The 55,779-nt window shown below is 71.2% G+C and carries 56 protein-coding genes, 2 pseudogenes and 1 riboswitch (2 of these 59 cut by a window edge); of the genes and pseudogenes, 28 read left to right on the plus strand and 30 right to left on the minus strand.

Annotated elements, in window-relative coordinates:
- Positions 1 to 171 carry the 5' end (the start) of a GAF domain-containing sensor histidine kinase gene (locus OG844_RS08090; RefSeq protein ID WP_406389145.1) on the minus strand. Its footprint begins 975 nt before the window's first position, so only the first 171 of its 1,146 coding nucleotides appear in the window; it begins with the start codon at positions 169 to 171; the stop codon falls past the left edge of the window.
- 381 nt (positions 172 to 552) lie between these two features.
- Between OG844_RS08090 and OG844_RS08095 the strand changes: the two genes are divergently transcribed.
- From OG844_RS08095 to OG844_RS08105, 3 genes are all read left to right on the plus strand, one after another.
- Positions 553 to 1,257: an SDR family NAD(P)-dependent oxidoreductase gene (locus OG844_RS08095; protein ID WP_406389147.1), complete on the plus strand. Its 705-nt coding sequence runs from the start codon at positions 553 to 555 to the stop codon at positions 1,255 to 1,257.
- On the plus strand, positions 1,254 to 2,309 hold the full coding sequence (locus OG844_RS08100; protein ID WP_406389149.1) for an S-adenosylmethionine:tRNA ribosyltransferase-isomerase: 1,056 nt from the start codon (positions 1,254 to 1,256) through the stop codon (positions 2,307 to 2,309). Before OG844_RS08095 ends, OG844_RS08100 begins: the two co-directional genes overlap by 4 nt.
- A 303-nt stretch (positions 2,310 to 2,612) precedes the next feature.
- Positions 2,613 to 3,365, plus strand: a complete 753-nt coding sequence (locus OG844_RS08105) for a transglycosylase SLT domain-containing protein (protein WP_406389150.1) — start codon at positions 2,613 to 2,615, stop codon at positions 3,363 to 3,365.
- A gap of 138 nt (positions 3,366 to 3,503) precedes the next feature.
- Here OG844_RS08105 and OG844_RS08110 read toward each other — a convergent pair whose 3' ends face one another.
- Complete coding sequence (locus OG844_RS08110; RefSeq protein WP_406389152.1) at positions 3,504 to 6,077, minus strand: FHA domain-containing protein; 2,574 nt, start codon at positions 6,075 to 6,077, stop codon at positions 3,504 to 3,506.
- Between the two features lie 279 nt (positions 6,078 to 6,356).
- Here OG844_RS08110 and serB point away from each other — a divergent pair, with 279 nt between their 5' ends.
- A complete protein-coding gene (gene serB / locus OG844_RS08115; RefSeq protein ID WP_406389153.1) occupies positions 6,357 to 7,604 on the plus strand; it encodes a phosphoserine phosphatase SerB in 1,248 nt (415 codons plus the stop codon).
- A 67-nt stretch (positions 7,605 to 7,671) separates the two neighbouring features.
- Here serB and OG844_RS08120 read toward each other — a convergent pair whose 3' ends face one another.
- The 4 genes from OG844_RS08120 to OG844_RS08135 form a co-directional block, all read right to left on the minus strand.
- Positions 7,672 to 8,190 (minus strand): SixA phosphatase family protein, encoded by a 519-nt coding sequence (locus OG844_RS08120; RefSeq protein ID WP_384611318.1) that lies wholly within the window; start codon positions 8,188 to 8,190, stop codon positions 7,672 to 7,674.
- A gap of 107 nt (positions 8,191 to 8,297) precedes the next feature.
- Positions 8,298 to 8,504 (minus strand): hypothetical protein, encoded by a 207-nt coding sequence (locus tag OG844_RS08125; protein WP_406389155.1) that lies wholly within the window; start codon positions 8,502 to 8,504, stop codon positions 8,298 to 8,300.
- A 146-nt stretch (positions 8,505 to 8,650) separates the two neighbouring features.
- Positions 8,651 to 8,770, minus strand: coding sequence for an SGM_5486 family transporter-associated protein (locus OG844_RS08130; protein ID WP_329212505.1), 120 nt, complete (start codon positions 8,768 to 8,770; stop codon positions 8,651 to 8,653).
- Positions 8,771 to 8,787: 17 nt separating this feature from the next.
- Entirely contained in the window at positions 8,788 to 10,101 is a 1,314-nt protein-coding gene (locus tag OG844_RS08135) for a CynX/NimT family MFS transporter (RefSeq protein WP_406389156.1), read from the minus strand.
- A 128-nt stretch (positions 10,102 to 10,229) separates the two neighbouring features.
- On the opposite strand from OG844_RS08135, the gene OG844_RS08140 reads away from it, so the two are divergent.
- Positions 10,230 to 10,904: a FadR/GntR family transcriptional regulator gene (locus OG844_RS08140; RefSeq protein ID WP_406389158.1), complete on the plus strand. Its 675-nt coding sequence runs from the start codon at positions 10,230 to 10,232 to the stop codon at positions 10,902 to 10,904.
- Positions 10,905 to 11,020: 116 nt separating this feature from the next.
- Here the strand turns inward: OG844_RS08140 and OG844_RS08145 are convergent, their stop codons facing one another.
- The 3 genes from OG844_RS08145 to fabG all read right to left on the minus strand — a co-directional run bounded on the left by OG844_RS08145 (position 11,021) and on the right by fabG (position 13,027).
- Positions 11,021 to 11,386 (minus strand): hypothetical protein, encoded by a 366-nt coding sequence (locus tag OG844_RS08145; protein WP_406396048.1) that lies wholly within the window; start codon positions 11,384 to 11,386, stop codon positions 11,021 to 11,023.
- A gap of 148 nt (positions 11,387 to 11,534) precedes the next feature.
- Complete coding sequence (gene fabI, locus OG844_RS08150) at positions 11,535 to 12,302, minus strand: enoyl-ACP reductase FabI (protein ID WP_406389159.1); 768 nt, start codon at positions 12,300 to 12,302, stop codon at positions 11,535 to 11,537.
- Positions 12,303 to 12,307: 5 nt separating this feature from the next.
- Entirely contained in the window at positions 12,308 to 13,027 is a 720-nt protein-coding gene (fabG, locus tag OG844_RS08155; protein WP_329212497.1) for a 3-oxoacyl-[acyl-carrier-protein] reductase, read from the minus strand.
- Between the two features lie 220 nt (positions 13,028 to 13,247).
- Between fabG and OG844_RS08160 the strand changes: the two genes are divergently transcribed.
- From OG844_RS08160 to tyrS, 3 genes are all read left to right on the plus strand, one after another.
- On the plus strand, positions 13,248 to 14,771 hold the full coding sequence (locus OG844_RS08160) for a TldD/PmbA family protein (protein WP_406389160.1): 1,524 nt from the start codon (positions 13,248 to 13,250) through the stop codon (positions 14,769 to 14,771).
- Positions 14,768 to 16,162, plus strand: a complete 1,395-nt coding sequence (locus OG844_RS08165) for a metallopeptidase TldD-related protein (RefSeq protein WP_406389162.1) — start codon at positions 14,768 to 14,770, stop codon at positions 16,160 to 16,162. The genes OG844_RS08160 and OG844_RS08165 overlap by 4 nt, the downstream gene beginning before the upstream one ends.
- 63 nt (positions 16,163 to 16,225) lie before the next feature.
- Positions 16,226 to 17,494 carry a tyrosine--tRNA ligase gene (gene tyrS, locus OG844_RS08170; protein WP_406389163.1) on the plus strand — a complete coding sequence of 423 codons (1,269 nt, stop codon included), beginning with the start codon at positions 16,226 to 16,228 and terminating at the stop codon, positions 17,492 to 17,494.
- Between the two features lie 82 nt (positions 17,495 to 17,576).
- Here the strand turns inward: tyrS and OG844_RS08175 are convergent, their stop codons facing one another.
- Positions 17,577 to 17,858: a GlsB/YeaQ/YmgE family stress response membrane protein gene (locus OG844_RS08175; RefSeq protein ID WP_356419508.1), complete on the minus strand. Its 282-nt coding sequence runs from the start codon at positions 17,856 to 17,858 to the stop codon at positions 17,577 to 17,579.
- Between the two features lie 209 nt (positions 17,859 to 18,067).
- On the opposite strand from OG844_RS08175, the gene OG844_RS08180 reads away from it, so the two are divergent.
- Complete coding sequence (locus OG844_RS08180) at positions 18,068 to 18,445, plus strand: DUF3099 domain-containing protein (RefSeq protein WP_406389165.1); 378 nt, start codon at positions 18,068 to 18,070, stop codon at positions 18,443 to 18,445.
- Positions 18,446 to 18,652: 207 nt separating this feature from the next.
- Positions 18,653 to 18,901, plus strand: coding sequence for a hypothetical protein (locus OG844_RS08185; protein WP_406389167.1), 249 nt, complete (start codon positions 18,653 to 18,655; stop codon positions 18,899 to 18,901).
- On the opposite strand, the gene moaA is transcribed toward OG844_RS08185, so the two are convergent.
- The 3 genes from moaA to OG844_RS08200 form a co-directional block, all read right to left on the minus strand.
- The gene (gene moaA, locus OG844_RS08190) at positions 18,884 to 19,873 is read right to left on the minus strand and encodes a GTP 3',8-cyclase MoaA (RefSeq protein WP_406389168.1); all 990 of its coding nucleotides are present in this window, start codon (positions 19,871 to 19,873) and stop codon (positions 18,884 to 18,886) included. The genes OG844_RS08185 and moaA overlap by 18 nt on opposite strands.
- Positions 19,874 to 20,030: 157 nt before the next feature.
- On the minus strand, positions 20,031 to 21,683 hold the full coding sequence (locus tag OG844_RS08195; RefSeq protein WP_406389169.1) for a cation acetate symporter: 1,653 nt from the start codon (positions 21,681 to 21,683) through the stop codon (positions 20,031 to 20,033).
- A complete protein-coding gene (locus OG844_RS08200) occupies positions 21,680 to 22,045 on the minus strand; it encodes a DUF485 domain-containing protein (protein ID WP_406389170.1) in 366 nt (121 codons plus the stop codon). Before OG844_RS08200 ends, OG844_RS08195 begins: the two co-directional genes overlap by 4 nt.
- A gap of 302 nt (positions 22,046 to 22,347) precedes the next feature.
- Here OG844_RS08200 and OG844_RS08205 point away from each other — a divergent pair, with 302 nt between their 5' ends.
- Complete coding sequence (locus OG844_RS08205; RefSeq protein WP_406389171.1) at positions 22,348 to 23,877, plus strand: S8 family peptidase; 1,530 nt, start codon at positions 22,348 to 22,350, stop codon at positions 23,875 to 23,877.
- 70 nt (positions 23,878 to 23,947) lie between these two features.
- Here the strand turns inward: OG844_RS08205 and OG844_RS08210 are convergent, their stop codons facing one another.
- From OG844_RS08210 to OG844_RS08225, 4 genes are all read right to left on the minus strand, one after another.
- Positions 23,948 to 24,991: a zinc-dependent alcohol dehydrogenase family protein gene (locus tag OG844_RS08210; protein ID WP_406389172.1), complete on the minus strand. Its 1,044-nt coding sequence runs from the start codon at positions 24,989 to 24,991 to the stop codon at positions 23,948 to 23,950.
- A 21-nt stretch (positions 24,992 to 25,012) separates the two neighbouring features.
- Positions 25,013 to 25,693, minus strand: coding sequence for a lysoplasmalogenase (locus OG844_RS08215; protein ID WP_406389174.1), 681 nt, complete (start codon positions 25,691 to 25,693; stop codon positions 25,013 to 25,015).
- A complete protein-coding gene (locus OG844_RS08220; RefSeq protein WP_406389176.1) occupies positions 25,690 to 26,580 on the minus strand; it encodes a sterol desaturase family protein in 891 nt (296 codons plus the stop codon). The genes OG844_RS08215 and OG844_RS08220 overlap by 4 nt, the downstream gene beginning before the upstream one ends.
- Positions 26,581 to 26,690: 110 nt before the next feature.
- Positions 26,691 to 27,410, minus strand: coding sequence for a VIT family protein (locus OG844_RS08225; RefSeq protein WP_406389177.1), 720 nt, complete (start codon positions 27,408 to 27,410; stop codon positions 26,691 to 26,693).
- Between the two features lie 142 nt (positions 27,411 to 27,552).
- On the opposite strand from OG844_RS08225, the gene OG844_RS08230 reads away from it, so the two are divergent.
- The 5 genes and pseudogenes from OG844_RS08230 (at position 27,553) to OG844_RS08250 (ending at position 32,401) form a co-directional block, all read left to right on the plus strand.
- Complete coding sequence (locus tag OG844_RS08230; RefSeq protein ID WP_406389179.1) at positions 27,553 to 28,554, plus strand: DEDDh family exonuclease; 1,002 nt, start codon at positions 27,553 to 27,555, stop codon at positions 28,552 to 28,554.
- A gap of 64 nt (positions 28,555 to 28,618) precedes the next feature.
- Complete coding sequence (locus OG844_RS08235) at positions 28,619 to 28,852, plus strand: hypothetical protein (RefSeq protein WP_073747930.1); 234 nt, start codon at positions 28,619 to 28,621, stop codon at positions 28,850 to 28,852.
- 68 nt (positions 28,853 to 28,920) lie between these two features.
- Positions 28,921 to 29,715, plus strand: a complete 795-nt coding sequence (locus OG844_RS08240; RefSeq protein WP_406389181.1) for an SURF1 family protein — start codon at positions 28,921 to 28,923, stop codon at positions 29,713 to 29,715.
- A gap of 133 nt (positions 29,716 to 29,848) precedes the next feature.
- On the plus strand, positions 29,849 to 31,642 hold the full coding sequence (locus OG844_RS08245) for a glycoside hydrolase family 15 protein (protein WP_406389182.1): 1,794 nt from the start codon (positions 29,849 to 29,851) through the stop codon (positions 31,640 to 31,642).
- Positions 31,643 to 31,646: 4 nt separating this feature from the next.
- A pseudogene (locus OG844_RS08250) lies at positions 31,647 to 32,401 on the plus strand (SDR family oxidoreductase).
- A gap of 22 nt (positions 32,402 to 32,423) precedes the next feature.
- Here the strand turns inward: OG844_RS08250 and amaP are convergent.
- From amaP to OG844_RS08275, 5 genes are read right to left on the minus strand one after another with little or no spacing between them, the layout of a single operon-like run.
- Complete coding sequence (gene amaP / locus OG844_RS08255; RefSeq protein WP_406389183.1) at positions 32,424 to 33,002, minus strand: alkaline shock response membrane anchor protein AmaP; 579 nt, start codon at positions 33,000 to 33,002, stop codon at positions 32,424 to 32,426.
- A 5-nt stretch (positions 33,003 to 33,007) separates the two neighbouring features.
- Entirely contained in the window at positions 33,008 to 33,694 is a 687-nt protein-coding gene (locus OG844_RS08260; protein ID WP_406389184.1) for a DUF6286 domain-containing protein, read from the minus strand.
- A complete protein-coding gene (locus tag OG844_RS08265; RefSeq protein ID WP_406389185.1) occupies positions 33,691 to 34,035 on the minus strand; it encodes a hypothetical protein in 345 nt (114 codons plus the stop codon). Before OG844_RS08265 ends, OG844_RS08260 begins: the two co-directional genes overlap by 4 nt.
- Positions 34,032 to 34,226: a hypothetical protein gene (locus tag OG844_RS08270; protein WP_406389187.1), complete on the minus strand. Its 195-nt coding sequence runs from the start codon at positions 34,224 to 34,226 to the stop codon at positions 34,032 to 34,034. Before OG844_RS08270 ends, OG844_RS08265 begins: the two co-directional genes overlap by 4 nt.
- A 36-nt stretch (positions 34,227 to 34,262) precedes the next feature.
- The gene (locus tag OG844_RS08275) at positions 34,263 to 34,754 is read right to left on the minus strand and encodes an Asp23/Gls24 family envelope stress response protein (RefSeq protein ID WP_406389189.1); all 492 of its coding nucleotides are present in this window, start codon (positions 34,752 to 34,754) and stop codon (positions 34,263 to 34,265) included.
- A gap of 94 nt (positions 34,755 to 34,848) precedes the next feature.
- Here OG844_RS08275 and OG844_RS08280 point away from each other — a divergent pair, with 94 nt between their 5' ends.
- Entirely contained in the window at positions 34,849 to 35,544 is a 696-nt protein-coding gene (locus OG844_RS08280) for a hypothetical protein (protein ID WP_406389190.1), read from the plus strand.
- Positions 35,545 to 35,590: 46 nt separating this feature from the next.
- Here the strand turns inward: OG844_RS08280 and OG844_RS08285 are convergent, their stop codons facing one another.
- The 3 genes from OG844_RS08285 to OG844_RS08295 form a co-directional block, all read right to left on the minus strand.
- Entirely contained in the window at positions 35,591 to 36,382 is a 792-nt protein-coding gene (locus OG844_RS08285) for an enoyl-CoA hydratase/isomerase family protein (RefSeq protein ID WP_356419568.1), read from the minus strand.
- A gap of 150 nt (positions 36,383 to 36,532) precedes the next feature.
- Positions 36,533 to 36,754: a helix-turn-helix domain-containing protein gene (locus OG844_RS08290; protein ID WP_018518904.1), complete on the minus strand. Its 222-nt coding sequence runs from the start codon at positions 36,752 to 36,754 to the stop codon at positions 36,533 to 36,535.
- Positions 36,755 to 37,121: 367 nt separating this feature from the next.
- On the minus strand, positions 37,122 to 38,720 hold the full coding sequence (locus OG844_RS08295) for an ABC-F family ATP-binding cassette domain-containing protein (RefSeq protein ID WP_351168700.1): 1,599 nt from the start codon (positions 38,718 to 38,720) through the stop codon (positions 37,122 to 37,124).
- A 147-nt stretch (positions 38,721 to 38,867) separates the two neighbouring features.
- On the opposite strand from OG844_RS08295, the gene OG844_RS08300 reads away from it, so the two are divergent.
- The 3 genes and pseudogenes from OG844_RS08300 (at position 38,868) to OG844_RS08310 (ending at position 40,370) form a co-directional block, all read left to right on the plus strand.
- Positions 38,868 to 39,395: a neutral zinc metallopeptidase gene (locus OG844_RS08300; RefSeq protein ID WP_406389192.1), complete on the plus strand. Its 528-nt coding sequence runs from the start codon at positions 38,868 to 38,870 to the stop codon at positions 39,393 to 39,395.
- A gap of 10 nt (positions 39,396 to 39,405) precedes the next feature.
- A pseudogene (locus tag OG844_RS08305) lies at positions 39,406 to 39,861 on the plus strand (neutral zinc metallopeptidase); the annotation flags it as partial.
- 98 nt (positions 39,862 to 39,959) lie between these two features.
- Positions 39,960 to 40,370 (plus strand): VOC family protein, encoded by a 411-nt coding sequence (locus OG844_RS08310; RefSeq protein WP_406389193.1) that lies wholly within the window; start codon positions 39,960 to 39,962, stop codon positions 40,368 to 40,370.
- A gap of 30 nt (positions 40,371 to 40,400) precedes the next feature.
- Here the strand turns inward: OG844_RS08310 and OG844_RS08315 are convergent, their stop codons facing one another.
- The 3 genes from OG844_RS08315 to OG844_RS08325 all read right to left on the minus strand — a co-directional run bounded on the left by OG844_RS08315 (position 40,401) and on the right by OG844_RS08325 (position 43,751).
- Entirely contained in the window at positions 40,401 to 41,708 is a 1,308-nt protein-coding gene (locus tag OG844_RS08315) for a hypothetical protein (protein WP_406396049.1), read from the minus strand.
- A 184-nt stretch (positions 41,709 to 41,892) separates the two neighbouring features.
- On the minus strand, positions 41,893 to 43,023 hold the full coding sequence (locus OG844_RS08320) for an alpha/beta hydrolase (RefSeq protein ID WP_406389194.1): 1,131 nt from the start codon (positions 43,021 to 43,023) through the stop codon (positions 41,893 to 41,895).
- 68 nt (positions 43,024 to 43,091) lie between these two features.
- Positions 43,092 to 43,751, minus strand: a complete 660-nt coding sequence (locus tag OG844_RS08325; RefSeq protein WP_406389196.1) for a class II aldolase/adducin family protein — start codon at positions 43,749 to 43,751, stop codon at positions 43,092 to 43,094.
- A 304-nt stretch (positions 43,752 to 44,055) separates the two neighbouring features.
- Here OG844_RS08325 and OG844_RS08330 point away from each other — a divergent pair, with 304 nt between their 5' ends.
- From OG844_RS08330 to OG844_RS08360, 7 genes are all read left to right on the plus strand, one after another.
- A complete protein-coding gene (locus OG844_RS08330) occupies positions 44,056 to 45,318 on the plus strand; it encodes an anion permease (protein WP_406389197.1) in 1,263 nt (420 codons plus the stop codon).
- Between the two features lie 12 nt (positions 45,319 to 45,330).
- Complete coding sequence (locus OG844_RS08335; RefSeq protein WP_329212435.1) at positions 45,331 to 45,552, plus strand: hypothetical protein; 222 nt, start codon at positions 45,331 to 45,333, stop codon at positions 45,550 to 45,552.
- 163 nt (positions 45,553 to 45,715) lie between these two features.
- A riboswitch (cobalamin riboswitch) is annotated at positions 45,716 to 45,843 on the plus strand.
- A 129-nt stretch (positions 45,844 to 45,972) separates the two neighbouring features.
- Complete coding sequence (locus tag OG844_RS08340) at positions 45,973 to 46,920, plus strand: cobalamin biosynthesis protein (RefSeq protein ID WP_406389199.1); 948 nt, start codon at positions 45,973 to 45,975, stop codon at positions 46,918 to 46,920.
- Complete coding sequence (locus tag OG844_RS08345; RefSeq protein ID WP_406389200.1) at positions 46,917 to 48,569, plus strand: cobyric acid synthase; 1,653 nt, start codon at positions 46,917 to 46,919, stop codon at positions 48,567 to 48,569. Before OG844_RS08340 ends, OG844_RS08345 begins: the two co-directional genes overlap by 4 nt.
- Positions 48,566 to 50,605: a putative cobaltochelatase gene (locus OG844_RS08350; protein WP_406389202.1), complete on the plus strand. Its 2,040-nt coding sequence runs from the start codon at positions 48,566 to 48,568 to the stop codon at positions 50,603 to 50,605. Before OG844_RS08345 ends, OG844_RS08350 begins: the two co-directional genes overlap by 4 nt.
- A complete protein-coding gene (gene cobO / locus OG844_RS08355; RefSeq protein WP_406389203.1) occupies positions 50,605 to 51,213 on the plus strand; it encodes a cob(I)yrinic acid a,c-diamide adenosyltransferase in 609 nt (202 codons plus the stop codon). The genes OG844_RS08350 and cobO overlap by 1 nt, the downstream gene beginning before the upstream one ends.
- Positions 51,207 to 52,553 (plus strand): cobyrinate a,c-diamide synthase, encoded by a 1,347-nt coding sequence (locus OG844_RS08360; protein ID WP_406389204.1) that lies wholly within the window; start codon positions 51,207 to 51,209, stop codon positions 52,551 to 52,553. Before cobO ends, OG844_RS08360 begins: the two co-directional genes overlap by 7 nt.
- A gap of 14 nt (positions 52,554 to 52,567) precedes the next feature.
- Here the strand turns inward: OG844_RS08360 and OG844_RS08365 are convergent, their stop codons facing one another.
- Entirely contained in the window at positions 52,568 to 53,290 is a 723-nt protein-coding gene (locus OG844_RS08365) for a ZIP family metal transporter (RefSeq protein ID WP_356419606.1), read from the minus strand.
- Between the two features lie 78 nt (positions 53,291 to 53,368).
- On the opposite strand from OG844_RS08365, the gene cobC reads away from it, so the two are divergent.
- Positions 53,369 to 54,880, plus strand: coding sequence for an Rv2231c family pyridoxal phosphate-dependent protein CobC (gene cobC / locus OG844_RS08370; RefSeq protein ID WP_406389205.1), 1,512 nt, complete (start codon positions 53,369 to 53,371; stop codon positions 54,878 to 54,880).
- Between the two features lie 77 nt (positions 54,881 to 54,957).
- Here the strand turns inward: cobC and OG844_RS08375 are convergent, their stop codons facing one another.
- Positions 54,958 to 55,779, minus strand: partial view of an SCO1860 family LAETG-anchored protein gene (locus OG844_RS08375; RefSeq protein WP_406389206.1) — the 3' portion only. 327 nt of this gene lie beyond the right edge of the window; the window shows 822 of its 1,149 coding nt (coding positions 328-1,149); the start codon falls outside the window, past its right edge; the stop codon is at positions 54,958 to 54,960.

Consider the following 55,779-nt stretch of genomic DNA (forward strand, 5'->3'; position numbering starts at 1 on the left):
GGCGAAGCCCCCGTGGTCGTCGGGGACGCCCAGGGCCGCGTACTCGGCGTCGAGCAGTTCGCGCGCGGAGGCGACGATCGTCTTGAGGACGTCCCGCATTTCGAGGTGCCGGCTCATGGCGAGCAGCGCGGCACTCACCGCGGCGAGGCCCGACGGTGGGCGATGGCTCATGTCCTCACCGTACCGGCGGTCCCTCGGCCGCCGTATCGGGCTGTGGACGGCCGTCGGGTGGGGCTCGGGGACTAGGTCCTCGCTTCTGGATCAGGCCGGATCGGGGAGCGGGGGCTGGTGCGTGCGGCTGCAAGGCGGAGGAGGGAGCCCACGCGATGGGGTCTCCCCTGCTCGAGCGAAGCCGAGAGCTCGGGGAAGTAGGCGACTGACGACAACGCGGCAGATGTGCGTGCCGGCCCCCGCGAGCCCGGCCTGATCCAGACGCGAGGACCTAGGTCGAAGTGCCTTGTCGGGGTGCGGCCGATGGACGAGGCGGCGGCGGGAGCCGGGTTCCTACGTTGGTGGGGTCGGAGATTCACGAGGTTCGAGGGGACGGTTGCCGTGCCGATCGCGATGATCACGGGTGCGTCGAAGGGGCTGGGGCGTGCGCTGGCGGCGGCGCTGGCGCAGTTGGGCTGGGATCTCGTCCTGGACGCCCGGACGGCCGGGGTGCTGCGGGAGACGGCGCGGGAGCTGAGCCGCCTGTACGGGACACGGGTGGTGGCCGTCGCCGGGGATGTCACGGACGGGGCGCACCGCAAGGCCCTGGTGGCCGCCGCCGGGGAGCTGGACGTGCTGGTGAGCAATGCGAGCGCCCTGGGTGCCGAACCGCTCGTACCGCTGGAGTCGCTGCCCCTGGCCGGGCTGCGGGAGGCACTGGAGACGAATGTGGTGGCGGCGCTCGGCTTGGCGCAGGAGGCGCTGCCGCTGCTGAGGGCATCGGCGGCCGGAGCGGTGGTGACGGTGAGCTCGGACGCGGCGGCCGAGCCGTATCCGACGTGGGGCGGGTACGGGGCGTCCAAGGCCGCGCTCGACCAGCTGGCCGCGGTGCTGGGCGAGGAGGAACCGGGTCTGCGGGTGTGGGCCGTGGATCCGGGCGACATGCGGACGGACCTCTCTACGGCGGCGGTACCCGGGGACGCGGGGCCGCGGCCGGGTCCGGAGAGCGTGGCGCCCGCGTTCGTCCGGCTGCTGGAGCGGCGGCCGGCCGGCGGGCGGTATGCGGCCGCCGCCCTGCTGGAGGAGAAGGACGGGGAGCGGCGATGACGGCGCTGGATGCCCTGCGGGTGCCCGAGGAGCTGTCCGCCCGGGTCCCGGCCGAGCAGCGGGGTGCGGGGCGGGACGACATGCGGCTGCTGGTGTCGCGGGGTACGGCGGTTTCGCACCGGGCCTTCCGGGACCTGCCCCGGGAGCTGCGGGCCGGGGACGTACTCGTGGTGAACACGTCGACGACGCTGGCGGCCGCCGTGAACGGGCGCGTCGGCGGTGAGCGCGTCGTCGTGCACTTCTCGACCCGCGGCGAGGACGGCAGGTGGGCGGTGGAGCTGCGCCGCCCGGACGGGAACGGGACCACGCGGCCGCGCCCCGGCGGCCGGGCGGGAGCCGCCGTGCGGCTGCCGGGCGGGAACGTGCTGGTGCTGGACGAGCCGCTGGGTCCCCCGGCGGGCGCCAGGCTGTGGAGGGCGCGGGTGCCGCGGGACGTACCCGGGCTGCTGGGCCGGTACGGGCGGCCGATCCGGTACGCGTACACGGAGCGGGACCAGCCGCTGTCCGCGTATCAGACGGTGTTCGCCGTGCCCTCGCCCGACGGGGCGGGGTCGGCGGAGATGCCGAGTGCGGCGAGGCCGTTCACCCCGGGGCTGGTGGCGGCGCTGGTGAGCCGCGGGGTGCAGTTCGCCCCGCTCTCCCTTCATACGGGGGTGGCGTCGGCCGAGGCGCACGAGCCGCCGTATCCGGAGCGCTTCGCGGTGCCTCGTACGACGGCGTGGCTGGTCAACGCGGCACGGACGGGTGGCGGCAGGGTCGTGGCCGTGGGGACGACGGCGGTGCGGGCCCTGGAATCGGCGGCGGGGGCGGACGGAGTGGTGCGGGCCGCCTCGGGCTGGACGGACCTGGTGGTGACGCCGCAGCGGGGCGTGCGGGTGGTGGACGGGCTGCTGACCGGGCTGCACGAGCCGGAGGCCTCGCACCTGCTGATGCTGGAGGCGACAGCCGGGCGGGCCGTGCTGCAGCGCGGTTACGCCCAGGCCCTGCGCCACCGGTACCTCTGGCACGAGTTCGGGGACGTCCATCTCCTCCTACCGGGTTCCGGAAGCTAACACTCCGCATTACATGAGCAACGTTTCGTGAGCGCGGAGGGGTCCCCATGTGAGCCCAGGCATAGGGCCCACGTCACTTACGAAGATGAATAGTTGGAGCAAAACGGGCAATATTCCGGGCCCCAAACCGGACAAGGGGGTATGAACACCCCCGGGGTCCACTACTCAGCTTCGTACGTCACACCTTTGCCAGGCCGTTTTGCGGTCGCTAAGAATTGCACTCGTCCCCGACGGAGATGCGCACCGCCGCTTCCGTCTGCGTCCTCGCCGAGGACCCCCTGCAATTCGAAGAGGTACGACTGTATGTCCGTGTCCCGCATCTCCAGCCGTAGCCGTCGCCTGAACAAGGCGCAGAAGCTCTCCGTCGCGGGGGTCTCCACCCTGGCCGCCGCCGCTCTCGCTTTCTCCCTCGTCCCGGACAACGCCGCGGCGTCGACCGAGCCGCAGGCCATATCCGGTGCGCCGGTCGCCTTCGCCGGTGCCGCGCAGACCCAGAGCGTCCAGTCCAGCATCCTCGAGCAGCACTCCACCGCCGCTCAGCTGGTGAAGGCCGCCGACTCCGCCAAGGCCGCCGAGAAGAAGGCAGCCGCGAAGAACGAGGCGAAGGCCAAGGCCGTCGCCGAGGCCAAGAAGGACGCCGCAGCCAAGAAGAAGGCTGCCGCCGAGGCCAAGGCCGACGCGAAGAAGCGTGCCGCCAAGAAGGCCAGCCGTGCCGCCGACCGCAAGCCGGTCTACGCCAACAACCTGGACGGCTGGATTCGCGAGGCTCTCGCGATCATGGACAAGAAGAACATCCCCGGCACGTACGAGGGTCTGCACCGCAACATCATCCGCGAGTCCAGCGGTAACCCGCGCGCCATCAACGACTGGGACATCAACGCCATCAACGGCGTCCCGTCGAAGGGCCTGCTGCAGGTCATCAAGCCGACGTTCGACTTCTACCACGTGCCCGGCACCAAGCACGACCAGTACGACCCGGTCGCCAACATCACCGCTGCGGCCAACTACGCCGCGGACAAGTACGGCTCGATCGACAACGTCGACAGCGCGTACTGAGCCACGCACCGAGTCAGGCCTGGCATTTGAGGGCCAGCCGGTCCGCAGCGTCGCGTGACCGGCCGGCACATGCCGAAGGGCGGCACCCCACGGGGTTGCCGCCCTCGGGCGTTTCCGGGCCCGGTCGGGCCGGACGCGTTACTTGCGCATCACCTCGGGCTCGTGGCGCCGCAGCATCCGCGAGACCGCGAAGAAGAGGATGACGCTCATGAAGAGCATCACCGCGATGTTGATCCCCCACTGGCCGGCCGCGTGCTCCCAGAGCGGGTCCAGGTCGGTCGGGTTCTCGGGGTCCCACGGCGGCATGAGATGGGCCAGGTCCAGCGTGGTACCGGCCGCGGCCACGGCCCAGCGCGACGGCATCAGCCAGGCGAACTGCTCCAGGCCCGGGGAACCGTAGACCTGGAAGAGCACTCCGGTGAAGACGACCTGGACGATGGCGAACATGACGAGCAGCGGCATGGTCTTCTCGGCGGTCTTCACCAGCGCGGAGATCATCAGGCCGAACATCATCGACGTGAAGCCGAGCACGATGATCGACACGCAGATCTCCACGGCGGGCGGCATGAACAGGCCCTCGTCCGGAAGCTTCCGGGTGGAGAAGCCGATCCCGCAGATGATCACGCCCTGGAAGGCGGTGATCACGCCGAGGACGATCACCTTGGACAGCAGATAGGCGGAACGGGACAGACCGGTGGCCCGCTCCCGCTCGTAGATCACCCGTTCCTTGATCAACTCCCGTACGGAGTTGGCCGCGGCGGCGAAGCACATGCCGACCGCGAGGATCAGCATGATCGTCCCGGCCTTGCCGTTGAACCGGGAGGGCGGCTCGGGCTCCGCCAGGCCGAACTCCGCGGGGATGACCACGCTCACCACGCCGAGCACCGCCGGCAGGAGCACCATCAGGAGCAGGAAGCCCTTGTCGGACGCGATCACCGAGATGTAGCGGCGCATCAGCGTCCACAGCTGGGCCACCCAGCCGGAGGGCTTGGGGGGCCGGATCGACTGCGGCGGCGGCATGTGTACGGGCTGCGCGGCGACGGCGTCGATGTCCGCCGCGTACATCTGGTAGTGCTGCGAACCGCGCCAGCGGCCCGCCCAGTCGTAGTCGCGGTAGTTCTCGAACGCGGAGAAGACGTCGGCCCAGGTGCTGTAGCCGAAGAAGTTCAGCGCCTCCTCGGGCGGACCGAAGTAGGCAACGGATCCGCCGGGGGCCATCACCAGGAGCTTGTCGCAGATCGCCAGCTCGGCCACGGAGTGCGTGACGACGAGGACCGTACGGCCGTCGTCGGCGAGCCCGCGCAGCAGCTGCATGACGTCGCGGTCCATGCCCGGGTCGAGGCCCGAGGTCGGCTCGTCGAGGAAGATCAGCGACGGCTTGGTCAGCAGCTCCAGGGCGACCGAGACGCGCTTGCGCTGGCCGCCGGAGAGCGAGGTGATCTTCTTGTCCTTGTGGATGTCGAGCTTGAGCTCGGCGAGGACCTCGTGGATCCGGGCGGTGCGCTCGGCCTCGGTGGTGTCCGCGGGGAAGCGCAGCTTGGCCGCGTACCGCAGAGCCCGGGTGACCGTGAGCTCCTTGTGCAGGATGTCGTCCTGCGGGACCAGTCCGATGCGCTGCCGCAGCTCGGCGAACTGCTTGTACAGGTTCCGGTTGTCGTAGAGGACGTCGCCCCTGTTGGCGGGCCGGTAGCCGGTGAGCGCCTTGAGCAGGGTGGACTTACCGGATCCGGACGGGCCGATGACGGCGATCAGGGACTTCTCCGGAACGCCGAACGAGACGTCCTTGAGGATGTCCTTCCCTCCGTCGACCGTCACCGTGAGGTGGCGGGCGGAGAAGGAGACCTCACCGGTGTCGACGAACTCTTCCAGCCGGTCCCCGACCAGCCGGAAGGTCGAGTGACCGACGCCGACGATGTCGTTCGGGCCGATGAGCGCGGAGCCGGACTTGCTGAGCGGCTGGCCGTTGACGTACGTGCCGTTGTGGGATCCGAGGTCGCGGATCTCGAAGCGGCCGTCGGGCGTCGCACGGAATTCGGCGTGGAGGCGCGAGACCTGGAGGTCGGAGACGACCAGCTCGTTCTCCAGCGCACGGCCGATGCGCATGACCCGGCCGAGGTCCAGCTGGTGGAACGTGGTCGGGCTCCGGTCGCCGTACACCGGCGGGGCCCCCGCGACACCGCCGGGCCCTCCCGGTCCAGGTGCCGCGGGACCCTGCTGATGCGGGACCTGCGGCTGCTGCGCCTGCTGCGCCTGCTGCGCCTGCTGCGCCTGCTGCCAGCCTGCCTGCTGCTGTTGCTGTGCGGGGTCGTGCCAGCCGGCGACACCCTGCGGGGGCTGCTGGGGCTGCACGGGTGCGGGCGCCTGTTGCGCCGCCGCGGCCTGGCCGCTGTGGACACCGGCAGCCGCGGCAGCGCCGGTCAGGCTCAGCCGCGGCCCGTCCGTCGCGTTGCCCAGGTGCACCGACGAGCCGGGGCCGATCTCCATCTTCTGGATCCGATGGCCCTGCACATAGGTGCCGTTGGTGCTGCCGTGGTCCTCGATGACCCAGCTGCGACCACCCCAGCTGATCGTGGCATGCCGCCAGGAGACCCTGGCGTCGTCGATCATCAGGTCGCCCTGCGGATCGCGTCCGAGGGTGTACGACCTGGACGGATCGAGCGTCCAGGTCCTTCCATTCAATTCCAGTACGAGTTCCGGCACTCCGCGCCCCACTAGTTGTCCCCCGAGTTACCCCCGTTGCAGGGAGTCTAGGGATGCTGAACATCGTGGGGAACTATTCCAGGAGCAGTCACCGAACGGAAAGCCGGGCGGGTGTAGACAGCGCGGAGGCCTGTGCGGCACCCGGGCCGACTCGGGAGATATCGGACCGGAGCATGGCAACCGGGGCGTCCGGCGCAGACACGTCGGTGCGGCCACCCGGGTCGGGGGTGCTGTCCGCCACTCGGGACGGGCTTCGGGGGCCGTGCGCCGGACCTATACGGTGGAACCACCATGAGCGCACCTCAGTCTCCCCGGTCTCCTGAGCCCCCTGAGCCCCTTCGGGGCACAGACGAACCCACTCTTCTCGTCAAGATCTTCGGGAAGGACCGTCCCGGCATCACCGCCGGGCTCTTCGACACCCTGGCCGCGTACTCCGTCGACGTCGTGGACATCGAGCAGGTGGTCACCCGCGGCCGCATCGTCCTGTGCGCGCTGGTCACCTCGCCGGTCTCGGGCGGTACGACCGAGGGCGACCTCCGGGCGACCGTCCACAGCTGGGCGGAGTCGCTGAAACTGCAGGCCGAGATCATCTCCGGTACGGGTGACAACCGGCCCCGTGGCGACGGCCGTTCCCATGTGACCGTGCTGGGACACCCGCTGACCGCGGAGTCGACGGCGGCCATAGCTGCTCGGATCACGTCGACCGGTGGCAACATCGACCGGATCTTCCGGCTGGCGAAGTACCCGGTCACCGCAGTGGAGTTCGCGGTGTCCGGCACCGGGACGGAGGAGCTGCGGACCGCGCTGGCGACCGAGGCCGCCGGAATCGGCGTCGACATCGCCGTCGTGTCGGCCGGGCTCAGCCGCCGGGCGCAGCGGCTCGTCGTCATGGATGTGGACTCGACACTCATCCAGGACGAGGTCATCGAGCTCTTCGCTGCCCATGCGGGCTGCGAGGACAAGGTCGCCGAGGTGACCGAGCAGGCGATGCGGGGCGAGCTCGACTTCGAGCAGTCGCTGCACGCACGTGTGGCGCTGCTGGCAGGGCTCGACGAGTCGGTGGTGGACAAGGTGCGGACCGAGGTCCGGCTGACACCGGGTGCCCGCACCCTCATCCGTACGCTGAAGCGGCTCGGTTACCAAGTCGGCGTGGTCTCGGGCGGATTCACTCAGGTCACGGACGACCTCAAGGAACGCCTCGGGCTCGACTTCGCCTCCGCCAACACGCTGGAGGTCGTCGACGGGAAACTCACGGGCCGGGTCGTGGGCGACATCGTGGACCGTGCGGGCAAGGCCCGGCTGCTGCGCAGCTTCGCCGAGCAGGCGGGGGTGCCGCTGGCACAGACGGTCGCGATCGGGGACGGCGCGAACGATCTGGACATGCTCAACACGGCCGGTCTCGGCGTCGCGTTCAACGCCAAGCCGGTCGTGCGCGAGGCGGCGCACACAGCGGTGAACGTCCCGTTCCTGGACACGGTTCTGTATCTGCTCGGTATCACCCGCGAGGAGGTGGAGGCAGCCGACGGTCTCGTCGACTGATCCCTCCGGACGCGTACGTACGAAGGGGCCCCGGCACTGTGATGTGCCGGGGCCCCGTGCATCCTGCTCAGTCGTTCGGCGTCCAGTACTCGACGAGCTTGCCCACACCCTGCTCCAGGCCCTTCCAGGATCCGGAGAACTCGACGACGGCATAGGCGGCCGTCGGGAAGCCGTCCCTGGTCATCCGGGCGAGTGTCTCCCCCTCCGCCTGGCCGGACAGCGCGTCCGCGGCACCGTGCATGCCGGGGTTGTGGCCGATGACCAGCAGGTTCCGCACGTCGTCCGGGGTCTCGTTGAACAGGGCAATCAGTTCTCCGAGGGAGGCCTCGTACAGCCTCTCCTCGTACACGGTCCTGGGGCGCTGCGGGAATTCGTGGACCGCGAGCTTCCAGGTCTCGCGCGTCCTGGTGGCGGTCGAACACAGAGCCAGATCGAAGACGGTGCCGGAATCGGCGAGCTTGCGGCCGGCGACGGGGGCGTCTTTCCGTCCCCGCTCGGCCAGGGGCCGCTCATGGTCGGCCGCTTGCGACCATTCCGCTTTTGCGTGCCTGAGAAGGACGATCCTGCGAGGTGTATCGGCGCTCATACACCTCAGCTTCGCACGAAATGCGTGTCCGGGCGCAGGGTGTTGACGTGCTACCCCGTTGAGGGTGAATGACGCCGGGTGACCTGTGCGTGTCTGTCCGGGAGCCGTCAGCCGGAGAGCAGCTCCAGGATGCGCCCGAGCAGCCGTCCGATCGCGGGATCCCCGGTGGCGGCGTGCGCCTGGCCCGGTCCCACGATCAGCAGGAGGAGGGCGGCGAAGGCGACGGCGGGCAGCGCGACGGCCCACCACGGCAGCCGGATCTCCACGCCGTCCGGGGCCGGGCGGTGGGTCCGGGGGTGCATACGGGCCGACATGTCCGCCTCCGTGGGTCCTCGGCACTGAATACCTAGAACCTACGGATCGCGGTGAGGCGGTCCCATCCGGCGACCCACCCACTCGACCCTGAACCTGGCCCCCTAGGGGATGGGGGGCTAGCACCACCCTCGCTCACGCGACCTGCTCAGGAGGGTGAGGCGATCGTGGCGATGACACTGATGACGACCCCGATGAGAAGCATCGCCCCGAGGACGAGGAGAAACTTCTTCTGGCCGTTCTGAGGATTCGGATCGAGCACCGGCATGGGTCCAGTCTCGCATCTCAGCATTCGTCCTCGATCGTCCGGTCCCGTCCTGCCAGCACTCCCGCCACCATCTGCGGCACCATGAGCCCCGCCATCAGGGCGATCGGCAGGCCCCAGCCGCCGCTGTGCTGGTAGAGCACGCCGACGAGCAGCGGGCCCGGGATCGAGAGCAGGTAGCCGGTGGACTGGGCGAAGGCGGAGAGCCTGACCACGCCCGCACCGGTGCGCGAGCGCATGCCGATCATGGTGAGCGCGAGCGGGAAGGCGCAGTTGGCGATGCCGAGCAGCAGTGCCCAGAGCCAGGCGCCGCCTGCGGGGGCGAGGTAGAGCCCCGCGTAGCCGACGAGGCCGCAGCCGCCCAGGACGAGGACGATCGGTCCCTGGTTCTTCAGACGGGCGGCCGCCCGGGGGATCACGAAGGCGAGGGGTACGCCCATGGCCATGGTCACGGCCAGCAGGACACCGGCGGTGCCTGCCGGGATCCCCGCGTCGCGGAAGATCTGCGGCATCCAGCCCATGGTGATGTACGCGGCCGTGGCCTGGAGGCCGAAGAAGCAGGCGAGCGCCCAGGAGGTGCGGCTGCGGGTGATCCTGAGGGCGGGGGCCTGCTGCCTGTGCTTGTCGGCCGGCTCCCCGTGGGCGCTGCCGCGGTCCCGTGCGAGGGCCGTCCAGGGCAGGATCGCCGCGGCGGCGAGGGCGGCCCAGACGGCCAGCCCGGTCTTCCAACTGCCGCCCAGCGCGTCGGTCAAGGGCACGGTGACGGCTGCCGCGAGTGCGGTGCCGAGGGCTAGGGCCATCGAGTAGAGGCCGGTCATGCTGCCGACGCGGTCCGGGAACCAGCGCTTGACGATGACGGGCATCAGGACGTTGCTGACGGCGATGCCCATCAGTGCGAGGGCGCTGGCGGCGAGGAACCCCGCGGTGCTGCCGACGAAGGGGCGGATCAGCAGGCCCGCCGTGATGGCGACCATGCCCGCGCAGACGACGGCGCCCGGCCCGAACCGGCGGGCGAGCCGCGGCGCCATGAAGCCGAAGAGCGCGAAACAGAGCGGCGGTACGGAGGTGAGCACTCCGGCGACGCTGCCGCTCATGTGCAGCCCGTCCCGCACTTCTTCCAGGAGAGGCCCGAGGCTGGTGATGGCGGGCCGCAGATTGAGCGCGGCGAGGACGAGGCCGACGACGACCAGGCGCAGCAGCCACGGGGCGGGTCCCGGTGCCGAGCCCGAGCCCGAGCCGGGTACGGGGATGGCCGCCCGGGAAGCGAGGGCGCTCGGGATGGTTGCGCTCCGGTGGGAGGTGGGGCTCAGGGTCCGGGTTTCGTCGTCGGGCATGAGGCCCATCATAGAATCATGGGATGATTGGTTGTCCACTCCGGGCCTCTCCCTCCTGAGAGAATCCCGGCACCCGCTCCACACAGCAAAACCAGCCCCCGTTCCAAAAACCCCGAGCAAGGAGCACCATGGCGCTGACGTCTCCGCGGCGTTCGGCTCTCGCCGATCAGGTGATTGCCCAGCTGAGAAATCAGATCACTTCGGGCGAGTGGCCCGTGGGCTCACGGATTCCCACCGAGCCCGAGCTGGTCGAGCAGCTGGGGGTCGCCCGCAACACCGTGCGCGAGGCGGTACGCGCGCTGGCGCACAACGGCCTCCTGGACATCCGGCAGGGGTCGGGGACGTACGTCGTCGCCACCAGCGAGCTCGCCGGCGTGATGCACCGCCGCTTCGCCGACGCAGACCCGCGCCACGTCGCCGAGCTGCGCTCCACGCTGGAGTCCTCGGCGGCCCGGCTGGCCGCCGCCCGGCGCACGGAGCGGGATCTGCGCCAGTTGGACGCGCTGATGGCGCGGCGCGAGGCGACCTGGGCCGCCGGGGACGCGGAGGCATTCGTCGCCGCCGACGCGACGCTGCACCTGGCCGTGGTCGCCGCCTCGCACAACGACGTACTGACCGAGCTCTACGCCGACCTGAACGGCCTGCTCCGCGACTATCTGCGCGACGACGTGGGCTCGGAGCTGCGCCCCGAGGAGCACATGGACCACGCACGGCTGGTCGAGGCGATCCGGGCGGGAGACGCGGAGACGGCCGCCGCCGAGGCCGCCAGTCATGCGCTGAACTGTTTGAGGGACCGGGTCTGAGGCTCTGGTGTACTGCGGCTCGGGGCTCCGCAGGTCCAATGGTCCGGGACTCCGGGACTCCGGGACTCCGGGACTCCGGGACTCCGGGACTCCGGGACTTGGGGACTTGGGGACGCTCAGGACCTATGACTGACCCAGGCCGAGCCGACCTCTTTCCAGCACCGGTCCTCGAGGCGCACGGTCCGTCCCGGCTGGACCACGACAGCCTCTCCGTCCGCGTCGACGTCCCACCAGCGGCTGCACTCGGTGTGGAGCTGGACGTGGTCGGTGGTGGAGTCCGGGTTGTGGCAGTAGGCGACGACCCGGGAGCCGTCGACCGAGGTTCGGCATTCGGCGCCCGAAGGTTCCAGGACCGGTGCGAGGGGTGCGGCGGCCCCGGACCCCGCCCGGTTCGCCGCGTTCACGGCGACCGGCGCGAGGAGACCGGCGACGGCAGCCGCTGCGGCCAAGAGGGCCCAGGTTCGGCGACGTGTGGAGCGCAGCACAGCGATCTCCTCCCCACAGCCTGACCAAAAGTCCGGTTCCTCCACATTCTGCGGTGGATCGACCATCTTTTCGACCTGAGACACACGACGGCCGCGTACCGCCCCTCGCGAGGGGCGGTACGCGGCCGTGAGCGGTCTGCGGGACTCAGGCGCCCATCATGTGCACGCCACCGTCGACGTGGATGATCTCGCCCGTCGTCTTCGGGAAGAAGTCCGAGAGCAGCGCCACGACACCGCGGCCGGCCGGCTCGGGGTCGGCCATGTCCCACGCCAGCGGGGAGCGGTGGTTCCAGACGTCCGCGAGCTCGGTGAAGCCCGGGATGGACTTGGCCGCCATGGAAGCGAGCGGTCCGGCGGAGATCAGGTTGCAGCGGATGCTGTCCGTGCCCAGATCACGGGCGAGGTAGCGGGAGGTGGCCTCCAGCGCGGCCTTGGCCGGGCCCATCCAGTCGTACTGGGGCCAGGCGAACTGCGCGTCGAAGGTGAGGCCGACGATCGAGCCGCCGTCGCTCATCAGGGGCTTGCAGGCCATGGCGAGGGACTTCAGCGAGAACGCCGAGACGTGCATCGCGGTGGCGACCGACTCGAACGGGGTGTTCAGGAAGTTGCCGCCGAGCGCGTCCTGCGGCGCGAAGCCGATGGAGTGGACGACGCCGTCCAGCGAACCGAGCTCCTCCTTGACCAGGCCCGCGAGCCGGTCCAGGTGCTCGTCGTTGGTCACGTCCAGCTCGATGACCTTGGCCGGCTTGGGCAGCTTCTTGGCGATGCGCTCGGTCAGTGTCGGCCGGGGGAACGCCGTCAGGATGACCTCGGCGCCCTGCTCCTGTGCCACCTTCGCGGTGTGGAACGCGATGGACGACTCCATCAGCACACCCGTGATGAGGATGCGCTTGCCGTCGAGAATTCCGCTCATGGTGATCAGTGACCCATGCCCAATCCGCCGTCAACGGGAATGACGGCTCCAGTGATGTACGACGCGTCGTCGGACGCGAGGAAGCGCACCGCGGCGGCGATCTCAGCGGGCTGCGCGTAGCGGCCGAGCGGCACCTGGGACACGATGCCCTTGCGCTGCTCATCGGTGAGCGCCTGCGTCATGTCGGTGTCGACGAACCCGGGTGCGACGACGTTGAACGTGATGTTCCGCGAGCCGAGCTCACGGGCCAGCGACCGGGCGAAGCCGACCAGGCCCGCCTTGGACGCCGCGTAGTTGGCCTGTCCCGCCGAGCCGAGGAGGCCGACGACGGAGGAGATGAGGACGACGCGGCCCTTCTTCGCGCGCAGCATCGCGCGGTTGGCCCGCTTGACGACCCGGAAGGTGCCGGTGAGGTTGGTGTCGAGTACCGACGTGAAGTCGTCCTCGGACATCCGCATCAGCAACTGGTCCTTGGTGATACCGGCGTTGGCGACCAGTACCTCCACGGGACCGTGCTTCTCCTCGATCTCCTTGTAGGCCTGTTCCACCTGCTCGGTGTCGGTGATGTCGCACCGGACCGCCAGGCAGCCCGCGTCGGTGAGCGCCTGGGGCGGCTCGCCGGAGCGGTAGGTGATCGCGACCTTGTCGCCGTTGTCGGCGAAGGCGCGGGCGATGGCGAGGCCGATGCCCCGGTTTCCTCCGGTGACGAGAACCGAGCGGCTCAACGGATCACCCTTTCCTTGGCGGTCTGGTACATCGAAACCTATCGGTACCACCCCTCATCCAGGGAATCGGCCTCTGACAGCGCCGCAGTGCCGCGACTGTTGGATCCCTACAGAACGGACCTGCGGGGGCCGGACACGTAAAATCCGGCGCACCCGGGCCCCGGGACCCCCCATGATTCACTGCGGAGACATTTCCAGAGGTGGAGAAGGGGAGGCCCGCGTGGCCCACGAGGTAGATCAGTCGTTTCTGGCCCTGCCACTGCGTGCCCTCGCCGACGCGGCGCTCGCCCGCGCGCGTGCGCTCGGCGCGGTGCACGCCGACTTCCGGTTCGAGCGGGTACGGGGCGCCACCTGGCGGCTGCGGGACGCACGGCCCTCCGGGACCTCGGACACCACCGACCTCGGTTACGCGGTGCGGGTGGTGCACGGCGGTGCGTGGGGGTTCGCGTCCGGGGTGGACCTGACGATGGACGCCGCGGCGAAGGTGGCCTCGCAGGCCGTCGCCATGGCGAAGCTGTCGGCGAAGGTGATCGCGTCGGCGGGATCGGACGAGCGTGTCGAGCTGGCGGACGAGCCGGTGCACGGTGAGCGGAGCTGGGTCTCGGCGTACGAGATCGACCCCTTCTCCGTACCGGACGAGGAGAAGGCCGGGCTGCTCGCGGAGTGGAGCTCGCGGCTGCTGGCGGCGGACGGGGTCGCGCACGTGGACGCCTCGCTGATGACCGTCCACGAGAACAAGTTCTACGCGGACACGGCGGGGACCGTCACCACGCAGCAGCGCGTGCGCGTGCATCCCCAGCTGACCGCGGTGGCCGTGGACTCCACGACCGGCGAGTTCGACTCGATGCGGACCATCGCACCACCAGTGGGACGGGGTTGGGAGTACCTCACCGGCACCGGCTGGGACTGGGACGCCGAACTGGAGCGGATCCCGGGGCTGCTGGCCGAGAAGATGCGGGCGCCGAGCGTCGAGGCGGGGACGTACGACCTGGTCGTCGACCCGTCCAACCTGTGGCTGACCATCCACGAGTCGATCGGCCACGCCACCGAGCTGGACCGGGCGCTGGGCTACGAGGCGGCGTACGCCGGTACGTCGTTCGCCACGTTCGACCAGCTGGGGAAGCTGGCGTACGGCTCCCCCGTGATGAACGTGACGGGCGACCGCACCGCCGAGCACGGGCTCGCCACGATCGGGTACGACGACGAGGGCGTCGAGGCGCAGTCGTGGGACCTGGTCAAGGACGGGACTCTCGTGGGCTACCAGACGGACCGGCGGATCGCGAAGCTGACCGGTCTCGGCCGGTCCAACGGGTGCGCCTACGCGGACTCGCCGGGCCACGTCCCCGTACAGCGCATGGCGAACGTGTCGCTGCGGCCGGATCCGGGCGGGCTCTCCACGGAGGACCTGATCGGCGGGGTGGAGCGCGGGATCTACGTGGTCGGCGACCGGTCCTGGTCGATCGACATGCAGCGCTACAACTTCCAGTTCACCGGGCAGCGGTTCTTCCGCATCGAGAACGGCAGGCTGGCCGGTCAGCTGCGGGACGTGGCCTACCAGGCGACGACCACGGACTTCTGGGGCTCGATGGAGAAGGTCGGCGGGCCGCAGACCTACGTCCTGGGCGGCGCGTTCAACTGCGGCAAGGCCCAGCCGGGCCAGGTCGCGGCCGTCTCGCACGGCTGCCCCTCCGCCCTCTTCCGAGGCGTGAACATCCTCAACACGACGCAGGAGGCCGGGCGATGAGCCGCGTCAGCAAGCCGTACGAGATCGTCGAGCGCGCTCTCGAGCTGTCCACCACCGATGGCTGTGTGGTCATCGCGGACGAGAACTCCTCCGCCAATCTGCGCTGGGCCGGCAACGCGCTCACCACGAACGGGGTGACGCGCGGCCGGACCCTGACCGTGATCGCGACCGTGGACGGCGCCCGGGGGACGGCGTCCGGCGTGGTGTCGCGCTCCGCCGTCACCGCCGACGACCTGGAACCGCTCGTACGGGCAGCCGAGGCCGCCGCGCGCGGGGCCGGGCCCGCAGAGGACGCGCAGCCGCTCGTCTCCGGGGTGCCGGTGTCCGCCGCTTTCACGGATGCCCCCGCGGAGACGGGCTCCGATGTCTTCGCCGCCTTCGCCCCGGCGCTCGGTGACGCCTTCGCCCGCGCCCGCTCCGGCGGCCGTGAGCTGTACGGCTTCGCCAACCACGAGATGACCTCGACCTACCTGGGTACGTCGACGGGGCTGCGGCTGCGCCACGACCAGCCGAACGGGACGCTGGAGCTGAACGCCAAGTCGCCCGACCGGACCCGGTCCGCCTGGGCGGGACGGGCGACCCGGGACTTCACGGACGTCGACCCGGCGGTCCTGGACGCGGAGCTCGCGCAGCGGCTGGGCTGGGCCGAGCGCCGGATCGAGCTGCCGGCCGGCCGGTACGAGACGCTGCTGCCGCCGACCGCGGTGGCCGACCTGCTCATCTACCAGTTCTGGTCGTCGAGCGCCCGGGACGCCGCGGAGGGCCGGACGGTCTTCTCCAGGCCGGGAGGCGGTACGCGGCTCGGCGAGAAGCTCTCCGCCCTGCCGCTGACCCTGCGCAGCGACCCGCACGAGCCGGGCCTGGAGTCCGCACCGTTCGTGATCGCCCACGCGTCCGGCGACGACGCCTCCGTCTTCGACAACGGCCTGCCGCTGGCGCCCACGGACTGGGTCAGGGAGGGCAAGCTGGAGCGGCTGACCACGACACGGCACTCGGCGGGGCTCACGGACCTGCCGCTGGCCCCGGCCGTGGACAACCTGGTGATGGACGGCGGCGGCAAGCGCTCACTGGAGGAGATGGTGGCCGCCACGAAAGGCCGGGCCCTGCTGCTGACCTGCATGTGGTACATCCGGGAGGTGGATCCGGCGACGCTGCTGCTGACCGGCCTGACCCGGGACGGGGTCTATCTGGTGGAGGACGGGGAGGTCCTCGGCGAGGTGAACAACTTCCGGTTCAACGAGTCGCCGGTCGATCTGCTGTCCCGGGCGTCGGAGGCGGGCCGCACGGAGAAGACGCTGCCGCGCGAGTGGGGCGACTACTTCACCCGGGCCGCCATGCCCGCGCTGCGGATCCCCGATTTCCACATGAGCTCGGTCAGCCGGGGCGTCTGACCGTCCTAGACTGAACCGCGTATTCCATCGACCCATCTCGACCCCACGAGGAGCGAAAAGACCGTGACGGACATCGTCGACGAGCTGAAGTGGCGTGGGCTGTTCGCCCAGTCCACTGACGAGGACGCACTGCGCAAGGCTCTCGCGGACGGCCCGGTCACGTTCTATTGCGGGTTCGACCCGACCGCGGCGAGTCTGCACGTCGGTCACCTGGTGCAGGTGCTCACCATGCGCCGGCTCCAGCAGGCCGGGCTGAAGCCGCTCGCCCTGGTCGGCGGGGCCACCGGTCAGATCGGTGACCCGCGGCCGACCGCGGAGCGCACGCTGAACGACCCGGAGACCATTGCCGCGTGGGTCCAGCGGCTGCGCGGGCAGATCGAGCCCTTCCTCGCCTTCGAGGGTCCGAACGCCGCGACGATGGTGAACAACCTGGACTGGACCGCGGGCCTGTCCGCGATCGAGTTCCTGCGGGACATCGGCAAGCACTTCCGGGTCAACAAGATGCTCACCAAGGACTCGGTCGCCCGCCGGCTGGAGTCCCAGGAGGGCATCAGCTACACGGAGTTCAGTTACCAGCTGCTGCAGGGCATGGACTTCCTGGAGCTGTACCGGCGCTACGGCTGCACCCTCCAGCAGGGCGGCAGCGACCAGTGGGGCAACCTCACGGCGGGGATCGACCTGATCCACCGCGTGGATCCGGCTGCCACCGTGCACGCGCTGGCGACCCCGCTGATGGTGAAGGCGGACGGCACCAAGTTCGGCAAGTCCGAGAGCGGGGCCGTCTGGCTCGACCCGGAGATGACGACGCCGTACGCCTTCTACCAGTTCTGGCTGAATGTGGACGACCGGGACATCTCCACGTACATGCGCATCCTCAGCTTCAAGAGCCGTGAGGAGCTCGAGGAGCTGGAGCAGCTCACCGAGGAGCGCCCGCAGGCCCGTTCGGCCCAGCGTGCGCTGGCCGAGGAGCTGACGACGCTGGTGCACGGCGGCGCGCAGTGCGCGGCGGTCATCGCGGCTTCGAAGGCGCTGTTCGGCCAGGGAGATCTCGGCGAGCTGGACGGGGCGACGCTGGGTGCCGCACTGTCCGAGGTGCCGCACGCCGAGGTCGCCGAGCTCGGTCCGGTGGTGGATCTCCTGGTCGAGGTCGGTCTGGCGCCGAGCAAGTCGGCCGCCCGCCGCACGGTCAAGGAGGGCGGGGCCTACGTGAACAATGTGAAGGTCACGGACGGCGAGGCCGCCCCGGCCCGCGAGGAGCTGCTGCACGGGCGCTGGCTGGTGCTGCGCCGGGGCAAGAAGAACCTGGCGGCCGTCGAAGTCACGGCCGGCTGATCCGGCCGACGGCACTCACGGGGGCACAGCACGGCGGCCGGCCACGCGTGACGCGTGGCCGGCCGCCGTGCTGTGGGTGTGGTCAGGTCCGCTGTTTGCCGCGACTGCTCCTGATCGACTGCCAGAGCATGTCGCCGACTCCGACAACGGCCACTGCGCCGATCAGCTGCAGCAGGTGGCGCATCCAGTCGATACCCTTGGTCTCGTTGACACCGATCCAGGTCGCCACGGCGTTGCCCAGGATGCTGCCGAGGATACCGAACACAACCGTCAGCCAGAGGGGGATGTCCTGCTTGCCCGGCAGGATGGCCCGGGCGAGCAGCCCCAGGACCAATCCCACGATGATTGCCCACAACCAGCCCATATCGCCTCCTCGTGCGGCGCGGTGTGCGCACGTCCGCCCAGTCTCGGCGCATGGGACCTACACCGCATGCCGGACAGGTCCGTACGTGGTGAGGCGGTACGGATCGGGACGGACGGGACATGCCCCGGTCTCGAACCCGGCGGATGCCGGGCGTACCGTAGGAGCGGCCCGGTCCGGGGTTGCCCGGCACAGAGATCTGGTGGTGGAACATGGCGCGGAAGCAGAGCGGCACAGAGGTCTTCCGGATCACCGGAGCCCGCCAGGGACTCGCCGACGACGTGCGTGGCAGGCAACGGCGCTACATCATCTCGATGTCCGTGCGGACCGTCTCGGTGGTGCTCGCGGCGACGCTGTGGAACGTCGAGAGGCATGTGGCCGTGGTGGCCCTCGTGCTGGGCGTCCTGCTCCCCTATGTCGCGGTGGTCATCGCCAACGCCGGTCGCGAGAACGCCCCTTCACTCCCCTCGACGTTCGTGCCCGCACCCATGCGGCCCGCTCTCGGCACCGCCCCTGCGGCGGGTACTCCGGAGCCGGCCCCGGAGGCCGGGCAGACGGGCAGCACCGGAAACGTGCGCGAGAACGAGTGAGCCGGCAGGTCGGGAAAGCTCAGGAAAAGCTCAGATCAATCATGAAGTTCCTGTGCACCGCACCCCGGTCCCCGTGACATACTTCGTACGCGCTCCGCATCCCCCGTCGGAGCGACGGACCGACGCCGGGCAGCTCCCCCCGTGGCTGCTCGGCGTCGCCTTTTCTCCGGCGGGGATGCGTCGACGAGAGGCCCTAGGGTTGAGGTCGTGAACCTCCCCGAGACTTCCGCCGAGAGCGCCACCGGTGCGCCTGTCTGTTCCGCCAAGGGCTGCCGCACCGATGCCGTGTGGGTGCTCGCCTGGAACAACCCGAAGTTGCACACCCCGGAGCGGCGCAAGACCTGGCTGGCCTGTGACGAGCACCGGGAGCACCTCTCCTCCTTCCTCGGGGTACGAGGATTCCTGAAGGATGTCGTGCCCCTCGCGGAGTGGGAGTCCTCAGCCACCGATCGCTGACATCGGCCGGTCGGGCTGCAGGAAGGTCGGGTCGTCGAGTCCGGAGCCCGCCTTCTTGCCCCACATCGCAAGCTTCCAGATCCTCGCGATCTCCTCGTCCGGGGCGTCCGAGCGCAGGGCGCCGCGCAGGTCCGTCTCCTCGCGGGCGAACAGGCACGTGCGGACCTGGCCGTCGGCGGTGAGCCTGGTGCGGTCGCAGGCCCGGCAGAACGGCCTGGTCACGGAGGCGATGACACCGACGCGGTGCGGGCCGCCGTCCACGGTCCAGCGCTCGGCGGGGGCGGATCCGCGCGCGTCCTCGCCCTCGGCGGTGAGGGTGAAGCGGGTGCGCAGTGACTCGAGGATGTCACCGGCCGTGATCATTCCGTCGCGCTTCCAGCCGTGCTGGGCATCGAGGGGCATCTGCTCGATGAAGCGGAGCTCGTAGCCGTGCTCGACGGCCCAGGCGAGGAGCTCGGGGGCCTCGTCGTCGTTGAGTCCGGGCATCAGGACCGCGTTGACCTTGACCGGGGTGAGTCCGGCGTCGCGGGCGGCCTCGAGTCCGTCCAGCACGTCCCGGTGCCGGTCACGGCGGGTGAGGGTCTTGAAGACGTCGGGGCGCAGGGTGTCCAGGGAGACGTTGACCCGGTCCAGGCCCGCGGCCTTCAGGGCCGCGGCGGTGCGCTTGAGTCCGATGCCGTTGGTCGTGAGCGACATCCTGGGGCGGGGTTCCAGGGCGGCGCACTGTTCGACGATGGAGACGAGCCCGGGGCGCAGCAGCGGCTCGCCGCCGGTGAAGCGGACCTCTCGGATGCCGAGGTCGGTGACGGCGATGCGGATGAGCCTGACGATCTCGTCGTCGCTCAGCAGTTCCTGCTTGGCCAGCCACTGCAGGCCTTCCTCGGGCATGCAGTAGGTGCAGCGCAGGTTGCACTTGTCGGTCAGCGATACACGCAGGTCCGTGGCGACTCTGCCGTAGGTGTCGATGAGCACTGTGGGCCCCCTCCCCCGGTGATGTCCGCGGTTGCGCGGTCTGACTGCTCCGAGACTACGCGAGACCGGTGACATCGCGGGTGCCCGATTGACACGAGCTGCGGCGGGGCCCCGTCGTAGGTCTCTACGACGGGGCCCCGCCGGGGTGCGGCGTGCGTCAGTGGGCGCCGACGCCGGTGAGGGACTTGACCTCGAGTTCGGCGTACTTGCCCGCGTCCGGTTCCTCCTTGGAGAGGAGCGAGCCGATCCAGCCGAGCAGGAAGCCCAGCGGGATGGAGACGAGGCCCGGGTTCTCCAGGGGGAACCAGGCGAAGTCGACCTCCGGGAACATCGAGGTGGCCTTCCCGGAGACGACCGTGGAGAACAGCACCAGGAAGACGGACGAGAAGAGTCCGCCGTAGATGGACCACAGCGCGCCCTGGGTGGTGAACCGCTTCCAGAAGAGGCTGTAGAGGATGGTCGGCAGGTTGGCCGACGCGGCGACGGCGAAGGCCAGGGCGACGAGCCCCGCCACGTTCAGGTCGCGGGCCATCGCGCCGAGTGCGATGGAGACGACGCCGATGGCGACGGTGGCCCACTTCGCGGCGCGCATCTCCTCCTTCTCCGTGGCCTTCCCCTTGCGGATGACGTTGGCGTAGATGTCGTGGGCGAAGGAGGACGAGGACGCGAGGGTGAGGCCCGCGACGACGGCGAGGATCGTGGCGAAGGCGACGGCCGAGATCACGGCGAGCATGATCGCGCCGCCCGTGGTGCCGACGCCTCCGAGGTACTCGGCGAGCTGGGGTGCCGCCGCGTTGCCCGCCGGGTTCTTCGCCTTGATCTCCTCCGGTCCGATCAGTGCCGCGGCGCCGAAGCCGAGGGCGATCGTCATCAGGTAGAAGGAGCCGATGATGCCGATGGCCCAGTTGACGGACTTCCGGGCGGCCTTGGAGGTCGGCACCGTGTAGAAGCGGATCAGGATGTGCGGCAGGCCTGCGGTGCCCAGGACGAGTGCGATACCGAGGGAGATGAAGTCCAGCTTGGTGATCGCGTCCGCACCGTACTTGAGGCCGGGCTCGAGGAACGCCTTCGCGTCGCCCTGCTGTCCGGCGAGACTCTTCTCGGCCGCGGTGCCCAGCAGGTCGGAGATGTTGAAGTTGAACTTCCACAGCACCATGAACGTCATCAGCAGGGCGCCCGCGATGAGCAGCACCGCCTTGACCATCTGCACCCAGGTGGTGCCCTTCATGCCGCCGATGGTGACGTAGAGGATCATGAGCACGCCGACCAGCGCCACGATGACGATCTTGCCCGCGTCGCTGGTGATACCGAGCAGCAGCGAGACGAGGACGCCCGCGCCCGCCATCTGCGCCAGCAGGTAGAAGATCGACACGACGATGGTGGAGGCGCCCGCGGCGGTGCGGACCGGCCGCTGCCGCATCCGGTACGCGAGGACGTCGCCCATGGTGTAGCGGCCGGAGTTGCGCAGCGGTTCCGCGACGAGCAGCAGTGCCACGAGCCAGGCGACGAGGAAGCCGATGGAGTAGAGGAAGCCGTCGTACCCGAAGAGCGCGATGGCACCGGCGATGCCGAGGAAGGACGCCGCGGACATGTAGTCGCCGGAGACGGCGAGGCCGTTCTGGAAGGCGGTGAACTGGCGTCCGCCCGCGTAGAAGTCGGAGGCGCTCTTGGTCTGCCGGCCCGCCCAGACGGTGATGGCCAGGGTCGCGGCGACGAAGACCGCGAAGAGGCTGATGATCAGCGGCCGGTGCTCGCTCGTGGACGAGGCGGCGAGCTGGATCGCGGACTGCGAGTGGTATACGGCGCTCATGCGTCGGCCTCCATACGGGACTTGATGGCCTCCGCCTTGGGGTCGAGCTTCGCCGAGGCGTGGCGCGAGTAGAGCCAGGCGATGAGGAACGTGGTGGCGAACTGGGCGAGGCCGAAGACGAAGGCCACGTTGAAGTTGGCGACGACGACGGTGCCCATGAAGTCGCCGGCGTAGCTGGACAGCAGCACGTACAGCAGATACCAGGCGATGAAGCCGACGGTCAGCGGAAAGGCGAAGGAGCGCTGTGAGCGGCGCAGTTCGGCGAACTCCGCGCTCTTCTGCACCTCGAGGAATGCCTCGGTCGTGGGCTGGGCGGGACTGGTGTCCGTCGTGCCCGGGGGCGGCGGTGCATCGGTAGCCACGGATTCTCCTCGCGACGCGGGTGCGGTGGTCTCGGTAGTGGTCTTCACAGGGAGTCCTCTGTGTGGTGGGGGGTTGGCGTGCGACTCCCTGACAACGGCACGGAGAGCGCGGCGAAGCGGTTCACCGCAGATTCGCCGTTCTCGGACCCGCCTCCACGGGTGGGCCTCCCCGAGATCACACCTCGAACTCACTTGCCCTTATTCATTGATGCGGCGGCATGATCGGCGATAGCTTCACTCGATATGTACCCAGCCGGACACGCCGTGTGTCCGGCCGCAGGCACGGATGATGTGGAGAACCCATGGCTCATCTGGCATCCAGACGGACACGCGCACTCACGCTGCCCGTCGGACTGGCCCTCACGGCCTCGCTCGGTTTCCTCCCGGGAACCGCGACGGCCGCTCCGGCCCAGGAGCCGACCGCGGCTGTCTCGACCGACGGCCCGAAGCTGTCGTACGTCGTGAACACGCGGGCCGGTCACGGCACCGTCAAGCAGGTGAAGAAGGCGATAGCCAAGGCCGGCGGCACCGTCGTGACGTCGTACGACAGGATCGGCGTCATCGTCGTCCACTCGCAGAACCCGGACTTCGGCCCGACGATCCGCAGGGCCAAGGGCGTTCAGTCGGCGGGGTCCACGCGCACCAGCCCGATCGTCCCGCAGGCCACCAAGGACATCGGGGTCGAGCAGCCACTCACGGCCGGACAGGCCGAGGCCGCCGCGGCGGACGCGAAGGCCGGTCAGGACCCGCTGGAGCCCCTGCAGTGGGACCTGCCCGCCATCAAGGCGGACAAGGCGCACGAGAAGTCGCTCGGCAGCAGCAAGGTCACGGTCGCCGTCATCGACACGGGTGTGGACGACACGCACCCGGACCTGGCGCCCAACTTCGACCGCAAGGCATCGGTGAACTGTGTGTCCGGCGCCCCGGACACCACGGACGGCGCCTGGCGCCCCGCCGCCGGGGAGAGCGACCACGGTACGCACGTCGCGGGCACCATAGCCGCGGCGAAGAACGGCGTCGGCGTCACCGGCGTCGCACCCGGCGTCAAGGTCTCCGGCATCAAGGTGTCCACGCCGGACGGATTCTTCTACACCGAGGCCGTCGTCTGCGGCTTCGTGTGGGCCGCCGACCACGGTGTCGACGTGACGAACAACAGCTATTACACAGACCCGTGGATGTTCAACTGCACGAACGATCCCGACCAGGGCGCCCTGGTCGACGCGATCACCCGGGCGACCCGCTACGCGGAGAGCAAGGGAACCGTCAACGTCGCGGCCGCGGGCAACTCCCGGTTCGACCTGGCGTCCGACGCGATCGAGGACGCGAGCAGCCCGAACGACACCGAACCGGTCACCCGGACCATCGACCCGAGCCTCTGCCCCGACATCCCGACGCAGCTCCCGGGCGTCGTGACGGTCTCGGCAACCGGCGCCAAGGGCCTCAAGTCCTCTTACTCCAACTACGGTCTCGGCGTCATCGACGTGGCTGCCCCGGGCGGCGACTCGACGGTCTACCAGACGCCCGACGCCCCTGCCACCAGCGGCCTGATCCTGTCCACGCTGCCCGGCGGCGGGTTCGGCTACAAGGCCGGTACGTCCATGGCGTCCCCGCACGTCGCGGGAGTCGCGGCCCTGATCAAGTCGACCCACCCGTACGCCTCGGCGCGCACGGTGAAGGCACTGCTGACGCACCAGGCGGACGCCACGGCCTGTGGCGCCCCGTACGACATCAACCGTGACGGAACGATCGACGCGGTCTGCGAGGGCGGCACCAACTACAACGGCTTCTACGGAGCCGGTGTCGTGGACGCGCTCGACGCGGTCCGCAGGTAACACCTGCGGCAGGGCGTGAGGAGGGGCCGGGGACGCTGTCCCCGGCCCCTCCTGCCGCTTCGGGAAGCGGCTACGGCTTGATGAGCACCTTGAGGGCGGTGCGCTCGTCCATCGCCTTGTAGCCGCCGGGAACCCCGTCCAGTCCGACGCTCAGGTCGAAGACGGGAGAGGGGTCGATCGTGCCGTCCAGCACGTCGGGGAGCAGTTCCGGGATGTACGTGCGCACGGGGGCCACGCCGCCGCGCAGCGCGATGTTCCGGTCGAACATGACACCGAGGTCGAGTCCGGTACCGCTGCCGTGCGGGACGCCGACGTACCCGATGGAGCCGCCGTCGCGGACGATGCCGATGGCCGTGCGCATCGACTGCTCGGTGCCGACCGCCTCGATCACCCCGTGGGTGCCCTCGCCGCCGGTCAGTTCACGCACGGCGGCGACGGCGGCCTCGCCGCGCTCGGCGACGACGTCCGTGGCACCGAAGGCCCGGGCGATGTCGGTACGGGCCTCGTGGCGGCCCAGCGCGATGATCCGCTCGGCCCCGAGCCGCTTGGCGGCCATGACACCGCACAGACCGACCGCACCGTCACCGACGACCGCGACGGTGCTGCCGGGCTTCACCTCCGCGCCGATCGCGGCGTGGTGCCCGGTGCCGAGGACGTCGGAGAGTGCCAGGAGCGCGGTGAGCAGCCGGTCGTCGGAGGCGGCTGCCGCCGGGAGCTTGACGAGGGTTCCGTCGGCGAACGGGACCCGCACGGCCTCGCCCTGGCCGCCGTCGGATCCGACCGATCCCCAGAATCCGCCTTGGGCGCAGGACGTGGTGAGACCCTCCGCGCAGTAGGCGCACGTGCCGTCGGACCAGACGAACGGGGCGACGACGAGGTCGCCGACGGCGAAGCCGTTGACCGCGGAGCCCGCTTCCTCGACGATGCCGAGGAACTCGTGGCCGATGCGCTGGCCGGGCTGCCGGGCCGATTCGCCGCGGTAGGCCCACAGGTCGCTGCCGCAGATACAGGCACGCAGGACCCGCAGGACCACGTCGGTCGGCTGCTGGACCGTCGGGTCGGGCACCTCCTCGACGCGGATGTCGTGGGGGGCATGGATCACGGTGGCGCGCATGCGTGGGGGTCCTCGCTGGTCTCAGATGCTGGTACTCCCCTCACGGTACGCCCCGCGGGCCTGGCCGGTGGAATCACCTCGGCCGGCGAGCGCTCCCGTGGTGAGCAGGTACTGCGCGGCCAGATAGGTCAGCATGATCCAGAAGTCGTGGACGGGCAGCTGCGGCCAGTCGGCGATGCCGGTCGCGATGAGCGCGTCGGAGAGCAGGAAGAGCGCGCCGCCGAGTGCCGCGTACCGGCCGAGGATGCCGGCCCGCCAGGCCATGGTGGTGAGGAGCAGGCTGTAGCCGGTCAACGGGATCCGCAGGTCCGCGGGCAGGCCGGGCCAGAGCAGGACGAGGAAGGTCACGAGGACGGCGGCGTACGCGAGGCCGGCCGGCCTGGAGGCCCGGGCACGCCCGAAGAGCCACAGGTAGCAGAGGTGGCCTGCGGCGAAGGAGCCCATTCCGGCGAGGAAGGCCGCCTCCGCGTCGGGCATCAGGAGCACGTCCCCGCCCCAGCCGAGGAGCAGCGCGGCGATGAGCAGCCGGGGACCTCCCCGGGCGGCGGCATAGGCGGCGAGCAGGGGCATCAGCAGCGGCTTGGTGACCAGGTGGGCGGTGTCGATGCCGGCGAGGAGCCCGGCCAGGTGGAGGGCGGCGGCGGCGAGGAAGGCCGCGAGCAGCGGGCGGACGAGCCGGGGAGCGCCGGTGCGGGGGCTCATCCGGTGCGCTCCACGGAGGTGAGCGGCTGTACGGGGGCGGCTGCGGTGGCCCGGCCCGCGGGCTGCCAGCCCGGCCCACGGAAGACCCGGCCCGCCCGCTCGCTCCAGGTGTCCGCCGCCCGTACGTCACGGGCTATGGCGGCGTACTCATGGGTCGCGACGCGGAGCGGGTTGTTGGTGGCGATGTTCTTGGTGAGGCCGAAGACGGGCCGTTCGGTCTCCGCGGTGAAGGAGCCGAAGAGCCGGTCCCAGATGATCAGGATCCCGCCGAAGTTCCGGTCGAGGTAGCCGCCCTGGGAGGCGTGGTGCACCCGGTGGTGCGAGGGCGTGTTGAGTACGTACTCGCATGGGCGGGGCAGCCTGTCGATCCGTTCGGTGTGCACCCAGAACTGGTAGACGAGATTCGCCGAGGAGCAGAAGGCGAGTGCCGCCGGGTGGACGCCGCAGGCGATGAGCGGGACGTAGAACGGCCAGACGGTCAGCGAGGTCCAGGGCTGGCGCAGCGCGGTGGTGAGGTTGAACTTCCGGCTGGAGTGGTGGACCACGTGGCAGGCCCAGAGGATCCGTATGACGTGATGGCCGCGGTGGGACCAGTAGTAGAAGAAGTCCTGCGCGAGCAGCATCAGCAGGATCGTCCACCACAGGACGGGAATGCGCAGCGGGGTCAGTTCGTACACCGCGGCGTAGATCGCGACGATGGGGATCTTCCACAGCAGGTCGAAGGCCAGGCTGCCGAGGCCCATGGTGACGCTGGTGGCGGCGTCCTTGGCGTCGTACCCGGCGGCGTCCTCGTCCGGGTGAACGCGGTGGACCACCATTTCGAGGACGGTGAGCAGGACGAAGGCCGGGATCGACCACAGCACGACATCGGGCAGGTTCGGCTCCATGCGAGCACCGTAGAGCTGCCGGACGGCCGGGGGCTAGACGTTGTTACCCACAAGTATGGGAGACCGGACGTCAGCAGCCGTTGGCAGGTTCCACCAAGGGCAGCCCCGCCTCAGACCCCCGCGGCCCCCAGCAACGCCCCCGCGCCGTAGGTCACCGCCATCGCCACCGCTCCCCCGCCCATGTTCCGCAGCACCGCACGCCCCACCGCCGCGTCACCGAGCCGCGCGCTCCACCAGCCGGTGAGCGCCAGGGCCGCGAGTACCGACACCACCGTGACCGCGAGCCGCACCGAGGGAGGCGGCAGCACGATCGCCAGCAGGGGCAGCAGCGCACCCACCGTGAACGCCAGGAAACTCGCGCCCGCCGCGTGCCACGGGTTCGTCAGCTCGTCCGGGTCGATGCCCAGCTCGACCTCCGCGTGGGCGCGCAGCGCATCGCGCTCCGTGAGCTGGACAGCCGCCTCGCGGGCCACCTTCGCGCTCAGCCCTTTCTCCTCCAACAGGCCGGTCAGTTCGACGAGTTCTGCCTCCGGGGCCTCCTCCAGCTCGCGCTTCTCCGTGGCCAGCGCCGCCCTCTCGGAGTCGCGCTGGGTGGACACCGATACGTACTCCCCGGCCGCCATCGACATGGACCCGGCGAGCAGCCCGGCCAGACCCGCCGTCAGCAGGGCGGCCCTGTTGTCCGTCGCCCCGGCGACGCCGACGACGAGGCCCGCGGTGGAGACCACGCCGTCGTTGGCGCCGAGGACCGCGGCCCGGAGCCAGTTGAGCCGGGCACCCAGTCCGTTTTGATGGGGTTCGTCGTGTGTCTGCGTCTGTGTGTCCGTCACCTCGGGAGGGTCTCACCGCACGGTCGCCCGCCGCACCCCGACCCGCCCGTCCGCCGACTCGGCCAACTGCTCGGCACCCGCTCCGGGTTCGCGGTCCACAGGCGCCCGAATAGGGCACTGTCGGTCGCGGCCCGTATTCTCTGTGACCATGCTCGACGACCGCCAGACCGCAACGCCGTGGCCGACCGCCTACCCCCAGGGGTACGCGGTCGTCGACGTGGAGACCACGGGACTCGCCCGCGACGACCGGATAGTGTCCGCGGCCGTCTACCGCCTGGACGCCCTGGGTAACGTCGAGGACCACTGGTACACGCTGGTGAACCCCCAGAGGGATCCGGGGCCCGTCTGGATCCATGGCCTGACCAGTGCCGTCCTGGAGGGCGCACCGCTCTTCCCGGAGGTGGCCGCGCAGTTGTCCGAGCGGCTCGCCGGCCGGGTACTCGTCGCGCACAACGCGGCGTTCGACTGGTCGATGCTCGCCCGCGAGTACGCGCGCGCGGCGGTCGTCGCGCCCGTCGAGCAGCGGCTGTGCACCATCGCGCTCTCCAAGGAGCTCCGGCTTCCCCTCCCCAACCACAAGCTGGAGTCGCTCGCCGCGCACTTCGGCGTGGTGCAGCAGCGGGCGCACCATGCGCTGGACGATGCCCGGGTGCTGGCCGAGGCCTTCCGGCCGAGTCTGCACGCGGCGGCCCGGGACGGGATGCGGCTGCCCCTGCTGGAGTGCCGGCCGCTGACCGAGTGGTCCGACTCCCCCGTCACCCCGCGCATCGGCTACCAGGCGTCGCACGGCCAGGGCAGCTGGCGGCCCTCACGCAAGCGCCCCGCGTGCCCGTACCCGAATCCGGGCCGGTACGAGTCGGACAAACCCCTCATGCAGGGGATGCGGGTGGCGTTCTCCGGAGACACCTCGATCGACCGCGAGCTGCTGGAGGACCGCGCCGTGGAGGCGGGCCTGCACGTGGCGACCAGCGTCTCCCGGCTCACGAGTCTGCTCGTCAGCAACGATCCGGACGCGGCGACGTCGAAGACGGTGAAGGCGAAGTCGTTCGGCACGCCGATCCTCGAGGAGAGCGCCTTCACCCATCTCCTGCGGGACGTGGCACCGGCGCGCTCGCGGATCGTGCCGCCGCCGTCATCGGAGTGAACCGGGCGCGACTCGCCCGCCGCCCGCTCGCCCGCCACCGCCCTCTCGTCCGACCCTGTGGCGCATGGCACGTTGCGAGGTTTGCGGAAACGACTACGGGATGTCCTTCGAGGTGCACGCGCAGGGCGCGGTGCATGTCTTCGACTGCTTCTCCTGCGCCATCCACCGCATGGCGCCCATCTGTGAGCACTGCCGGGTCCAGGTGATCGGCCAGGGCGTCGAGGTCGACGGCCACTGGTACTGCGGCGGACACTGCGCCCGGGCCGAGGGAAGGGCGGGCATCGTGGACAAAGTGTGACAGTCCGCCCCGGCCCCCCGGGGACCCCTGCGTGCTGCACCCCATGACCCCGGTTGTACGGTCATGGGGTGTACCGCTTCCTGTTGACCCGGCAGTGGGTGATTCTCACCCTCCTCGTCCTCGTCCTGATTCCCACGATGGTCGAGCTCGGTTTCTGGCAGCTGCACCGGCATCAGCACCGCGTCGCGCAGAATGCGCTGATCTCGCAGAACCTCGAGGCGAAGCCGGTCCCGGTCTCCCGCCTCACCTCCCCGGGACACACCGTTCCCCGTTCCGACTACTGGCGCGCGGTGACGGCCACCGGCACGTTCGACACCGCGCACGAGGTGGTCGTACGGCGCCGCACCTCGAAGGACGAGCGCATCGGTGTCCACGTCCTGACCCCGCTGGACCTCAAGGGCGGCGGCACCGTGCTGGTCAACCGCGGGTGGGTTCCCTCAGCCGACAGCCAGCAGGCATTCCCGGAGGTCCCGGCCCCGCCCCGGGGCGAGGTCACCGTCACCGGCCGACTGAAGGCCGACGAGACGACGGGCGCCAGTGGGATCAAGGACCTGGCAGGCCTTCCCGACCGCCAGGTGATGCTCATCAACAGCGCCCAGCAGTCGCAGCTGCTCGGCAGGCCCGTCCTGGGCGGATATCTCGAACTGACCGCCCCTGAAACGGCCGACGGCACCCCCGAGATGATCCCCGCCCCCGACGACGGCTCCATCGGCTCGCACATGGCCTATGCCGTCCAGTGGTGGCTCTTCGCCGCCGGCGTGCCCGTCGGCTGGGTGATCCTCGTACGGCGCGAGAAGCACGACCGTGAACAGGCCTCACGGGAGAGCGAGACGGCCGGGGAGCCCGCACCCGTCTCCGTGTAGCCCGCGCCCGTCGCCGTGTAGCCCGCGAACGTCGCCGCGCAGCCCGCGAACGTGTCCGTGCACCGCCTCGCGCCGGTGTGTTGGGCCCGGCAGGGCTGCTTAACGGGGCCCAGGTTCGGGAAGACGCCAGAGCGTGACCCCACGTATCGAGGACTACGCACTCATCGGCGATCTCCAGACCGCCGCCCTGGTCGGCAGGAACGGTTCTGTCGACTGGCTGTGCCTGCCCCGCTTCGACTCGGGTGCCTGCTTCGCCGCCCTTCTCGGCGACGAGGACAACGGCCACTGGCGCATCGCCCCCCGGGGCACCGACAGCGCCGACACCTGCACCCGGCGCGCGTACGTGGGCGACTCCCTGGTGCTGGAGACGTTCTGGGAGACCAGGACCGGCACGGTCAAGGTCATCGACTTCATGCCGCAGCGCGACAAGGCGCCCGACATCATGCGCATCGTCGAGGGGGTCAGCGGCAGCGTCGACATGAGCTCCGTCCTGCGGCTGCGCTTCGACTTCGGTTCCGTGGTGCCGTGGATGCGCCGCTCGCACGGCCACCGGGTGGCCGTCGCGGGGCCCGACTCCGTCTGGCTGCGCAGCGAGCCGCCGGTCAAGACCTGGGGCCAGCAGTTCAGCACCTGCTCCTCGTTCACCGTCGCCGAGGGGGAGAAGGTGGCGTTCGTCCTCACCTGGCATCCCTCGCACGCCCCGCGTCCGAAGCTGATCGATCCGTACAAGGCGCTGAAGCACACCCTCACCGACTGGGCGAAGTGGTCGGCGCGATGTACCTATCAGGGCAGGCACCGGGAAGCCGTGCTCCGCTCCCTGATCACTCTGAAGGCGCTCACCTACGCGCCCACCGGCGGAATCGTCGCGGCCCTCACGACCTCGCTGCCGGAGGAGATCGGCGGCGTACGGAACTGGGACTACCGCTACTGCTGGCTGCGGGACTCCACCCTCACACTGGCCGCCATGGTCGCGGCCGGCTACCTGGAGGAGGCCGCCGCCTGGCGGGACTGGCTGCTGCGGGCCGTGGCCGGCGACCCGGCGGACCTGCAGATCATGTACGGCCTCGCGGGCGAGCGCAGACTCCCCGAGACCGAGCTGCCGTGGCTGAGCGGCTACGAGCACTCCCGGCCGGTCCGGACGGGCAACGCGGCGGTCCGGCAGCGGCAGCTCGACGTGTACGGCGAGGTCATCGACTCGCTCAGGGTGGCCCGCGAGGCCGGACTCGGCAACAAGCCGCATGCCTGGAACCTGCAGCTCAGTCTGCTCGGCTTCCTGGAATCCACCTGGCGCGAACCGGACGAGGGCCTGTGGGAGGTCCGCGGGCAGCGCCGCCACTTCGTGCACTCCAAGGTGATGGCCTGGGTGGCCGCCGACCGAGCGGTGCGCACGCTGGAGGAGGACCCCGGGCTGCCGGGCGACGCGGACCGCTGGCGGGCGATGCGGGACGCCGTGCACGCGGAGGTCTGCGAGAAGGGCTACGACGCCGTACGCAATACGTTCACGCAGTACTACGGCTCGCAGGAGCTCGATGCCTCCACGCTGCTCATCGTGCGGACCGGTTTCCTGCCGCCCGACGACCCCCGGGTCATCGGCACGGTCGATGCCGTACGGGCCGGGCTCGCCCGGGACGGCATGATCCGCCGCTACAGCACCGAGGGCGTTTCCGTGGACGGTCTGCCCGGCGACGAAGGGGCGTTCATCGCCTGCTCGTTCTGGCTGGTGGACGCGTTGCTGCGGATCGGCAGGACGGACGACGCCGAGGAACTGTTCGGACGGCTGCTGGAGCTGCGCAACGACGTGGGGCTGCTGGCCGAGGAGTACGACACGGTGGCCGGGCGCCAGCTCGGCAACTACCCGCAGGCGTTCAGCCACATCGGGCTGGTGAACAGCGCGGTCGACCTCGCCCGGCAGGACACGGCAGGATGAGGCCATGGATCTTGGACTGAAGGACCGCGTCTACATCGTCACCGGTGCGACCCGTGGGCTGGGCCGTGCGACCGCGCACGAACTGGTCGCCGACGGGGCGAAGGTGATCGTCTCCGGCCGGGACGAAAGGGGGTCGCGGCGGCCGCCGAGGACCTGGGGCCCGGCGCTCTCGGCGTCGTCGCCGACAACGCCGACCCGACTGCCGCGCAGCGCCTGGTGGATGCCGCGAAGGAACGCTTCGGCAGGCTGGACGGCATCCTCATCAGCGTCGGCGGACCCGCACCGGGCTTCGCCGCCGACAACACGGACGATCAGTGGCAGACGGCGTTCGAGTCGGTCTTCCTCGGTGCCGTACGGCTGGCCCGTACGGCGGCTGCCGCACTGGGCGAGGGCGGTGTCATCGGCTTCGTACTGTCCGCGTCGGTGCACGAGCCGATCGCCGGGCTCACCATCTCCAACGGCCTGCGCCCCGGCCTCGCCGGCTTCGCCAAGTCCCTCGCCGACGAGCTGGGCCCGCAGGGGATCCGGGTCGTCGGGGTGCTGCCGTCCCGGATCGAAACGGACCGGGTGCGCGAGCTGGACGCCCTGTCGGGTGACGCGGAGGCGGCCCGCAGGGCACACGAGGCGCGCATCCCGCTGCGCCGCTACGGCACGCCGGAGGAGTTCGGGAAGACCTCGGCCTTCCTGCTCTCCCCTGCCGCCTCGTATCTGACGGGCATCATGGTGCCCGTCGACGGCGGTGCCCGGCACGGCTTCTGACGGTCCGGAGCGGACAGCGCCGTCAGCTCACCCGCTCCGCACGGTGCTTGACGGCCTTGAGCCGTACCTCGGCGGGCAGCTCGTCCAGGCCCGCCGAGGTACGCGCATGGGCCAGCGCCTCGTCGGCGAGACCTCGCAGTGCCTGATCCGGGGCGGCGTGCGGCTCCAGCAGCAACCGGACGCGGGCCTGCGGAGCGGTGCGCCGACCGGTCAGCATGACCTTGGCGTCGGAGACCCCGTCCAGGGTGCGTGCCTCGTTGCCGAGCACGCCCTCCAGTGCCCTGCCCCGCAGGAGCGCGCCCTGGCCGTCGCCGCTGTCGACGAGTACCTCGGCGAGACGGCCGCGGCGGAGCTGGGCGAGCAGCCACCACAGGGCGAGGACCACCAGGACGGCCAGGCCCGCGATGACGGCCGGCCACCACCAGCCCTCGTCCCGCCAGCGGTACCGGTCGCCCCGGCTGAGCAGCACATCGTCCTTGCCGTCGAAGGGCCACCAGGACGGCACGGTCACACCGAGCCCCGTCGTCAGGACGGCCCCGCCCACGACGAGGAGGACCAGCCCGGCCAGGGCGAGCAGCACCCGGTTGACGGTTCCGATCACGCGGTTCACCCCTTCTTCGCCGCCCTGCGGACGTGAACGGACAGGCGCGGCGGCCTGGCCAGGCCCAACTCCTTGATTCCCGCGCCCAGCGCGGTGTCCAGGTCGTTGCGGACGTCGTCGAGTTCACGGAAGTGCGACACGGCGCGGACGGCCACCTTGCCGCGTCCCGTCCTGACCCGTACGGACTGCACACCGGACACCTCCACGGCCCGGTCGCGCAGGACCAGGCCGGCGGCGTTCCGGTCGAGTGCGGCCCGGATTCCGGGGTGGTCGCGGCGCATCGGCAGCAGCGCGCGCAGTCCGGGTGTGACGGCCAGCCAGAGCAGCCACAGGCCGATGGCCGCTGCCGCCGCGGAGCCCGCCAGCACCCAGACGTCGTCGAGGTGACGGGTCGCCAGTTCGTCGGCGAGCGAGCGCCGCCACTGCATGGCCGGGTGGCCGGTCCGTACCGCCGCGATGTCGTAGAGCAGGAGCCCGGCGCCGCCGAGGACCACCAGACCGACGAGCGTGGCGGGGATCCGGCGCTCGGACCGGAACCGGCCGGCGTGACCGCCGGGCCGGTCCAGTACGGGAACGGGGTCGTAGGAAGACCCCGCCGCGGACTGGTCCATGTCGAGTACGCCCGTGGGTGCCGCGGACTCCGCGGCCGGCAGGCGTCGTGTGCTGTTCTGCGGATCCTGGGGCTCGCTCATCGGATGCTCCCCTCCGGCATCGCGCCCGCTCCTGCGGGATGCAGCCGCTCGACCTGCACCGCTACTTCGGGCACCTCCATGCCCGCCAATGCTTCTACCCGCTCGATGACACGGCGACGCACCGCACCGCACTGGCGGCCGATATCACTGGGGTAGCCGAGCTCGAGGCTGACCAGCACCCGGGCGGTGTCCCGGTGCACGGTGACCGTGGCGCTCGGCGGCGCGCCGTCCTCGGGAGGCTTGTCGACCGCCTCCTTCGCCGCCTGCGCGGCGATCTTCGCGACGACCCGGTCGGCGATCCGGGTCTCCCCGCGCTCCGCGACGGCGACCCGGTCTGTCACCGCCGTCGCCGGTCGCCGCGCTCGCGACTGCGGAAGAAGTCGCCGGGTTCAAGGTCGCCGTCCAGGAACCGGCCGGCGATGAAGCCGACCGCGCCCAGGGCTGCCACCAGGAGAAAGGCCCCGAACCCGCCGAAGTATCCGGCGAAACCGAGCGCCATGCCGGCCAACAGGCCGGCCACAGCCATGCTCATCGTGCGCTCCTCAACTGCCTCATGGGGAAGGGAGGTCTACTGCAGACGGGGCTCGGGCTCGGACTCGTCCTCCTCGTCGGGCAGTTTGACATCGCTGACCGCGATGTTGACCTCGACGACTTCGAGGCCGGTCATCCGCTCGACGGCGGCGACGACGTTCTCACGCACATCGCGGGCCACGTCGGCGATCGACACGCCGTAGTCGACGACGATCTCCAGGTCGAGGGCGGTCTGGGACTCGCCGACCTCCGCCTTGACGCCGCGGGTCACGGACTTGCCTCCGCCCGGCACCCGGTCGCGTACCGCTCCGAAGGTCCGGGAGAAGCCGCTGCCCATCGCGTGGACGCCCACGACATCGCGCGCGGCCATTCCGGCGATCTTCTCGACCACACCGTCGGCGATCGTCGTGCGGCCGCGGGTGGCGGGGGCTCCCCCGCCGCGCTTGGCGAGCGGATTCTTCCTGCCGTCGTCCCCGCCGGGCACACCGCCGGGGTTGTCGGGCCGGTTCCGCTGTGGGGTCTCGGTCATCGCCGCTCTTCCCTTCGGGTCAGGATTGGACTTCCGTCGCTCACATTAGGTGCGCTTTCCACATCCCGCGCCGTGGATGCGGCAGGCTGGGGCAATGACAACGGCTGACAGTTCGCACCGGGCCGACGGATGGACCGCTGCGGTACGGCTACGGCTCGACCTCGGCCGGTTACTCCCTCTGGGTGGGCCGGCCGACGGGGCCTGGATCGCGGAACGGGCGGCGGCTGCAGTACTGCGGGATGCCGCGGCCGGCTCGGGGGCGGTGCTGGGGCGGCTCAGGATCGCCTCGGCAGACGCGGACAGTGCGCCCGACCCGGTGGTGCCTCCTCCGCCCAGCGCGCTGCCGCCGGGGCCGCTGCGGATCGAGGCGGGCTTCTCCACGACGGCGCAGCGTCCGCTGCACGTCACCGCGGACGCGCTCCGCTCCGCGTTGCTCGTTGCGGCATCCGTACGACTGGGCCTGGACGTCACCGAGGTGGACCTTCGGGTGACGGGGCTGCTGGACGAGGAGCCCGAGCCCGCCGCGGTACCGCAGGCCGAGGTGCGCAGGGCCGAGCCGGACGGGGTGGCGGGGACCGCGGCCGCCGGGGTGCCCGGGGTGGTCTCGCTGACGCGAGTGCTGGGCAGCGCGGTGCACACGGGTGCGGGGCATGTCCGGGTGGAGCTGGCGACGGCCGGGGACCACCGTGCGCTCGATGTGGCGCAGGCCGTGCGCGAAGCGGTGGCCTTCGCCGTGGAGGGCAGGCCGTCCGTCGCCGTACTGGTCACGGCCGTGGTGGAGCAGGGCTGACCCCGCCCCCGGCGCAGGGACGGGGGCGGGGTCAGGGTCGGGCGGTTCAGTCGGTGACGCCGGCGAGGTCGCGCAGCCGGCGGCCCTGTGCGGCACGCTCGGCGGTGCGCTGCTCCTCGTACGTGCGGGAGACGGCGCCGCTGAGCAGGGCCTTGGTCTCGATGACCGCGTCGCGCGGGGCGGCGAGCAGTGCGGCGGCCAGGTCGCGGGCTGCCGCGTCCAGCTGGTCGGCGGGGACCACGAGGTTGGCGAGGCCGGTGCGCTCGGCCTCCTCGGCGTGCACGAAGCGGCCGGTGGCGCAGATCTCGAGCGCGCGGGCGTACCCCACGAGGTTCACCAGGGGGTGGGTGCCCGTGAGGTCGGGGACGAGACCGAGGCCGGTCTCGCGCATGGCGAACTGCACGTCCTCGGCGGCGATCCGGAGGTCGCAGGCGAGGGCGAGCTGGAAGCCGGCGCCGATCGCGTGGCCCTGGACGGCCGCGATCGACACGATGTCGTTGCGGCGCCACCAGGTGAACCCCTCCTGGTACTCGGCGATGGTCGCGTCGAGGTCGGCCTCGGAGCCACGCGCCATGTCGAGGAAGGACGGCTCACCGTCGAACCCCTCAGGGGTGAACGCCTGCCGGTCGAGGCCCGCGGAGAAGGACTTGCCCTCGCCACGCAGCACGACGACCCGCACGTTGCCGGGCAGTACCCGTCCGGCCTCTGCCAACGCCCGCCACAGAGCGGGAGACTGAGCGTTGCGCTTGGCCGGGTTGGTGAGCGTCACCGTGGCAACCGCGTCATCGACGGTGAGCCGTACGCCGTCCTTGTCGAGCACAGAGTCGAGCGAGGTCATGGGGCGCCTCCGGATCGGGTGCAGTCAGCACTTACTGGCAAGTACTGAACAGTAACCACCCGGACGACCTGACGATCGGCCGGGTGGCCACCCGGTGTTCCGGTGAGCCCCCGGGGTCGGCACACTCCGGCCCCGGACCGCTGCCCGCCGTCAGGCCGTAGCGGCCTTCTTGCCTCGTGTCGCTCCGCCGCGTCCCCGCAGCGTCACTCCGGACTCGCTGAGCATCCGGTGGACGAACCCGTAGGAGCGGCCGGTTTCCTCGGCCAGCGCCCGGATGCTCGCACCGGAGTCGTACTTCTTCTTCAGGTCTGCCGCGAGCTTGTCGCGCGCGGCGCCGGTTACCCGGCTGCCCTTCTTCAGAGTCTCGGCCACCCGTGCCTCCTCAAGGAAGTGCGCTCTGGACTCTCATGATCACCCCTCCTGGGCTTCCTGGCCACCCATTCGGCAAGGTCCGTCCGACCGGTTTCCGGGTCCTGAAGCGGGGAGACACAAGTGGAATCAAGCATTCCGAGGGATTGCGGTGGCCTACGGGGCGGCTGTTCGAAAGAACGGCCAGGTCAGGGCCGTACGGGGCGAGTCGCCCTAAATGGGTGCACCTGCCAGGCATCTGCCGGGCGCCGCGCCGGGGTACGAGACCCGCTCACCCAGATGATGGATCACACATAGGCCGAATGATCCAGACGCGGTGGATCGCCGAATCCCGGCGGGGCCGGGTGGTCGCGACGACCGGCCCCCGGGATCAGGCCAGGGCGACCAGGTCCCGGTAGTCCGCACCCCAGAGGTCCTCGACCCCGTCGGGCAGCAAAATGATCCGCTCCGGCTGGAGCGCCTCGACAGCGCCCTCGTCGTGGGTGACGAGCACGACCGCGCCCTTGTACGTGCGCAGCGCGCCGAGGATCTCCTCGCGGCTGGCCGGGTCGAGGTTGTTCGTCGGCTCGTCGAGGAGCAGCACGTTGGCGGACGAGACGACCAGCGTCGCCAGGGCGAGCCGGGTCTTCTCACCGCCGGAGAGCACTCCCGCGGGCTTGTCGACGTCGTCGCCGGAGAAGAGGAAGGAGCCGAGCGTCTTGCGGACCGCGACGAGGTCGAGGTCGGGCGCCGCGGAGCGCATGTTCTCCAGGACGGTCCGGTCCGGGTCGAGGGTCTCGTGCTCCTGGGCGTAGTACCCGAGCTTGAGCCCGTGCCCCTCGATGATGTCGCCGGTGTCGGGCTTCTCGGCGCCGCCGAGGAGGCGCAGCAGCGTGGTCTTGCCCGCACCGTTGAGGCCGAGGATGACGACGCGGGAGCCCTTGTCGATGGCGAGGTCGACGTCCGTGAAGATCTCGAGCGACCCGTACGACTTGGAGAGGCCTTCCGCCATCAGCGGGGTCTTGCCGCAGGGCGAGGGGTCGGGGAAGCGCAGCTTGGCGACCTTGTCGGAGACCCGGACGGCCTCCAGGCCCGAGAGCAGCCGGTCGGCGCGCTTGGCCATGTTCTGAGCGGCGACGGTCTTGGTGGCCTTGGCGCGCATCTTGTCGGCCTGCGCGTTGAGTGTCGCGGCCTTCTTCTCGGCGTTCTGGCGCTCGCGCTTGCGGCGCTTCTCGTCCGCCTCACGCTGCTGCTGGTAGAGCTTCCAGCCCATGTTGTAGACGTCGATCTGCGCGCGGTTGGCGTCGAGGTAGAAGACCTTGTTGACCACCGTCTCGACGAGATCGACATCGTGGGAGATCACGATGAAGCCGCCGCGGTAGGTCTTCAGGTAGTCGCGCAGCCAGACGATCGAGTCCGCGTCCAGGTGGTTGGTGGGCTCGTCGAGGAGCAGGGTGTCGGCGTCCGAGAACAGGATGCGGGCGAGCTCGACACGGCGGCGCTGACCACCGGAGAGCGTGTGCAGGGGCTGACCGAGCACCCGGTCGGGCAGGCTGAGCGCGGCGGCGATGGTGGCGGCCTCGGCCTCGGCGGCGTATCCGCCCTTGGTGAGGAACTCCGTCTCCAGGCGCTCGTACTTCTTCATCGCCTTCTCGCGGGTGGCGCCCTGGCCGGTCGCCATCCGCTGCTCGTTCTCCCGCATCTTGCGCAGGATCTCGTCGAGTCCGCGGGCGGAGAGGATGCGGTCGCGGGCCAGGACCTCGAGGTCGCCGGTGCGCGGGTCCTGCGGGAGGTAGCCGACCTCGCCGGAGCGCGTGATGGTGCCGCCGGCCGGGGTTCCTTCACCGGCGAGGCATTTGGTGAGGGTGGTCTTGCCCGCTCCGTTACGGCCGACCAGGCCGATGCGATCGCCCTTGGCGATACGGAAGGAGGCGGACTCGATGAGGATGCGGGCGCCGGCGCGCAGCTCGATGCCGGAAGCGGTGATCACGGAAAAACTCCAGGGCGGTATGGACGGCGGAGGGACGGTTACGGACTCACGACTCGACGCCGTCTAATGCACAAGGAGAATTGCCATGGAGCTCATTCTACTGGCGGTGTCCACCTGGTTTTCCGCGTGCTTCCGGCCTGCCACCCCGTGACCACGGCGCGTCACATAAAAGGGCATCCCCTACCGAACTGCCCGATACTCGGCGCGGGGCGGCAAGGGTGCCGTGCCGCAGCCGGAGCAGAGGGTGGTGCGCCCCATGCAGTTCGACGACGACGCCGACCTGGACACGTCCGAGGTCCAGGAGGTGCGCGGCAGCCGGATCCCGGGTGGCAGGGCCACCATGGGCGGGGCGGCATCGTCGCGCTGGTCCTGGGGCTCTTCTTCGGCGTCGGTCCGGACCAGCTCGGACTCTCCTCGGGCGACCCCGACACGACCGCGATCGCGTCGTCCGCCGCCCAGGTCCAGCAGAGCTGCCTGACGGGCGAGGACGCGAACACCAAGGACGACTGCCGGACCGTGGCGGTGGTCAACAGCGTGCAGAACTACTGGGGCCAGGAATTCGCCCTGAACGGCGAGAGGTACACGCCGGCGCGGACCGTCCTGTTCAGCGACCGGATCGCCACCCTCCTGCGGGTCGGCCACCTCGGCGGTCGGGCCGCTCTCCTGCCCGGGTGACCGGCAGGTCTATCTGGACCTGGGGTTCTTCGACGAGCTGCGCACGACGTTCGGATCGAGCGGCGGGCCGTTCGCCGAGGCGTATGTCGTCGCCCACGAGTACGGCCACCACGTGCAGAACCAGCTGGGCACGCCGAGCAGGGCGCAGGACGGGCGGCAGGGCGCCGACAGCACTTCCGTGAAGGTGGAGCTGCAGGCGGACTGCTACGCCGGGGTGTGGGCGAACGACGCGACCACCACCGCCGCCGCCGAGTCGGGGCGCCCCCTGATCACCGAGCTGACGGAGGTGGACATCCGGGACGGCCTGGACGCCGCGGCGGCGGTCGGTGACGACCGGATCCAGGAGCGGTTCCAGGAGAGCGTGAATCCGGAGTCGTGGACGCACGGCTCGTCGGAGCAGCGCCGGCAGTGGTTCACGACCGGATTCCGTACCAGGGACGCGAGCCGCTGCGACACCTTCCGCTGAACCGCCGACCCTGCGGGGGCGCACTGTCGGTGCCGGGTGGAACACTGAGACGCAGATCACAGCAAACCGGTGGGAACGGCTGGGAGAAGGTGAGCTCGATGGCAGGCGCGGGCGGTGTTCCGACGATCTGTCCGACGGTTCTGTACGACGACGCGAGGGCCGCGATCAGGACGCTGACCCAGGCCCTGGGCTTCACGGAGGAGGCGGTGTACGAGGGGAAGGACGGCAGCGTCCTGCACGCCGAGCTGTCCTGCGGCAACGGCAGGGTGATGCTCGGCTCCAAGGGGGGCGAAGGCGTGTTCGCCAAGGCGATGGCGGGGGCGGGACCCGCGGGGGTGTACGTCGTCGTGGACGAGGTGGACGAGCACCACGCGCGGGCCGTCGAGCACGGCGTGGAGATCCTGATGCCGCCCACCGACCAGGACTACGGCTCGCGTGACTACATGGCGCGGGACGCGGAGGGCAACGTCTGGAGCTTCGGGACGTACGCCCCGGGTTCGGCGGGCTGACCGACTCCCCCGGGGTTTCGCGTTCCGTGCTCAGGCGCCGCCGGTGTGCACCTGGAAGGCCGCCCGGCGTACGGCCTTGGCGAGTGCCGGGTCGGGGTGGGCGGCGGCCAGGGCGACCAGTACCTGCACGGTGCGCGGGTGTCCGACCGCGCGGACCTCGTCGAGCAGGGCCGGGACCGTGCCCTGGACGGCGGAGTCGAGATGGCGGACCAGGAGTCCGGTCTCGCCGTGGTCCGCGACCGCCGCGGCGGTGTCGATCCAGAGCCAGGTGGCTTCCTCACGGCTGAGGACGTCCTGGGCGTCGTCCGGGTCGGCACCCTCGTACTCGGCGAGCCAGAGCAGGGCGTACGGACGCAGCGGCGGTTCGCTGACGACGGTGCGCACCACGGGCTCCGCGGGAGCACCGACGACGCGCAGCGCCTCGAAGGCGAGACCGCGCAGCAGGGCGTCCTCGCCGCGGGCGACGGCGAGCAGTTCTGTCACCGCGCTGCCGACGGTCCGGGCGGCGAGCCAGGCCCGGTATTCGACGCGGGCGGGCCCGGGGGTGAGCCGGGCGCAGCCGAGCAGCATGTCGGCCGCGGACTGCTCGATGTTCCCGGCCGGGCTCTGGGCGGCGACGCAGATCTGTTCCAGCTTGACCCAGACCGCCCAGTTGCCGAGGGGGGTGAGTGTGGCCTGTCCGGCTCCGAGCGTCAGCGCGCCGACGGCGGCGAGGCCTTCGAGGGCCCAGTCGAGCAGGAGCGCGTTCAGGTCCTCGGGCTGCCCGGTCGCGGTGCTGCCGGGCGCGGGCTGCTGCGGCGGCCCGTACGGCACCTCGCACCGCTCCTCGTGGAGTTCCGCGACGCGCTGGCCGAGGAGGTCGAGGAGGGCGGGCACGGTGACGGGCCCGGCGGAGAGCTGCAGGAGCGAGAGCACCTGGGGCACCGCCTCGACGGCTTCGGCGACGGCGGTCGCCTCGATTCCTTCGGGTGCGGCGTGGACGAGCGACCAGGCGTCGAAGAGCGCCACCCAGCCGCGGAGCACGGCGGAGTCGTCCCGGTCCCAGGCGCGCAGCCTCCAGCCGGGGCGCGCGGTGTCGCCGTGGAGTTCGATCAGCCCGGCCAGCCTGGCCCGGTCCCAGCCGGTCTGTATCTGGGCGGGGGACAGTTCCAGCGCCGCCGCGGCCCGTTCCAGGGCCTCGGTGGCGAGCGGGGCTGCCCCCGGGCCCGCCGCGTCGGCGGCCCAGTGGGCGATCCGGACGGCGTGGGCGAGCACGGCCCTGGCCTGGCGTGCCAGTTCCGCAGGGGGCGGTGTGCCCTCGGGAGGGCGGGGGGCCGGCCTGGTGCGCCGGGTGGTCACGGCCTTGCGGGCGGTGGCAAGGGGTCGCGGGCGGACAAGTCGCAGCCTGGAGTCGCGCGGGGTACGGGACGTCACAGGAGCAGTCTTGCCTCTGACGGCCCGAAAGCCCAAACGGAAGCCGGATCCCATGGGTACGGGAAGGTTTCGGGCCCGGTCACCAAGCGGGCCGATCCATCCCATCAGCTCACATCAGAGGCGTGAGGAAGCGTCTGAGGGCCTCTTCGTAGCGTGCCGGATCGGCATTCCACATCGCCGCATGCGGAGCCTGGGTCACGGGGTGCAGGGTGACCAGGTCGGGACGCAGTGCGGCCAGTCGCCGGGACGGCTGCCAGGGCGCCAGGGTGTCGTCGGGGCCGTGGAAGATCAGCGTGGGGGCGTGCAGGGCGGTCGGTACGGAGGTGTCCAGGAGCGGGGCGCCGCGCAGTCCGGTCTGGCCCTGGGCGGCCCGGACGGCGAGGGGCAGGAGTGCGGCGGGGATGCCGTGGGCGACGGTCAGGGCACGGAGGGTGACCTTCCAGTCCAGCACCGGGGAGTCCAGGACGAGACCGCTGATGCGGTCGCGGAGTGCGGAGTTGACGGCGGCATGCAGGGCCATCGTGGCGCCGGTGGACCAGCCGTGGACCACGACGCGTTCGGCCCCGTAGCGCACGGCGTAGCGGATGGCCGCGTCCAGGTCGCGCCACTCGGACTCGCCGAGGTGGCCGAGCCCGTCCGGGGAGCGGGGCGCTCCGGTGTCACCCCGGTAGGCGAGGTCGAGCACCGGGAACTGCTGCTCCTGCAGGAATCCCGTCACGTTCAGGGGGTGTTCGCGGGTGGTTCCGAGACCGTGCACGGTGATCACCCAGGTGTCGCGGGCGCCGGGGAGGAACCACGCGGGCAGGGCGCCCAGCTCGCCGGGGATCTCCACCTCCTTGTACGTGAGGCCGAGTGCGTCGAGCGGGTCGCCGCTGTGGAGCTCGGGGGTGAGGCGGACCTTGGCGCCAGGTTCCAGGCTGCCCCGGGTGACGCGTTCCAGCCTGCGCACGACGGTGTCGGCGGAGCCGTGCGGCGCCTGCTCGACGACCGGGCCGACGATCGCGCGGACGTCGCGGCCCACCAGTCCGTACGTGCCGGGGCGCAGCGCGGCGAAGGAGCGGGTCAGAGTGACCTGCCCGGGCGCCGTGGCGTGCACGGTGAGTTTTCGGTCTCCGGGGAAGGGGCGTGGTGACGGGGCCCCGAGGGCGGCGTCGCTGGCGTACCGGCCGGCCGCGACCGCTGCCGCTCCGACGCCGAGGATCGTGGAGACGGCTGCTGCCGTCACTGTTGCCGGGCGCACGGCTCCAGTGTCCTGGGCTGCGGCGCGTGCTGCCAGCGGAACGGGGCCGTACGGTGCCGGCCCCGGGCTCAGCCGGGCTGGCCGTACCCCTTGAGGGCGTCCTGTACGTCGCGCAACTGGGCGCGGGAGAGCAGGGACGGGTGGTGGCCGGGCACGGAGCTCGCGGTGAGCCAGAGCCTGCACATCCATTCGAGCTGCGCAGTGCGCTCGTAAGCCTCGTCGAGGGTGTCCCCGTAGGTGACCGTTCCGTGGTTCTGCAGCAGGCAGCCCGTGCGGTCGCGCAGTGCGGTGAGCATGTTCCCGGCAAGCTCCGCCGTCCCGTACCGGGCGTAGGCGGCGGTGCGGACGGGGCCGCCGAGCACGGCGGCGGCGTAGTGCACCAGCGGGACCTCGTCGACGAGGGTGGAGACGGCCGTGGCGTGGACCGCGTGGGTGTGTACGACGGCGGCGGCGCCGCTGTTCCTGTAGACGGCCAGGTGGAGGGGAAGCTCGCTGGTCGGGGCCATGTCGCCGAGGACCTGGCGCCCTTCGAGGTCGACGCCGACCGCGTCCCCGGGACCCAGCCGGTCGTAGGGCACTCCGCTGGGGGTGACCAGGACGACTCCGCCGACCCGCGCCGACACATTGCCCGAGGTGCCGACGACCAGACCGTCCGCGGCAGTCCTGCGGGCCGTCGCCACGACGCCGTCCCATGCCCGCTCGATCGCGTCCCGGTGCTGATCGCCCATGCGGCGATCCTAGGGTCATGCGTTCGGATGACGCCGGGCCCACCGGACGTGTCGGGCGAATCCGTCGCGGAGCACGTGAGCGATGTCTCCCCAATGGGGCAAATACGGCAGACCGGGGATACGCCGGAACCCGGCGAAGGCCGGTTCCCGCACCGTCGCAGGCCGGTGCGACCGCCCCGGGTGCACACAAGCGGAATGGCCATTCGCGCTTGGGGTCACCGCAACGCCCTGCCCAGTTCACCTTCCGTTCACCCAGGTTGCTTACGTTCCTACAGCCACTGACGTCGAACGATTGCCTGGGTAAATGGAACACATCACGCTGCTGCTCGCGATCGTGATCGTGACAGCTCTCGTGTTCGATTTCACGAACGGTTTCCACGACACCGCCAACGCGATGGCCACCACCATCTCGACCGGCGCCCTCAAGCCCAAGACAGCGGTGGCCATGTCCGCCGTTCTCAACCTCGTCGGCGCGTTCCTGTCGGTGGAGGTCGCCAAGACGATCTCCGGCGGGATCATCAATGAGGACGGCCTCAGAACCGAGGTCATCTTCGCGGCGCTCGTCGGCGCCATCCTGTGGAATCTACTGACCTGGCTGGTCGGCCTGCCCTCCAGCTCCTCCCACGCACTCTTCGGCGGCCTCATCGGCGCCGCGGTGATGTCGGCCGGCTGGTCCTCGATCAACGGCGGCACCGTCGTCACGAAGGTCCTCCTGCCCGCGATCGCGGCCCCCCTCGTCGCCGGTCTGGCCGCACTGCTGGCCACGAAGCTGACGTACCGCCTCAACCGGAAGATCACCGACGAGGCGCAGCTGAAGTCGACCGCCAAGGGCTACCGGGCCGGACAGATCGCCTCGGCGGGTCTCGTCTCGCTCGCCCACGGCACCAACGACGCCCAGAAGACGATGGGCATCATCACCCTGGCCCTGGTCACCGGTGGCGTGCTCGCCCCCGGCTCCAACCCGCCGGTCTGGGTCATCGCCTCCGCCGGTATCGCCATCGCGCTGGGCACCTATCTCGGCGGCTGGCGCATCATCCGCACCATGGGCAGCGGCCTCACCGAGCTCAAGCCGCCGCAGGGCTTCGCCGCCCAGACCAGTGCGGCCACGGTCATCCTGGCCTCCTCGCACCTCGGCTTCTCGCTCTCCACCACCCAGTCCTGCTCCGGTGCCGTGATGGGCGCCGGTCTCGGACGCAAGGGGGGCGTGGTCCGCTGGTCCACGGCCACCCGCATGTTCATCGCCTGGGGCCTGACCCTGCCGGCCGCCGGTCTGGTCGGCGCGGGCGCGGAGTTCCTCACCAAGCAGGGCCCCTGGGGTGTCGGCGTGGTCGCCGTGCTCCTCGTCGCGGGCTCCGCTGCCATCTGGCTGCTGTCGCGCCGCAAGCCGGTCGACCACACCAACGTCAACGAGACGGACGCCGAGCCCGCGGGCGTCGTCACCACCGCCATCGCGGCCGTCAGCCCTCCGCCCGTCGGCTCCGGCGTCCCGGACCTCAAGACCACCATCCCGGCCCCGGCCCCGACGGCCGGATCCCCGGCCGACCCGGCCCGACCGGCCACGGTGTAAGGACAGATCCGCATGAACATCGACTGGGCAGCTCTCGCCTCCGTCTTCGGCGTCAGCCTCGTGGTCACCGTCGCACTGGTCGGCCTCTTCACTCTCGGCATCATCGGCCTCTCCAAGCAGGCCTCGGCGGTGCAGTCCGGCGGATCTCTCACGCTGGCGCGCACCGGCGCGTACGCCTGCTTCGGGCTGTGCGCGGCGGCGGTCGCCTACGGGATCTATCTGATCGTCGTCTGACCACTCCGGCGCCACGCCACCGTCTCCTCGCATCGGGCCGGACACACCACGTGTGTGTCCGGCCCGATGTGCGTCTGCGCACACTGCACTTCCGCAGGTCAACGGCAGGTTGACGGGCGTTCACGGGGCGTGGTGGACTGCCGGTGCCATTTACGGCGACAGGAGAGGAAGCCGGTGCGAATCCGGCGCGGTCCCGCCACTGTCACCGGGGAGCAGGCCCCCACACGGAAGTCACGGTCCGGCACGGACTGGAAGGCCGGGGGAACTGCGGATCCGGAAGCCAGGAGACTCTCGTCGCCGGTCACGTCGAACCAGGGCGCGGACCCTGAGTTAAGGACATCTGCCATGCCTGGCTGCCGTGCGTCGGTCCCTGTGTCACCCGCTCCGAACATCCTTCGAGGCACGACGGCCGGCTGAACCGTGCGAGCCGACCGCATCTTCGCGTACGGCGCCACCGCCGGTCTGATCGGCGACCTGCTGCTCGGTGACCCCCGGCGGGGCCACCCCGTCGCCGCCTTCGGGCAGGCCGCGGCAGGCCTCGAGAGCCGGCTGTGGCGCGATCACCGCGGCTGGGGCGCCCTGCACGCGCTGGTCTGCGCCGGGGGCGCAGCGGGCGCCGCCGCGCTGGCCGCCCGTGCCGTACGCAACCGTCCCGCCGCGGCCGTGGCACTGACCGCCGTCGCCACCTGGTCCGTCGTCGGCGGTACGTCGCTGGGCCGGGAGGCCCGGGCCATCGGCGGTGCGCTCGCCGCCGGTGACATCGAGGTGGCCCGGGAGCGGCTGCCGCACCTCTGCGGCCGTGACCCCCAGTCCCTCGACGGACCGCAGATCGCCCGCGCGGTGGTGGAGTCCGTCGCCGAGAACACCTCGGACGCCGTCGTCGGCGCTCTGGTGTGGGGCGCCATCGGTGGTGTCCCGGGCCTCGTCGGATTCCGGGCCGTCAACACCCTCGACGCCATGGTCGGTCACAGGTCTCCGCGCCACCGGCGCTACGGCTGGGCCTCGGCCCGCCTCGACGACCTCGCCGGCTGGCCCGGTGCCCGCCTCACCGCCGTGCTCGCCGTGGCCGCCGGTGGCCGTCCGCGCGAGGCCGTACGGGCCTGGCGGGCCGACGCGGGCAAGCACCCGAGCCCCAACGCGGGCCCGGTGGAGGCCTCGTTCGCGGGTGTGCTCGGTGTGCGCCTCGGCGGGACCCTCGCGTACGGCGGGCGGGTCGAGCACCGGCCCGTGCTCAACGGGGAGACCGGCCGGGACGTGCGGGTGACGGATATCGAACGCGCGGTGCGGCTGTCGCGCCGGGTGAGTGTGCTGGCCCTCGGCGTGTGTGCGGCCGCGCGGCTGGCTTCGGGAAGGAGGGGCCGGGCATGAGCGGCGGACAGGGCGGCGGGCTGCTGGTCGCGGGAACGACCTCGGACGCGGGCAAGAGTGTCGTCACGGCGGGAATCTGCCGGTGGCTGGTGCGCCGGGGGGTGAAGGTCGCGCCGTTCAAGGCGCAGAACATGTCGCTGAACTCGTTCGTCACCCGCGAGGGTGCGGAGATCGGCCGCGCCCAGGCGATGCAGGCGCAGGCCGCCCGGGTGGAGCCGAGCGTGCTGATGAATCCGGTGCTGCTCAAGCCCGGTGGTGACCGCTCCAGTCAGGTGGTCCTGATGGGCAAGCCGGTCGGCGAGATGAGCGCGCGGGGCTACCACGGCGGGCGCCAGGAATCGCTGCTGGGGACGGTCGTGGACTGTCTGGAGCAGCTCCGGGGCACGTATGACGCCGTGATCTGCGAGGGGGCGGGCAGTCCGGCCGAGATCAATCTGCGGCGCACGGACATCGTGAACATGGGCATCGCGCGGGCGGCTCGCTTCCCGGTGCTGGTCGTCGGGGACATCGACCGGGGCGGGGTGTTCGCTTCGTTCTTCGGTACGACGGCGCTGCTGAGCGCCGAGGACCAGTCGCTGGTCGCCGGGTACCTCGTCAACAAGTTCCGCGGCGATGTGTCGTTGCTGGAGCCCGGCCTGGACATGCTGTATGAGCTCACCGGGCGCCGTACGTACGGCGTGCTGCCGTTCGCCCACGGCCTCGGCATCGACGAGGAGGACGGGCTGCGGGTGTCGATGCGCGGCGCCGTCCGGGAGTCGGTCGTCGCGCCTCCGCACGGGCAGGACGTCCTGCGGGTCGCGGTGTGCGCCGTGCCGCTGATGTCGAACTTCACCGATGTGGACGCGCTGGCGGCCGAGCCGGGTGTGGTGGTGCGGTTCGTGGACCGGGCCGAGGAGCTCGCCGACGCGGACCTGGTGATCGTGCCCGGTACGCGCGGCACGGTGAAGGCGCTGGCGTGGCTGCGCGAGCGAGGGCTGGCCGACGCGCTGCTGCGGCGGGCCGCCGAAGGGCTGCCGGTGCTGGGGATCTGCGGCGGCTTCCAGGTGCTCGGTGAGTCCATCGAGGACGAGGTGGAGTCGCGGGCGGGGCTGGTCGAAGGGCTGGGGCTGCTGCCGGTGCGGATCCGGTTCGGCCGGGAGAAGGTGCTTGGCCGGCCTGTCGGGTCGGCGCTCGGAGAGCCCGTGGAGGGGTACGAGATCCATCACGGGGTCGCCGATGTGCGCGGCGGTGAGACGTTCCTGGACGGGTGCCGGGTGGGCGCCGTGTGGGGCACGCACTGGCACGGGTCGCTGGAGAGCGACGCGTTCAGGCGGCGGTTCCTGGCGGAGGTGGCGCGCGCGGCCGGGCGGCGCTTCGTGGCGGCTCCGGACACGAGCTTCTCGGAGCTCCGGGAGGAGCAGCTGGACCGGCTGGGGGATCTGATCGAGGAGCACGCGGACACGGATGCGTTGTGGCGGCTGATCGAGGAGGGGGCGCCGGCGGGGCTGCCGTTCGTGCCGCCGGGGCCGCCGCGGGCATCCCGTGACCGCGGTTCCGCCCCGGCCCCCGGTCCTCGATCTCCGGACAGGCTTGACTTCGCGCCCCGGAGCGCCGAGCCGACGCCCGGTGCGGATGGAGCAGTTGATCTCGTGACAGAGGAGGCACCGTGAGTACCCCGTATCCCTTCACCGCCATCGTCGGACAGGACGATCTGCGGCTCGGGCTGTTGCTGAACGCCGTCAGCCCGGCCGTCGGCGGTGTTCTCGTGCGGGGCGAGAAGGGCACTGCCAAGTCCACCGCCGTACGGGCGCTCGCCGCGCTCATGCCGGAGGTGTCCGTGGTCTTCGGGTGCCGGTTCTCCTGCGATCCGGCCGCGCCCGACCCGGCGTGTCCCGACGGTCCGCACGAGGCCGGGACCGGCGTGTCACGTGCCGCGCGGACCGTGGAGCTGCCCGTCGGCGCGTCCGAGGACCGGCTCGTGGGTGCGCTGGACATCGAGCGGGCGCTCTCGGAGGGGGTCAAGGCCTTCGAGCCGGGGCTCCTCGCCGACGCCCACCGCGGGATCCTGTACGTGGACGAGGTCAACCTGCTCCATGACCACCTGGTGGACCTGCTGCTCGACGCGGCGGCCATGGGTGCTTCGTACGTCGAGCGCGAAGGCGTCTCCGTACGGCACGCGGCGCGGTTCCTGCTGGTCGGGACGATGAACCCCGAAGAGGGCGAGCTGCGCCCGCAGTTGCTGGACCGCTTCGGGCTGACCGTCGAGGTGGCCGCTTCCCGCGACACCGACCAGCGGGTCGAGGTCGTGCGGCGGCGGCTCGCGTACGACGACGATCCGGACGGGTTCGCCGCCCGGTGGGCTCAGGAGGAGGGCGCGTTGCGGGCACGGATCGCCGCCGCGCGTGTCCTGTTGCCCGAAGTGGTGCTCGGGGACGGCGTGTTGCGGCAGATCGCGGCGACGTGCGCGGCCTTCGAGGTGGACGGCATGCGTGCCGACATCGTCATGGCCCGCACCGCCACGGCGCTGGCCGCGTGGGCGGGGCGCGTCGAGGTCACCGCCGAGGACGTGCGGCAGGCCGCGCTCCTGGCGCTCCCCCACCGGCGGCGGAGGAACCCCTTCGACGCCCCCGGGCTGGACGAGGACAAGCTCGACGACACGCTCAGGGAGGCGGCCGACGACGCGGCCGGGGGCGAGGACGATCCGGATCCCGACGGGCCCGGTGGCGGCGGGCTGCCCCCTCAGGGCGGCGGTCCCGACGCGGAGGGCGGTCCGGGCACGGAGGGCGGTCCGGGCACGGAGAGCGGTCCCGGGGAGGAGAGCGGTCCCGGAACCGGCCGTCCCGACGCGCCCGCGCCGCCCGGCGGCGGGGAGCAGCAGCCGGTACGTGCCTCGGAGCCGTTCCGCACGAAGATGCTCAGCGTGCCGGGTCTCGGCGAGGGCGCGGCCGGGCGGCGGTCCCGGGCGCGTACCGAGCACGGGCGGACGACGGGAGCGCGGCGGCCCCAGGGGGCGCTGACGAAGCTGCACCTCGCGGCGACCGTGCAGGCGGCGGCGCCGCACCAGCGGGCACGCGGGCGGTCAGGGCGGGGGCTCGTCGTACGGCGTGACGATCTGCGGCAGGCGACGCGGGAGGGGCGCGAGGGGAACCTGGTGCTGTTCGTGGTGGACGCCTCGGGGTCGATGGCGGCCCGGCAGCGGATGAGCGCCGTGAAGGGCGCCGTGATGTCGCTGCTGCTGGACGCCTATCAACGGCGGGACAAGGTGGGCCTGGTGACGTTCCGCGGCAAGGACGCCGAGGTCGTACTGCCGCCCACCTCTTCGGTGGACGCGGCGGCGGCGCGGCTGGAGTCGCTGCCGACCGGCGGGCGCACCCCGCTGGCCGCGGGGCTGCTGAGGGCGCACGACGTCCTGCGGGTGGAGCGGATGCGCGATCCGTCCCGGCGGCCGCTGCTCGTCGTGGTGACGGACGGCCGGGCGACCGGTGGTCCGGACCCGGTGGCGCTGGCCGCGCGGGCCGGCCGACTGCACGCCGCCGAGGGCACGGCGTCCGTCGTCGTGGACTGCGAGTCGGGGTTCGTGCGCCTCGGGCTCGCCGCACAGCTCGCCCGGGACCTGGGGGGCAGCGCGGTCACGCTCGACGAGCTGCGCGCCGACTCGATCGCCGGACTGGTCAAGGATGTTCAAGCAGCCGGGAGGGCCGCGTAATGCCACTGGGACAGCCTGTATCGGTGCCGGACGACGGACTGACGACACGTCAGCGACGCAATCGTCCGCTCCTCTTCGTCCACACGGGCATCGGCAAGGGCAAGTCGACGGCGGCCTTCGGGCTCGCGCTGCGGGCCTGGAACCAGGGCTGGCCGATCGGGGTGTTCCAGTTCGTGAAGTCGGCGAAGTGGAAGGTCGGCGAGGAGAACGCGCTGAAGGTCCTCGGGGCGAGCGGCGAGGGCGGCACCGTCGACTGGCACAAGATGGGCGAGGGCTGGTCGTGGGTCCAGCGTGGCCTCCACGGCGACAACTCCGACAACGAGGAGAAGGCCCGTGAGGGCTGGGAGCAGGTCAAGCGCGACCTGGCGGCCCAGACGTACAAGCTGTACGTGCTGGACGAGTTCGCCTATCCGATGCACTGGGGCTGGATCGACACCGACGAGGTCGTCGAGGTGATGCGCGACCGTCCGGGGACGCAGCATGTCGTGATCACCGGGCGCAACGCTCCCGGGAAGCTGATCGAGGCCGCCGATCTGGTGACCGACATGTCGAAGGTCAAGCACCCGATGGACGCCGGCCAGAAGGGCCAGAGGGGCATCGAGTGGTGAGTGTTCCTCGTCTGGTCATTGCCGCGCCGGCCTCCAACAGCGGAAAGACCACGGTCGCGACGGGCCTGATGGCGGCCTTCGCGGGCCGCGGCCTCGCCGTGTCCCCGCACAAGGTGGGCCCGGACTACATCGACCCGGGGTACCACGCCCTGGCCACCGGCCGGCCGGGGCGCAATCTGGATGCGTACATGTGCGGTCCGGAGCTGATCGCCCCGTTGTTCGCGCACGGTGCCGCCGGTGCCGACCTGGCGGTCGTCGAAGGTGTGATGGGGCTGTACGACGGTGCTTCGGGGCAGGGTGAACTCGCCTCCACGGCCCAGGTGTCGAAGCTGCTCCGGGCTCCCGTCGTGCTGGTCGTCGACGCCTCGTCGCAGTCCCGTTCGGTCGCTGCCCTCGTGCACGGTTTCGCGTCCTGGGATCCGGAGGTGCGGATCGGCGGGGTCATCCTCAACAAGGTGGCGTCCGACCGGCACGAGGCCCTCCTGCGGGAGGCCCTCGAGGAGACGGGCCTGCCGGTCCTCGGGGCGCTGCGGCGGGCACCGCAGGTGGTGACGCCTTCGCGCCATCTGGGTCTGGTTCCGGTGGCGGAGCGGCAGACCGAGGCCGTCGACGCGGTACGGGCGATGGCGGAGCGGGTACGGGCGGGCTGCGACCTGGACGCCCTGCTGGCGCTGGCCCGTTCGGCGCCCGCACTGCCCGCCGAGGTGTGGGAGCCGGAGCGGCATCCCGTCGAGGGGCTGCGGCCGGTGGTGGCCGTGGCGGGCGGGGCAGCGTTCACGTTCGCGTACGCGGAACACGCCGAGCTGCTGACGGCCGCCGGAGCGGATGTGGTGGTCTTCGACCCGTTGCACGACGAGAAGCTGCCCGCGGGGACGGCGGGGCTGGTCATAGGTGGCGGCTTCCCCGAGATGTACGCGCCGGAGCTCTCGGCGAACGAGCCGCTGCGCAGGTCGGTGACCGAACTGGCCCTGTCCGGCGCCCCGGTGGCGGCGGAGTGCGCGGGGCTGCTGTACCTGGCGCGTGAGCTGGACGGGCGTCCGATGTGCGGGGTCCTGGATGCCTCGGCCCGGATGTCCGAGCGGCTGACGCTCGGCTACCGGCAGGCGGTCGCGGTGTCCGACAGTGTGCTGGCGGCGGCTGGAACCCGGCTGCGCGGGCACGAGTTCCACCGGACGGTGCTGGAGCCGGGCGCGGGTGCCACTCCCGCCTGGGGCATGCACCAGCCGGAACGGCGGGTGGAGGGCTTCGTCCAGCAGGGTGTGCACGCGAGCTATCTGCACACGCACTGGGCGGCGTCACCCGGGGTGGCCCGGCGCTTCGTGGAGCACTGCCGGGCATGAGCAGCACGGCGAGGCTACTCCGCGATGCCGACGACCAGCCAGATGAAGCCCACTCCCGCGACGGTGCACAGCAGCGTGGAGCGGGCCGGGTGGTCGTGGTGGGCCTCGGGCAGGATCTCGGCGGCGGCGAGGTAGAGGAGTGCCCCGCCGAAGAAGCCGAGATAGCAGCCGAGCAGTTCCTCCGGAAGGGTGAACAGCAGGGTGGTCGCCGCGCCCACGATCGGGGCCAGGGCGTCCGCGTACAGCATCAGGAGGGCCTTGCGGCGGGCGTTCCCGTAGAGGCTGGCGATCGTGTAGGTGTTGAATCCGTCGGCGAAGTCGTGGGTGATGACGGCGAGTGCGACGGCGGCTCCCATGCCGCCGCCGATCTGGAAGGCGGCGCCGAGCGCGATGCCGTCCATCAGGCTGTGGCCCACCATCGCGGCCGCGGCCGTCATCCCTACCTGCGGCACCCTTTCCTCGCTCGCACCATGTGCCGCCTGGCGTACGGCCAGTGAACGCTCCACGACATGGGCCACCAGGAAGCCGCCCACGAAGAGCAGCAGCGCGGCGGGGACACCGAAGACCGCTCCGCCCGCGGCCTCCACCGCTTCGGGCAGCAGATCGAGACCGACGACGCCGAGCATCAGTCCGCCGGCGAGGCCGAGCACCAGGTGACGGCGGTCGGTGACGCGTTGAGCGACCCAGCCGCCGGCCAGGGTCATCAGGAACGCGCCGAGCGCGACGAACACCGCCATGGGCCCTTGCTAGCCGATCGACCCCCGGGCCCGCATCTCAGGCAGCCCTAACCCACCACTCCGAGAAGGACTCCGCTCATGACCCGCACCGCACTCGTCGTCGGCGTCGGTGCCCGCCGGGGTGTCTCGGCCGACGAGGTCCTCGGGCTGATTCTCGGGGCACTGCGCGCGGCCGGGTCGGCCGCCTCCGACGTGGTGGAGGTCGCAACGCTCGACACGAGGGCGGACGAACCGGGGATCACGGGTGCGGCGGCACGGCTCGGGGTGCCGGTGCGCTCGTTTCCCGCCGCGGTACTGGCCGCCGTCCGCGTACCGAACCCCTCGGGGGTGCCGCGGGACGCCGTGGGCACACCGTCCGTCGCGGAGGCTGCCGCACTCGTCGGGGCGGACGAACTCCTCGTACCGAAGCGGAAGTCGGCCTCGGCGACCTGCGCGGTGGCGCGCCGGCTGCATTCTGTCGGCACCCCGGCGTCGACGAATGGCGCTGAGCCGTTCACCATGGCTGCCATGCTGCCCCCCACGAAGCACATCGACAGCGCCGGGCCGGACTTGCGGCACCACGGCGACGCGGAAGTACGCGGCCTGGATCTGACCGACCTCGCCGTGAACGTACGGACCGGTACGCCCCCGGACTGGCTGCGGGAGCGGATAGCCGGGTCACTGGTCTCGCTGGCCGCCTATCCGGACGGGCGTTCGGCACGGGCGGCGGTGGCCGCACGGCACGGACTGCCCGAGGAGCGTGTCCTGCTGACGGCGGGGGCGGCCGAGGCCTTCGTACTGATCGCACGGGCGCTGCCGGCCCGGCGGCCGGTCGTCGTGCATCCTCAGTTCACCGAGCCGGAGGCGGCGCTGCGCGCGGCCGGGCACGACGTCGGGCGGGTGGTGCTGCGTCCGGAGGACGGCTTCCGGCTGGATCCGTCGGCGGTGCCCGAGGACGCCGATCTGGTGGTGGTCGGCAATCCGACCAACCCGACGTCCGTGCTCCATCCCGCGGGTGTGCTGGAGCAACTGGCGCGGCCCGGTCGCACGCTGGTGGTCGACGAGGCGTTCATGGACGCTGTTCCGGGCGAACGGGAGGCGCTGTGCGGGCGCGAGGACGTCCCCGGGCTCGTCGTGCTGCGGAGCCTGACCAAGACCTGGGGTCTCGCGGGGCTGCGGATCGGCTACGTGCTCGCGGATCCGGCGACGCTGGCTCTGCTGCAGGAGGCGCAGCCGCTGTGGCCGGTGTCCTCCCCCGCCCTGGCGGCGGCGGAAGCCTGCATGGAGCCGCGTGCGCTGGTGGAGGCGGCCGACGCGGCGGACCGTGTCGTGGTGGACCGGGCGCATCTGCTGGCCGGGCTGGCGGAGTTCAGCGAGGTGCAGGTGGTGGAGCCGGCGGCGGGGCCGTTCGTTCTCGTGCGGGTGGACCGTGCGGACGAGGTGAGGGAGCGGCTGCGCTCACGGGGGTTCGCCGCGCGGCGCGGTGACACGTTCCCCGGGCTGGGCAGCGACTGGCTGCGGCTGGCCGTACGCGACCGTGTGACGACCAACAGATTCCTCCAGGCGCTCGACCTGGCACTCCAGGGGCTGCCCCGGAGAGCCGTCGGCTGACGGACCCACGGGGCGGGAGACGGTGTTCCGTCACACGAACGCCGCTTCCCGCCCCGCCCCATTCCCCCTCGGGCGGTTCAGCTCCGGGCGCGCCTGCGGGCGACGACCGTGGCTCCGGCGCCGACCGCCAGCAGAAGGGCCGCACCGGCTGCGATGTACGGGGGCGAGGAGCTGGATCCGGTCTCGGCGAGGTCGCCGCTGCCGGCTGCCTGGACCGGGTCGGCGCCGGTCTGGGGCTTCACGTCCACGGCATCGCCCTTGTCGCCCGTGCTGCCGGTGTCCCCGGATCCGCCGGTCGAGCCGCCGCTGCCGGAGGAACCGGCGGTCGAGCCGCCGTCCTGCGAACCACCGCTGTCCGACCCACCACTGTCCGAACCGCCACTGTCCGAACCGCCGGCGCTCGAACCGCCATTGTCCGAACCGCCGTTTTCCGAACCGCCGTTGTCCGAACCGCCGTTGTGCGAACCGCCGTCATTGGCGCCGCCGTCCTCCGAGCCGCCATGGCCCTTCGGCGTCCTGCACGTGGCCTCGGCCAGCGTGACCTCTCCCTGCACATCGGCCACATTGAGCTTGCCCGGGTTCACGGACACCCGCAGCTGGAGCGCCGTCGCGGCGGCCGTGCGTGAGGTGGTGCTGGTCCTCGACAGGTCGAGGGTCACCTCGCCCACGCCCGGTACCTCGACCTGCGTCCGACCGCCCGAGGTCAGCCTGACCCGCTTGCCGAGCACCGAGACGTGCCCCAGCACGTTCGACTCCGCGACCGGCTTCTTCCCCACCTCGCAGAGCGCCTTGGACGTGACCTTCTCGACTTCGACGAGAGAGAGCAGCGGCAGTCCGGGCACATGCACCCGGGCCTTCACGAGGTTGGTGTAGCCCTCGGCCCTGCGCCTGTCGACGGT

The organism is Streptomyces sp. NBC_00887 (assembly GCF_045207585.1).

Excerpts from the sequence above, each read along its gene's own strand:
- OG844_RS08180 (WP_406389165.1), top strand. The coding sequence starts at position 18,068 with ATGGCGCGGAAGCAGAGCGGCACAGAGGTCTTCCGGATCACCGGAGCC.
- OG844_RS08285 (WP_356419568.1), bottom strand. The coding sequence starts at position 36,382 with ATGACCTCGCTCGACTCTGTGCTCGACAAGGACGGCGTACGGCTCACC.
- OG844_RS08220 (WP_406389176.1), bottom strand. The coding sequence starts at position 26,580 with ATGGAGCCGAACCTGCCCGATGTCGTGCTGTGGTCGATCCCGGCCTTC.
- OG844_RS08130 (WP_329212505.1), bottom strand. The coding sequence starts at position 8,770 with ATGCCGGTGCTCGATCCGAATCCTCAGAACGGCCAGAAGAAGTTTCTC.
- OG844_RS08270 (WP_406389187.1), bottom strand. The coding sequence starts at position 34,226 with ATGAGCATGGCTGTGGCCGGCCTGTTGGCCGGCATGGCGCTCGGTTTC.
- OG844_RS08325 (WP_406389196.1), bottom strand. The coding sequence starts at position 43,751 with ATGGGCGATCAGCACCGGGACGCGATCGAGCGGGCATGGGACGGCGTC.
- OG844_RS08260 (WP_406389184.1), bottom strand. The coding sequence starts at position 33,694 with ATGAGCGAGCCCCAGGATCCGCAGAACAGCACACGACGCCTGCCGGCC.
- OG844_RS08205 (WP_406389171.1), top strand. The coding sequence starts at position 22,348 with ATGGCTCATCTGGCATCCAGACGGACACGCGCACTCACGCTGCCCGTC.
- OG844_RS08365 (WP_356419606.1), bottom strand. The coding sequence starts at position 53,290 with ATGGCGGTGTTCGTCGCGCTCGGCGCGTTCCTGATGACCCTGGCCGGC.
- cobC (WP_406389205.1), top strand. The coding sequence starts at position 53,369 with ATGACCCGCACCGCACTCGTCGTCGGCGTCGGTGCCCGCCGGGGTGTC.
- OG844_RS08105 (WP_406389150.1), top strand. The coding sequence starts at position 2,613 with ATGTCCGTGTCCCGCATCTCCAGCCGTAGCCGTCGCCTGAACAAGGCG.
- OG844_RS08195 (WP_406389169.1), bottom strand. The coding sequence starts at position 21,683 with ATGAGCGCCGTATACCACTCGCAGTCCGCGATCCAGCTCGCCGCCTCG.
- OG844_RS08330 (WP_406389197.1), top strand. The coding sequence starts at position 44,056 with ATGGAACACATCACGCTGCTGCTCGCGATCGTGATCGTGACAGCTCTC.
- OG844_RS08275 (WP_406389189.1), bottom strand. The coding sequence starts at position 34,754 with ATGACCGAGACCCCACAGCGGAACCGGCCCGACAACCCCGGCGGTGTG.
- OG844_RS08120 (WP_384611318.1), bottom strand. The coding sequence starts at position 8,190 with ATGAGCGCCGATACACCTCGCAGGATCGTCCTTCTCAGGCACGCAAAA.
- OG844_RS08175 (WP_356419508.1), bottom strand. The coding sequence starts at position 17,858 with ATGGGCTGGTTGTGGGCAATCATCGTGGGATTGGTCCTGGGGCTGCTC.
- OG844_RS08165 (WP_406389162.1), top strand. The coding sequence starts at position 14,768 with ATGAGCCGCGTCAGCAAGCCGTACGAGATCGTCGAGCGCGCTCTCGAG.
- OG844_RS08345 (WP_406389200.1), top strand. The coding sequence starts at position 46,917 with ATGAGCGGCGGACAGGGCGGCGGGCTGCTGGTCGCGGGAACGACCTCG.
- OG844_RS08310 (WP_406389193.1), top strand. The coding sequence starts at position 39,960 with ATGGCAGGCGCGGGCGGTGTTCCGACGATCTGTCCGACGGTTCTGTAC.
- serB (WP_406389153.1), top strand. The coding sequence starts at position 6,357 with ATGAGCGCACCTCAGTCTCCCCGGTCTCCTGAGCCCCCTGAGCCCCTT.
- OG844_RS08100 (WP_406389149.1), top strand. The coding sequence starts at position 1,254 with ATGACGGCGCTGGATGCCCTGCGGGTGCCCGAGGAGCTGTCCGCCCGG.
- fabI (WP_406389159.1), bottom strand. The coding sequence starts at position 12,302 with ATGAGCGGAATTCTCGACGGCAAGCGCATCCTCATCACGGGTGTGCTG.
- OG844_RS08140 (WP_406389158.1), top strand. The coding sequence starts at position 10,230 with ATGGCGCTGACGTCTCCGCGGCGTTCGGCTCTCGCCGATCAGGTGATT.
- OG844_RS08125 (WP_406389155.1), bottom strand. The coding sequence starts at position 8,504 with ATGTCGGCCCGTATGCACCCCCGGACCCACCGCCCGGCCCCGGACGGC.
- OG844_RS08335 (WP_329212435.1), top strand. The coding sequence starts at position 45,331 with ATGAACATCGACTGGGCAGCTCTCGCCTCCGTCTTCGGCGTCAGCCTC.
- OG844_RS08210 (WP_406389172.1), bottom strand. The coding sequence starts at position 24,991 with ATGCGCGCCACCGTGATCCATGCCCCCCACGACATCCGCGTCGAGGAG.
- OG844_RS08235 (WP_073747930.1), top strand. The coding sequence starts at position 28,619 with ATGGCACGTTGCGAGGTTTGCGGAAACGACTACGGGATGTCCTTCGAG.
- cobO (WP_406389203.1), top strand. The coding sequence starts at position 50,605 with ATGCCACTGGGACAGCCTGTATCGGTGCCGGACGACGGACTGACGACA.
- OG844_RS08135 (WP_406389156.1), bottom strand. The coding sequence starts at position 10,101 with ATGCCCGACGACGAAACCCGGACCCTGAGCCCCACCTCCCACCGGAGC.
- OG844_RS08215 (WP_406389174.1), bottom strand. The coding sequence starts at position 25,693 with ATGAGCCCCCGCACCGGCGCTCCCCGGCTCGTCCGCCCGCTGCTCGCG.
- OG844_RS08280 (WP_406389190.1), top strand. The coding sequence starts at position 34,849 with ATGACAACGGCTGACAGTTCGCACCGGGCCGACGGATGGACCGCTGCG.